The organism is Treponema zioleckii, from assembly GCF_014737315.1.
Taxonomy (GTDB): Bacteria; Spirochaetota; Spirochaetia; order Treponematales; family Treponemataceae; genus Treponema_D; species Treponema_D zioleckii.
Map to the genome: position 1 here is coordinate 1 of NZ_JPUF01000033.1, position 44,278 is coordinate 44,278.

At 42.4% G+C, this 44,278-nt stretch carries 32 protein-coding genes and 1 pseudogene; 30 read left to right on the plus strand and 3 right to left on the minus strand.

Translation table 11 applies throughout. The features are described from left to right. Positions 1-365: 365 nt before the first annotated feature. Positions 366-1,058, minus strand: a complete 693-nt coding sequence (locus tag JI65_RS09780) for an MgtC/SapB family protein (protein ID WP_191015827.1) — start codon at positions 1,056-1,058, stop codon at positions 366-368. A 543-nt stretch (positions 1,059-1,601) separates the two neighbouring features. Here JI65_RS09780 and ppdK point away from each other — a divergent pair. The 27 genes and pseudogenes from ppdK (at position 1,602) to JI65_RS09915 (ending at position 36,995) form a co-directional block, all read left to right on the plus strand. Then, a pseudogene (gene ppdK / locus JI65_RS09785) lies at positions 1,602-4,314 on the plus strand (pyruvate, phosphate dikinase). Positions 4,315-4,651: 337 nt separating this feature from the next. Beyond that, the gene (locus JI65_RS09790; RefSeq protein ID WP_191015830.1) at positions 4,652-6,130 is read left to right on the plus strand and encodes a chorismate-binding protein; all 1,479 of its coding nucleotides are present in this window, start codon (positions 4,652-4,654) and stop codon (positions 6,128-6,130) included. Positions 6,131-6,247: 117 nt separating this feature from the next. Beyond that, positions 6,248-7,876 (plus strand): bifunctional anthranilate synthase component II/anthranilate phosphoribosyltransferase, encoded by a 1,629-nt coding sequence (locus JI65_RS09795; protein WP_191015833.1) that lies wholly within the window; start codon positions 6,248-6,250, stop codon positions 7,874-7,876. A 16-nt stretch (positions 7,877-7,892) separates the two neighbouring features. Further along, a complete protein-coding gene (gene trpF / locus JI65_RS09800; RefSeq protein ID WP_242457212.1) occupies positions 7,893-9,395 on the plus strand; it encodes a bifunctional indole-3-glycerol phosphate synthase/phosphoribosylanthranilate isomerase in 1,503 nt (500 codons plus the stop codon). Positions 9,396-9,629: 234 nt separating this feature from the next. Next, the gene (gene trpB, locus JI65_RS09805; RefSeq protein ID WP_191015835.1) at positions 9,630-10,898 is read left to right on the plus strand and encodes a tryptophan synthase subunit beta; all 1,269 of its coding nucleotides are present in this window, start codon (positions 9,630-9,632) and stop codon (positions 10,896-10,898) included. A 32-nt stretch (positions 10,899-10,930) separates the two neighbouring features. Further along, a complete protein-coding gene (gene trpA, locus JI65_RS09810) occupies positions 10,931-11,689 on the plus strand; it encodes a tryptophan synthase subunit alpha (protein ID WP_191015839.1) in 759 nt (252 codons plus the stop codon). A gap of 530 nt (positions 11,690-12,219) precedes the next feature. After that, positions 12,220-13,542 (plus strand): hypothetical protein, encoded by a 1,323-nt coding sequence (locus JI65_RS09815; RefSeq protein WP_191015841.1) that lies wholly within the window; start codon positions 12,220-12,222, stop codon positions 13,540-13,542. A gap of 121 nt (positions 13,543-13,663) precedes the next feature. Beyond that, positions 13,664-15,496 (plus strand): ABC transporter permease, encoded by a 1,833-nt coding sequence (locus JI65_RS09820; RefSeq protein ID WP_191015843.1) that lies wholly within the window; start codon positions 13,664-13,666, stop codon positions 15,494-15,496. Further along, positions 15,496-17,145 carry an ABC transporter ATP-binding protein gene (locus JI65_RS09825; RefSeq protein ID WP_191015845.1) on the plus strand — a complete coding sequence of 550 codons (1,650 nt, stop codon included), beginning with the start codon at positions 15,496-15,498 and terminating at the stop codon, positions 17,143-17,145. Before JI65_RS09820 ends, JI65_RS09825 begins: the two co-directional genes overlap by 1 nt. 479 nt (positions 17,146-17,624) lie before the next feature. Continuing rightward, positions 17,625-19,280, plus strand: a complete 1,656-nt coding sequence (locus tag JI65_RS09830) for a WD40 repeat domain-containing protein (protein WP_191015848.1) — start codon at positions 17,625-17,627, stop codon at positions 19,278-19,280. A gap of 395 nt (positions 19,281-19,675) precedes the next feature. After that, positions 19,676-20,890 carry a hypothetical protein gene (locus JI65_RS09835; protein ID WP_191015850.1) on the plus strand — a complete coding sequence of 405 codons (1,215 nt, stop codon included), beginning with the start codon at positions 19,676-19,678 and terminating at the stop codon, positions 20,888-20,890. Positions 20,891-21,002: 112 nt separating this feature from the next. After that, positions 21,003-23,153 carry a hypothetical protein gene (locus tag JI65_RS09840; protein WP_191015852.1) on the plus strand — a complete coding sequence of 717 codons (2,151 nt, stop codon included), beginning with the start codon at positions 21,003-21,005 and terminating at the stop codon, positions 23,151-23,153. Positions 23,154-23,662: 509 nt separating this feature from the next. Next, on the plus strand, positions 23,663-24,007 hold the full coding sequence (locus tag JI65_RS09845) for a hypothetical protein (protein WP_191015864.1): 345 nt from the start codon (positions 23,663-23,665) through the stop codon (positions 24,005-24,007). Positions 24,008-24,077: 70 nt separating this feature from the next. After that, complete coding sequence (locus JI65_RS09850) at positions 24,078-24,221, plus strand: hypothetical protein (RefSeq protein ID WP_191015866.1); 144 nt, start codon at positions 24,078-24,080, stop codon at positions 24,219-24,221. Positions 24,222-24,241: 20 nt separating this feature from the next. Next, the gene (locus tag JI65_RS09855; RefSeq protein ID WP_191015871.1) at positions 24,242-24,481 is read left to right on the plus strand and encodes a hypothetical protein; all 240 of its coding nucleotides are present in this window, start codon (positions 24,242-24,244) and stop codon (positions 24,479-24,481) included. A gap of 231 nt (positions 24,482-24,712) precedes the next feature. Beyond that, positions 24,713-25,180 (plus strand): hypothetical protein, encoded by a 468-nt coding sequence (locus JI65_RS09860; protein WP_191015873.1) that lies wholly within the window; start codon positions 24,713-24,715, stop codon positions 25,178-25,180. 225 nt (positions 25,181-25,405) lie between these two features. Then, a complete protein-coding gene (locus JI65_RS09865) occupies positions 25,406-25,930 on the plus strand; it encodes a hypothetical protein (protein ID WP_191015876.1) in 525 nt (174 codons plus the stop codon). Next, positions 25,917-26,129: a DUF4291 family protein gene (locus JI65_RS09870; protein WP_191015879.1), complete on the plus strand. Its 213-nt coding sequence runs from the start codon at positions 25,917-25,919 to the stop codon at positions 26,127-26,129. The genes JI65_RS09865 and JI65_RS09870 overlap by 14 nt, the downstream gene beginning before the upstream one ends. 90 nt (positions 26,130-26,219) lie before the next feature. Beyond that, positions 26,220-27,212: a Bug family tripartite tricarboxylate transporter substrate binding protein gene (locus tag JI65_RS09875; protein ID WP_242457213.1), complete on the plus strand. Its 993-nt coding sequence runs from the start codon at positions 26,220-26,222 to the stop codon at positions 27,210-27,212. A 100-nt stretch (positions 27,213-27,312) separates the two neighbouring features. Beyond that, positions 27,313-27,801 (plus strand): tripartite tricarboxylate transporter TctB family protein, encoded by a 489-nt coding sequence (locus tag JI65_RS09880; RefSeq protein WP_191015881.1) that lies wholly within the window; start codon positions 27,313-27,315, stop codon positions 27,799-27,801. A gap of 9 nt (positions 27,802-27,810) precedes the next feature. After that, positions 27,811-29,358, plus strand: a complete 1,548-nt coding sequence (locus tag JI65_RS09885) for a tripartite tricarboxylate transporter permease (protein WP_191015883.1) — start codon at positions 27,811-27,813, stop codon at positions 29,356-29,358. Positions 29,359-29,515: 157 nt separating this feature from the next. Continuing rightward, positions 29,516-31,099: a peptide ABC transporter substrate-binding protein gene (locus JI65_RS09890; protein WP_191015886.1), complete on the plus strand. Its 1,584-nt coding sequence runs from the start codon at positions 29,516-29,518 to the stop codon at positions 31,097-31,099. A 139-nt stretch (positions 31,100-31,238) separates the two neighbouring features. Then, the gene (locus tag JI65_RS09895) at positions 31,239-32,816 is read left to right on the plus strand and encodes a peptide ABC transporter substrate-binding protein (RefSeq protein ID WP_242457214.1); all 1,578 of its coding nucleotides are present in this window, start codon (positions 31,239-31,241) and stop codon (positions 32,814-32,816) included. A 141-nt stretch (positions 32,817-32,957) separates the two neighbouring features. Continuing rightward, the gene (locus JI65_RS09900) at positions 32,958-33,887 is read left to right on the plus strand and encodes an ABC transporter permease (RefSeq protein ID WP_191015888.1); all 930 of its coding nucleotides are present in this window, start codon (positions 32,958-32,960) and stop codon (positions 33,885-33,887) included. A gap of 66 nt (positions 33,888-33,953) precedes the next feature. Beyond that, positions 33,954-34,955 (plus strand): ABC transporter permease, encoded by a 1,002-nt coding sequence (locus JI65_RS09905; protein ID WP_242457215.1) that lies wholly within the window; start codon positions 33,954-33,956, stop codon positions 34,953-34,955. A 16-nt stretch (positions 34,956-34,971) separates the two neighbouring features. After that, a complete protein-coding gene (locus JI65_RS09910) occupies positions 34,972-35,964 on the plus strand; it encodes an ABC transporter ATP-binding protein (protein ID WP_191015893.1) in 993 nt (330 codons plus the stop codon). After that, entirely contained in the window at positions 35,961-36,995 is a 1,035-nt protein-coding gene (locus tag JI65_RS09915; protein WP_191015895.1) for an ABC transporter ATP-binding protein, read from the plus strand. The genes JI65_RS09910 and JI65_RS09915 overlap by 4 nt, the downstream gene beginning before the upstream one ends. A 145-nt stretch (positions 36,996-37,140) precedes the next feature. Here JI65_RS09915 and JI65_RS09920 read toward each other — a convergent pair whose 3' ends face one another. Both JI65_RS09920 and JI65_RS09925 read right to left on the minus strand, forming a co-directional pair. Beyond that, positions 37,141-37,608 carry a GAF domain-containing protein gene (locus JI65_RS09920; protein ID WP_191015899.1) on the minus strand — a complete coding sequence of 156 codons (468 nt, stop codon included), beginning with the start codon at positions 37,606-37,608 and terminating at the stop codon, positions 37,141-37,143. 232 nt (positions 37,609-37,840) lie between these two features. After that, positions 37,841-39,922 (minus strand): methyl-accepting chemotaxis protein, encoded by a 2,082-nt coding sequence (locus tag JI65_RS09925; protein ID WP_191015902.1) that lies wholly within the window; start codon positions 39,920-39,922, stop codon positions 37,841-37,843. 346 nt (positions 39,923-40,268) lie between these two features. Here JI65_RS09925 and leuB point away from each other — a divergent pair, with 346 nt between their 5' ends. The 3 genes from leuB (at position 40,269) to JI65_RS09940 (ending at position 44,096) form a co-directional block, all read left to right on the plus strand. After that, the gene (leuB, locus tag JI65_RS09930) at positions 40,269-41,363 is read left to right on the plus strand and encodes a 3-isopropylmalate dehydrogenase (protein ID WP_191015905.1); all 1,095 of its coding nucleotides are present in this window, start codon (positions 40,269-40,271) and stop codon (positions 41,361-41,363) included. A gap of 136 nt (positions 41,364-41,499) precedes the next feature. Next, positions 41,500-43,218, plus strand: coding sequence for a DUF5312 family protein (locus JI65_RS09935; RefSeq protein ID WP_191015907.1), 1,719 nt, complete (start codon positions 41,500-41,502; stop codon positions 43,216-43,218). After that, positions 43,218-44,096: a purine nucleoside phosphorylase YfiH/LACC1 family protein gene (locus JI65_RS09940; RefSeq protein ID WP_191015909.1), complete on the plus strand. Its 879-nt coding sequence runs from the start codon at positions 43,218-43,220 to the stop codon at positions 44,094-44,096. The genes JI65_RS09935 and JI65_RS09940 overlap by 1 nt, the downstream gene beginning before the upstream one ends. Positions 44,097-44,278 lie beyond the last annotated feature (182 nt).

Genomic DNA, 44,278 nt, shown 5'->3' on the forward strand with positions numbered 1-44,278 from the left:
CCTCCAGTCCGTTTGCATCGGTTAAAGCAGATGTCTCGACTGCGCTCGACATGACACAGCTATATGCTCAGCATGACAGAGATATGCTCGGCATGACAGGCGAGTTCTCTCGCATGACGGAATAGTTCGCGATGCACTGGCACTGGCGAGCACGCGGAATCCCCCTTTTTGTCACCTCGAGCGAAGTCGAGAGGTCTCCAGTCCGTTTGCATACGGTTAAAGCAGATGTCTCGACTGCGCTCGACATGACAGAACTATATGCTCGACATGACAGAACTATATGCTCGACATGACAGAACTATATGCCCGACATGACACTGCAGTATGCTCAGCATGACAGAGCTGTATACTCGACATTCGACCTTTTAGTCAGTTATCGAAAATTCCGCAAGGCCGCCGAGTTTTCCAAGTTCGTTCACAAGGGCTGAAAAATCGTCTTTTTTTGGGGCTTTTACAGAGTAGTGTAGAATTACAAGATTGCTTGCGATAATTCTGCTCATGTTAAAATCCGCGATGATGAATCCGTGTTTTTCGATTGTCGTTTTTAGTTCCGACATGTTCAGGTCTTTTTCGGGCGTGACTGAAAAAGTAATGTGCAACGATTTTACCCTTCCTCTCGGAAAGTGCTTGTCCTCGAACCGCTCAAGGATTATTAGTGAAAGGACAGCGACAACTACGCAGAGAATCGCCGGAATGTAAAGCCCCATTCCGATTGAGAGTCCGATTGCCGCTGCCGCCCAGATTATCGCCGCCGTCGTGAGACCGCGTATGTTCATTCCCTGTTTGAGAATTGCACCTCCGCCCAAAAATCCGATTCCGCTTACAACCTGCGCCGCTATGCGCTCCGAATCGCCGGGCTTAAGGCTTGGAACGTAGAGCGACAGAATGCCGAGAAGCGTTGCCGCTTCCGAGATGAGAATGAGCGTTCTGAGTCCGATGATGTGCTGACGGAATTTTCTTTCGAGTCCGAGTATTGAGCCTGCACAGAAACTCAGGACGATTCTTAGAATGCATGAAAGAAGAAATTTGTAGTCGAGTTGTAAGAAAATATTTTCCAAGTCTTAATCTCCTTTTTTTAGATAAAACTGCACAGCTTGATGTAAAAACGTTTTTCAGATTTTTAAATGGAGACTCTAAAAACTGTTGAATTTTAAGTTCTTAGAGATGCCCTAAAATAGGATTCTTAGTTGAATGAACTGAATCCTGTTGAATTTTTCGTTAAAAGCTCTTCAATGCTAAAACTGAAAGAATCGCTGAACCTCCGAACATAAGTTTGTCCGAACATTTTTCCATGATTTTCTGAATAACCGGAAAACCTAGAAGCACCTTTTTTAAATATATTTTCAGAATAACATGTGTTTTTTGTTCTGGCAAATTATATAATTTGGAAAATTAATTTTTTAATAAAAATCAGAAAAATCCAAAAAAAATATTTATGAAAAAAACGTAAAAAATGACGTTTTTGTTAAAAATTATCGATATTTTGAACAATTCCTTAAATAATCCTTGCAAATATCGTATTCTTTTGAAAATTCTGACTTATAATTGTATTATAATGACTAATTTTTAATTTGACGGCAACGAAATTTGGAGTTATGCTTATATCCATTATGAAGTATGTTTATTTTTTTGGTAATGGTGACGCGGATGGCGATGAGTCAATGCGCGCAGAGTTGGGTGGCAAAGGCGCAAACCTTGCACAGATGGCAAAAGCTCCTTTGAGTCTTCCTGTTCCTGCAGGTTTTACAATCACAACAGACGTATGTCAGGAATTCTATAAACTTGGACGTAAATATCCTGACGGACTTTCTGCTCAGGTTGATGAATATTTGGCTAAACTTGAGTCGGTTATGGGTAAAAAACTCGGTGACGAGAATGACCCTCTCTTGGTTTCTGTTCGTTCTGGTGCTGCAATTTCTATGCCAGGTATGATGGACACAATCCTCAACCTCGGTCTTAACGATAAAGCTGTTGAAGGTCTTGCAAAAAAGACTGGCAACGAGCGTTTCGCATGGGACGCTTACCGCCGATTCATTCAGATGTATGGCGATGTTGCAATGGGTGTTGACCACGACAACTTTGAAGCAATCATTGATGAAGTAAAAGCAAAAGCCGGTGTAAAAGAAGACACAGAGCTTACAACAGAGAATCTTAAAGAAATCGTTTCTAAGTACAAGGAAATGTACAAGAACGCTTCCACAGAGCGCAAACCTGCCGGCGAAGAATTCCCTCAGGATGACAAAAAAACAGATGTGGGGTGCTATTGGTGCCGTATTCGGTTCTTGGATGAACCCACGTGCTATCAAATACCGCAAGCTCAACAACATCAAAGAAGGTGCTTTGAAGGGAACTGCCGTAACTGTTATGGCAATGGTATTCGGTAATAAGGGCGAGACTTCTGGAACTGGTGTATGTTTCTCTCGCGACCCGTCTACTGGTGAGAACGTATTCATGGGTGAATACCTTATGAACGCACAGGGTGAGGACGTTGTTGCTGGTATCCGAACACCTCAGAAACTCTCTCAGCTTGAGCAGACAAACAAAGCAATCTACGACGAACTTTGCCAGATTCGTGAGCGACTTGAAAAGCACTATCACGACATGCAGGATATGGAGTTCACTGTTGAAGAAGGAAAACTCTTCATGCTCCAGTGCCGCAACGGTAAACGTACAGGTGCGGCTGCCGTTAAGATGGCTGTTGACATGGTTGGCGAAGGTCTTATTACAAAAGAGCAGGCTCTCTTGCGCGTTGAGCCAGAGCAGCTTAACCAGCTTCTTCTTCCACAGCTCGACAAAGACGCCGTTAAAAAGGCTACAGAAATTGCAAGTGGTTTGAACGCTTCTCCTGGAGCTGGATGCGGACAGATTGTATTTACTGCTGACGAAGCTGAGGCTTGGGCAAAAGAAGGAAAGAAAGTTCTCCTCGTTCGCAAAGAGACTTCTCCAGATGACATTGCCGGAATGGCTGTTGCACAGGGTATCCTTACTTCAACAGGTGGAAGAACATCTCACGCAGCCGTTGTTGCTCGTGGTATGGGAACTCCATGTGTTTGTGGTTGTGCGGACGTTACATTCAAAGATGCAAACACAATCGTTGTAAAAGGCAAAGAATACAAGAAAGGTGATTACCTTACAATCGACGGTGCAACTGGACGCGTATTCGAAGGTCAGGTTGCCGTAAAACCTGCTACAATTTCTGGCGATCTTGAGACTTTCCTTGGATGGGCAGACGAAGTTCGAAACGCTTCTGTTCGCACAACAGCTTCAGGAAAGACTGTAAAGGGATTTAACGTTCTTGCTAACGGTGACACACCAAAGAACGCTGAGGATGCATTCCGTTTTGGTGCAATGGGAATCGGTCTTTGCCGAACAGAGCACATGTTCTTTGACGAACCAAAACTCACTGCATTCCAGAAGATGATTGTTTCTGAGACAACTGAGGCTCGTAAAGAGAATCTTGCAAAAATCCTTCCATATCAGCAGAAGGACTTCTACGAAATTATCAAAACTATGGCTGGCCGCCCGGTAACAATCCGCTTGCTTGATCCTCCGTTGAACGAGTTCATTCAGGCTGAGACAGACGCTGCTGCTACTGCACTTGCTTCTAAACTCGGCATGGACAAAGCTGCCCTCGTTGCAAAAGTTGCAGCTCTTGATGAGCACAACCCAATGCTCGGTCATCGTGGTTGCCGTTTGGCTATCACTTATCCAGAGATTTACGAGATGCAGGTTGAAGCAATCGCTCGCGCTACAGCTCAGCTCGACAAAGAAGGTGCTAAACACGACGTTAGAATTATGATTCCAAACGTTGTTACATACAAAGAAGTTGAGCAGATTCGCGGACAGGCAGAAGCTGTAATTGCTAACGTAAACAAGGAGTGCGGAACAAACCTTAAGTTCCAGATTGGTTCTATGGTTGAATTCCCACGTACAGCTCTTTCTGCTGACAAAGTTGCTAGCGTTGCAGACTTCTTCTCATTCGGTTCTAACGACCTTACACAGACAACTCTCGGATTCAGCCGCGACGACTATGGTAAGTTCATTAATTCTTACCTTGATCAGCGCGTTCTTGAGGACGATCCATTTGCAACACTTGATCCTGATGGTCCAGGTGCACTTATGGAGATTGCTGAGGCTAAAGGACGCAGCGTAAAAGCAGACCTTCACCTCGGAATCTGTGGTGAGCATGGTGGAGACCCTGCTTCAATCGAGTTGTGCTATAAATATGGCTTGAACTACGTTTCTTGTTCACCATTCCGCGTACCGTTGGCACGTTTGGCTGGTGCACAGGCTGTAATCAAAGCAAACAAATAATCGGCATCTTTTGTCGTGGGCCGGGATTTTCTTGGCCCGAATTAAATTAGGCTTCTAAAAAATATATTTTCGCGCGGGGAAGCGTTCTTGTATAGAATGTTTTTCCGCGCGTTTTTTTTGCTCCGTTACAGAGATGCTGAAAATAGTTCAGCATGACAAATTTTTAGTTTGGAATGACGTTTCTGTAGAAAATCTACATGTCCCTTTCTATTTATCTGTCCCCATCTGCGTCAAAAAGAGCGAAAAAATTGTTGTTTCTATTGACAGAAACAATTTTATAAGTGTATATTTTTAATGTAAGATGTTTCTGTAGATAGAAACAAAAGGAGTTAAAAATATGTCACGCACAGATTCAATTTATTTTTCACTTGGTTGTGACCGTTATACGCCATTTTCTTTGGCTAGGAAAATCGGGGCGTCCGCAATTTTGGAAAGTGCCAGCTTTGCGCGTGGAAGGGAGCGATATTCGATTCTTCTTTTGGAGCCAGCTTTTCATATTGTTCAGGATGACGAAGGCGTGGCTTTTTTGATAGACGGGCGACGCTTGCCGTACAAAGGAAAAAACGAGACTGGCGAAACGATAGCTCCTGGAAGTCGCGTTCTTCACACTCCGGATATTTTGGATGCGCTCTTGTATGTGGCGGAGCAAAACGATTTGAGCAAAGTTCGTTTTGCGGACGGAAGTGAAAAAGTGAATCAGATTCCGGTTCCTGCGAGCGGGCTTGGCTATTTGAGCTATGAGTTTGCTGCAAGGTGCGACACGATAACTCTTGCGCCACAGAATGACGAACTTCATATTCCAGAAAGTGAATTTGTTGCGGGGCATATTTACGTTGTTTTCGATCATTTTACAGAAACTCTTCACATTTTTGCGCTCAACTACAATGAGCATCAGATTGATTTGGAAAAAGCCGTTGAGGATTTGAAAAAGCGTTTGAACGATATGGATTTTTCTTATCTTTCGGCGCCGGAAGAACCTTGCGAGGTTAAGACGATTACGAATCTTGAGCAGAGCGAGCGAGAATACAAAGAAAAAGTTGAGGCAATCAAAAAAGAAATCATTGCGGGAAATCTTCTGCAAGCCGTTCCGAGCCGACGCTTGCAGCTTGAATGCGAAAATTCTGCGCTTGAGATTTATAGAAGACTTCGTGCTGTAAATCCAAGTCCTTATCTTTTTTACATTGATTTTGGAGAGAGACAGCTTATTGGTTCAAGCCCTGAAAGTCTTGTGCGCGTGCGCGAAGGTGTTGCTTCTATTCGGCCGATTGCTGGAACTCGTCGCCGCGGAAAAAATTCTGGCGAGGATGAAAAATTAAAATCAGAGCTTTTGAATGATTCAAAGGAGCGGGCAGAGCACTTGATGCTCGTTGATTTGGCCCGCAACGACTTGGGCAGAGTTTGCCAGAACGGCAGCGTTGAAGTTATGCGATTTATGGAAGTCGAGATGTTCAGTCATGTAATGCACATAGTTAGCGACGTTCAGGGAAAAGTTAAAAAAGATTTTAAGCCTATTCAAGTGCTTCGTGCGGCATTTCCGGCGGGAACGGTTTCGGGCGCGCCAAAAATCAGTGCAATTCAGATTTTGAGCCGTCTTGAAAAAACTAAGCGACGCTTTTATGCCGGCGCGGTCGGATACATTCAATCTAACGGCGATTTGGATTTTTGCATCGCAATACGATGTGCGCTAAAGCAAGGAAAAGTTTGGAGTTTGCAGGCTGGCGGCGGAATCGTTTATGACAGCAATGCCGACCGCGAGTGGGAAGAAACGAACGAAAAACTCGGTGCGTTGCGCTCGGTTTTTGAGAAAACTGAATAAATCGGACTGCAAAAAAATGGGGATTTTAAGGGGCCGGCCCCTTAGGTGAAGGGGTAGCGACCAACGAAGTGGGCGCGAGGGGGAGACTTCCCCCTTCTGTATAAAATGGAGGAAAAAATGATTGCATTCATCGACAATAAAGACAGTTTTAGTTTTAATATCGTTCAGAGTTTGGAACGTGTTTCTGGCAGCGAAGTGCGGGTTTTCCGTTCGGAAGAATCGACTGTCTCTGAAATTGAAGAGGCTAAGCCGACCCACATCGTTGTTGGGCCTGGGCCTGGAAATCCAAAAGAGGCCGGAATTTCTTGCGACGTGATTCGTCATTTTGCCGGAAAACTTCCGATTCTTGGGATTTGTCTTGGACATCAGGCGATTGGCGAGGCGTTCGGGGCTAAAATTGTGGGGGCAAAATACATTCGCCACGGAATCGTAGAGGAAATTAAGACTGACGGTCGGGGAATTTTTAGGACTATCGGGCTAAAAGGCAATTTTACGCGCTATCATTCGCTTGTAATTGACGAAAGCACGCTTCCAGAGGATTTTGAAGTTACGGCTCGTGCGAAGGACGGCGACATTATGGGAATCCGCCACAAAAAATTCGTTATTGAAGGCGTTCAGTTTCATCCGGAATCGATTGCGAGCGAAAAAGGCGACGCACTTTTTAAGGGATTTTTGAATTACAGCCGAGAAAATATTTCGTCTGTTTTGATTTTGAATCAGCTAATCGACAAAAAACAGCCGTTGACTCATGAACAGGCTGCAAGTTTTATTGGCGAGCTTACAGACGGCACGATGGACGAAAAAATCGCTTCGTCAATTCTTACTGCAATGGCGGCGCGCGGGCTTCCTACTGCGGACGAAATGGCCGGGGCTGCGGGCGTAATGCTCAAAAAGAAGACAAAATTCCCGCTTGAATGTTCTGGCTTGGCAGAAATTGTTGGAACTGGCGGCGACGGAAAAGGCTCGTTCAACATTTCATCTCTTTCGGCACTCGTTGCTTCGAGCTGCGGTCAAGTGATGGCAAAGCACGGAAATCGTGCGGTCAGCTCAAAATCTGGGGCGGCAGACTTTTTTGAAGCTCTTGGCGTGAACATTATGGCTAAGCCTGAAAAAACGGCAGAACTTGTTAAAAAAACTGGCTTCGGATTTTTGATGGCTCCGGTCTATCACTCTGCAATGCGATTTGCGGCTCCAATCAGAAAGGCTCTCGGAATCAAAACGATTTTTAACGTTCTTGGCCCTCTTTTGAATCCTGCGAATGCCGAATTTGAGGTTTTGGGAGTTTATTCAAAAGAACTTCTAAAAGATTATGCTCATGCGGCAAAAACTCTTGGGGCTAAACGCGTGATGGTCGTAAATTCAGAGGACGGATACGACGAGATTTCGCCTTGTGCAAAGACTTTCGTTTATCAAATCGATGAAAAAGGCAACGAAAATCAGTACGTGATTGACCCGAAAAATTTTGGAATTGCCGATGCTGACGAAAACGAACTTTATGGCGGAAACGGAATGGATAACGCGGCTTTGGCGATGGAAGTCTTAAACGGCGGCGGAAGAAAGACAATCCGTTATGCAGTTGGCTTGAACGCCGGTGCGGTTTTGTATCTTTCTGGAAAAGCTCGCTCGTTAAAAGACGGCTATGCAATGGCACTCAATGCGATTGACAGCGGAAAGACTCTGGAAAAATTGAAGGAAATTCAAAAAATAAGCAACGAGTTGAATCCTGAGTCAAAGCTTAGCGCATAAGGGTGGCGGAGAAATTATGAGCGACATTCTTACGACGATAATTGAGAGACGGCTTTCTGACATTGAAAAGCTCGGACTGGAATTCGGTTGCAAAATTCCTAAAGAGCGTTCCCGTAAAGTTCACCCGTTTTTGAACGAAAAAGGCTTGATTCTTGAGGTAAAGCGGGCTTCTCCGAGCAAAGGCGACATTGCGCCGAATCTTGACAGCTACCAGACGGCTTTGGCTTATTCTGAGTCTGGGGCGAGGGCGATTTCTTGCCTTACCGAAAAGAATTTTTTTAAAGGTTCGCTCGAAGATTTGATGAACGTTTGCAAGGCTGTGGACGATTTTGAAAAGGCTGAAAATGATTTCCCAAAAAAATCGCCTGCAGTTTTGAGAAAAGATTTTCTTTTGTCAAAGGAAGAAATTGAGGTTTCATTTAGGGCCGGAGCTGACGCGGTTCTTTTGATTGCCCGAATTCTGACGAAAGAAACTTTTTTGGAAATGGCGGAAGAAGTGGTTCGGCTCGGACTTACAGGCTTGATTGAAGTTCGAACGGACGACGATTTGGAAAAACTTGCTTTCGTGATGGCTCACGTGGACAAAAATCATTTTGTTTGCGGAGTGAACAGCCGAGACCTTTCAACGTTCAAAATTGATTTGCTCCGGCCCGTAATGATGAAAGAAAAAATCGTTAAAATTATGGGAAGCGACGCAAGAATCATTTTTGAAAGCGGCGTTACGACTGCGGAATGCGCTGCTTCTGTTGGTTCGCTGGGCTTTGCCGGAATTTTGCTCGGCGAGGCGGCTGCAAAAAATCCTTGCATGGCAAAAGAATTTGTGCACGCGTTTGAGAACTCTAAAAAAACTGAAAACGCGAGCTTTTGGCTTGAATACGCTGAATCTTCCTGGGCGAATCGGGCTAAAAAAACTCGGCTAAAAATCTGCGGGTTTACCCGAAGCGAAGATGCCGAGTTTTCCGAGTCTCTGGGTGCGGATTTTTTGGGTTTTGTTTTTTCGGACGGATTTGCGCGAAGCGTTACGCGAGAAAATCGGCTCGAAAATTTGCTGCCGATTCTTTCCAATTTGAAAGCAAAAAAAGTTGCGGTGATTACTGAAACAGAATCTTCTGAGGCAAAAAAAGCAATCGAGTTCGTAAAAGACGGAATTTTTGATGTAATTCAGCTTCATAAAATTCAATACGAAAAAGTGAATGCAGAAATCTTGAATCTTCCGCATTATTTTGCGACAGACAATTTTGACGAATACGAAAAACTTGCCTCAAAAGGCGAAATGCGTGTTCTTCTTGATTTGCACGGAAAGAGTTCAGAAAATGCGTTTACTGAGCGGAGCAAAAAAAATATTGTTTGCGAGGTAAAATGGCTTGCCGGCGGAATTACTCCGCAAAACGCAAAAGAAATTCTTGAGCGGTTTAAAGCAGAGCTTATTGATGTTTCTGGCGGGGTGGAGAACGAAGGTCTTGTCGGCATAAAAGACGAATCAAAACTGAGAGAACTTTGTTTGGCATGTCTGGCTTGACCCTATATTTTAAAAGAGGCTCAATTTCGAGTTTGAAAAGTGGACAAAAAATCTGCTCTGGCGGTAGTGGAGGGGGAGCAAAAAAATGATTCTGAGCGTCGCGAGCGTTAGCGAGTCGGATACCTCTAAAGCTCAGCCGTCATTTTTTTGAAACGCCGCAACGGACGGCAGAGCAGATTTTTACACTGATTTAAAAACTCGACATTGAACCTACTAATTTTTGTGAGGAAATAAATGGCTTATTCTGATAATGGATTTTTTGATAATTATGGCGGAAAGTACGTTGCGGAGGTTTTGAGACGACCTTTGGACGAGTTGGAAGTCGCTTTTAAGGAAGCGATGAATGACAAGGATTTTTTGGACGAACTTGAAGTGATTCGTCGTGACTACATTGGGCGTGAAACCCCGCTTTATTTTGCGCCAACGGCAACAAAATTGCTCGGCGGTGCGCAGATTTACATCAAACTTGAAGGACTTGCGAACACTGGCGCGCACAAAATCAACAACGCAATCGGACAGTGCCTGCTTGCAAAGCGAATGGGCAAAAAGCGAATCATTGCCGAAACAGGGGCTGGCCAGCACGGTCTTGCGACTGCGGCGGCATGTGCAAAACTCGGTCTTGATTGTACGATTTACATGGGTGAAGTTGACGTTCGCCGTCAGCAGCCGAATGTTGCCGCAATGGAGTTGTACGGGGCCAAAGTTCATCCTGTTACGAGCGGAAGCCGCACTTTAAAAGATGCCGTAAACGAGGCGATGCGTGACTGGGCTGCAAATCCCGACACAACGCATTATGTTTTGGGAAGTGCCCTTGGGCCGGCTCCGTTCCCGGACATTGTGCGCGAGTTTCAGAGCGTTATTGGCCGCGAAGTAAAAAAACAGGCAGAGGAAAGAGGAATAAAAATCGGGGCGATGGTTGCCTGTGTTGGAGGCGGCTCTAATTCAATCGGATTTTTTGAGCCGTTCATAAATCAGAAAGAGCCGCGCTTAATCGGTGCGGAGGCCGGCGGAATTGGCCCGAACGTGGGCGAGAACGCAAGCCGAATGACAGGAAAGGCTGCCCGCGACGGAATTTTGCAAGGTTACAAAAGCCGATTCTTGCTTGATGAAGACGGACAGGCTCTTCCGACTCGTTCGATTTCTGCGGGACTTGATTATTGCGGAATCGGTCCGCAGCTTGCGAGCCTCGGAAAAAGCGGGCGAGTGGAGTTCACTTCGATTTTGGACAAAGAGGCTCTGGAAGCGGTTAAGTTTTTTGCACGGAACGAAGGAATCTTGTTCGCGCTAGAATCTGCTCACGCCGGGGCTGCGGCAATGAAAATCGCGAAAGAACTTCCGAGCGACCAGGCGATTATCATCAATATGAGTGGACGCGGTGACAAGGACGTTTTTATTACGAGTCCGGTTTTCCGTCCGAATGAGTGGCTTGATTTCTTGCATTCGGAAATTGAACGTTTGGAAAGCAAAAAAGACATTCACGATGCAAAGTCGATGAAAATCTAGAAAGCAGCCACTTTAAGAAACAGGAGAAAATTATGCAGAAAATAAAACTTATGAGTCATCTCGTTGCGGGCTATCCTTCTGAAGAAAGTGCCCTGACTGTTGCTCGTTCACTCGTAAAGGGCGGCGCGGATATTTTGGAGATTCAGCTTCCTTTTTCAGACCCAAGTGCCGACGGCCCTGCGATTCAGACGGCCTGCACAAAAGTTTTGGAGCGTGGCTACCGAACTTCTGACGGTCTTTCGTTTATTGCGAAGATTCATTCTGAATTCCCTGACGTTCCGATTTATTTGATGAGTTACGGAAGTTTGATTTACACGCCAGGAGTTGAGAACTTTTGCAAAAAGGCGGCAGAGGCTGGCGTAAAAGGAATGATAATCCCTGATTTGCCTTTTGATTTTGATGAAGGTTTGACAGAGGCTTGCAAAAAAAATGGCATGATAAATATCCCCGTTGCGGCTCCGTCAATGGCCCCGGAACGACTTTATAAAATGGCTCATGCGGGCTTTCCGTACATTTACGCGGCTCTCCGCGTGGGAATCACTGGTACGGACACAAAAATCGGCGAAGACACGCTTTCGTTCCTAAAAAGAGTGAGCGAAGGCGGAAGCAAGATTTACGGAGGTTTTGGCATTTCGAACGGCGAACAGGCAAAGGCACTCGCTTCGTCCGTTGAGGCGATTGTTGCTGGTTCTGTTTTTGTCCGCATTATTGCAGAAAATCAGCACGAGCCAGAAAAAATGGCGTCGTTGATAGAAGCTAAGGCAAGGGAACTTGTTGGAGGGGAGTTGTAATTTTGACACAGATGAACACGGATAGATACAGATAGGACACAGATAAATTTAAAGATGAAAATTGCGCTTCGGCTTCGCTCAGCGACCGTTACTCATTGTCTGTGGTGGTTGAGCGGAGTCGAAACCGCAACCATCACAACCGCGAGGAAAACAGCTTGCCACTGTCCACCAAAAACGTTTGTAAACTGCCTTGCAAAGCTCAAAGCCAAATACGCGAGGTGGTCTGCGAATGTGCAAGTTGCCCCGACCTCCCCAAAGTTGCGAGCGAGGCGTGAGCAACAAAACTGCCTCTCCGAGTCGCCGCCGTGCTTGTCGCGGCGACTCGGAAACACCTGCAAAGAGTCCCACCCACACTGTAGTTTTCGCTAGAAAACTACGGGGAAACGCACAAGTCTAACCTTCTGTCAGAAAAAAAACTCTTGCGTTTCCTTAAAGTAGTTTTAGAATAAATTCTTGTATAACCAACATAATTCCGACATTTTTTCTTGCTGCTACAGGGGTGTTGGAAATCAAAAAAGGAGGAATTTATTTTGAAAAAATCTGTTATTTGCTTTGCATTGGGAGCAGTTGCTATGCTCGGAATTGGCTGCAACGAGAAAAAAAATGTGCAGGCCGAAAAGTCAGAAGTTCAAAAAATCATTGAACAGGCAGAAAGCATGAGTTTTGACGAGCTTTGCAAAAAAGCTATTGAAGAATCAAAATCTGCAACAATCAAGGGAATCGGAAACTCTAGCCGCGGAAAAACAGCCGGAGCCGCATTCATCGACTATCTAAAATCTTTGGACCCGTCTTACGGCGGAACAATCGAGTGGTCTCAGCCTAAGAACAACTCAATATTTACGACGCTCACAGTTGACTACAAATCTTCGAAGCCTGAATATTTTATGACATTGATTCAGGACGGAAATCAGATTCAGTCAAAAATGATGGACACAGGAATCCTTCGAACGTTCATTCCAAAAGAGTGGGCGGAAGCAAACAAACTTGAAAAGAAAGATTATCCTGAGCTTCTTTCGCTTCAGACGTTGAATAAAGTCTTTATGTTCAACAACGGAAACGGAACTGATTTTACGAACTGCTGGGATTTTGTTGCGGAAGGAAAATCCGGAATGTACATGGACGTAAACTCAGAGCTTGTAGGAAAAAACTTCCTTTACATGCTTTCTTCTGACAAATATTCAACATGGCTCAAAAACGCTTTTGACGCACTTGACGAGTCAAAAAAATCATATTTCAAGCCAATCATCGAAGAATGCGCTACCGTTGCAAAAAATTACGGAATTGAAGGCGAGAACGCAAAATACGGTCTTGCGTGGGCAAAATTGTGGGTTCAGAATTACAACGCAATGACTGACGACGGACCGATTTGCACCGAGCTCGTAACAAAATCTGCTGCAGGTGAATTCGCACTCATCGTTTATTCAAAGCTCCGCTCGGTTTCAGAAACTGCCGAAGCCTCTGTAAACAACATCACCGTAGCGGCTTACAAAGACGGATACAAAGGAATCGGCGGATACGGATATTGTCACTACCTCGAAGTTATGGATTCTTCTCCGTACCCTTGGACGGCCTGTGCGTTCATCTCTTTCATGGTCACAAAACTTGACGGATTCTCCGCGTGGGGAAAAGACATGGGCGGATATTCAGCAAACCCGGTTCTTGCCGCAGAAAACGAAGCAAAATACAACCACAGCAAAGCCGGCGGTGAGGAATTCCCTGCAAAGAATGACCGCGGATTTGAATGGTGGTCAAGCGAAAATGGTGGTGCACTCGTAATCGAGGATCCAAAATACTGCTCAGAAGTTTCTATTGAGCTTGGCGACTGGATTGATTCACTCCGAGGCGGACGCTAGTTAAAACTTTTTGAATCTAACGGACGCGGTTTATTTGTTTTGCCGCGTCCTTTTTTATTTGAGAGTTTCTTTAAAAAGTAAAATTTTTTGAAGTTTATTAAAAAATTATGAAGGAAAATATATGGCTCAAAATACAGTTACTGTAAGACCATATTTGTCGCCTCTTCGAATGAACCGCCTAAAAACGTTCTTCGAAAAGCCCCAGAATGTGATTTTACTTTTATTTGGAATCGTTCTTTCCATCTCAACAATCGCGCCAATCATTTACCTTGCAAAAGACACCGTTGCGGTTCATGCGGGCACGATAGATTCCGTTCGCACAGGTCTAAAGGAAGGTCAGTACACTCTTTACAACTGGATTGATATTTTTACGGGCAAGCTTGCAAAAATCAACTTGTGGCTTCCGCTTTTGAATACCGTAATCCTCGCCGTTTTAACGTGTTTGATTTCGATTTTTTACGGCGGAGTTTTTGCATATCTCGTTACGCGAACAAATTTAAAATTCAAGCAGTATCTAAGCTCGATTTTTATTTTTCCATACATCATGCCGCAGTGGACGCTTGCCATGGTCTGGCGAAACGCGTTCAACTCGAATGCCGTAACGCACGGCTCGGACGGTCTTTTGGCTTCGCTTTTTGGAATTCACATGCCGATTTGGTGGTGCCAGGGACTTTTTCCCAGCGCAATTGTTCTTGGGCTACATTATGCGCCGTTCGCCTACATTTTGATTGGCGGAATCTTCCGCAACATGGACGCGAACCTTGAAGAAGCCGCTACGATTCTTGACACTCCAAAATGGAAAAGCTTTTTTTGCGTAACGCTTCCTCTAGTTCGGCCAGCGATTCTTTCTACAATCCTTCTCGTTTTTGGAAGCGCGATGGGAAGCTATCCTGTTCCTCATTATCTGGGGCTTGCGACGCTTTCCACAAAATACGTGGCTTTAAGTTCTTCCCGTGCGGGCGAAGCCAGCATCATTGCAATCATAATGATGATTTTTGGCGTGGCAATTCTCCTGTTGAATCAGGGAAGCACTTCGAGCCGAAAAAATTACACCACCGTAACCGGAAAATCTGGTCAGATTTCAAAAGCGAATCTCGGAACTTACGGAAAATACCTCGTGGCATTGATTTTCATTATCTTTACGCTGTTCACGAGCATTTACCCGATTATCTCGTTTGCAATCGAAACGTTCCTGCCGAATCCTGGCGACTACAGCTTCCTAAAAACCGGCGATTTCTCGCTGCTCACCACAAAATGGTGGGCAACTAGCGACACGCAGGGCGAATATGGACTTTTTGGACAGCTTGGTATGCTTTACAACAAGCAGATTTGGAAGGCATTCGCAGGTCAGCTTTACGTCGCGCTTATCTGTTCGCTGTTTGCGGGAACAATCGGAACACTTGTAGGCTACGCAGTGAGCAAAAACAGGCGGAGCCGTGCCGCGGCTTACGTTAACTCGGTTGCCTTCTTGCCGTACTTAATGCCGTCGCTTTCTGTGGGAGTCGCTTTCCTTATTTTTGGAAAAACTCTCTCAATCGGAGGTTCGTTCCTTATTTTGATGATTACTGGAACTGTAAAATACATTCCGTTTGCAAGCCGGGCATCTCTAAATTCAATGCTTCAAATTTCAGGCGAAATCGAAGAGGCTGCGATTATTCAGGACATTCCGTGGACAAAGCGAATGTTCGGAATAATCATTCCGATTCAAAAAAGTACGATTATTTCAAGCTTCCTGTTGCCGTTTATGACTTGTCTCAGGGAACTTACGCTTTTCATGCTACTGTGCGATCAGTTCAAGATTATGACAACCGCAATGGACTATTTTGACGAAATGGGACTTTACGCGTTCTCAAGCGGAATGAACCTTATCCTTATCGTTACGATTCTTATTTTCAATGCTCTTATTAATAAACTCACAGGAGCCAGCATTGACAAAGGTGTAGGAGGAAAATAATGCCACAAATAAAACTTACGAATGTTACGAAACGCTGGGGAAAATTCTACGGCGTAGATAGATTGAATCTTTTGATTGACGACAATGCCTTCGTCACTTTGCTTGGACCTTCCGGTTGCGGAAAAACGACCACGCTCCGAATGATTGCAGGGCTTGAGACTCCGACTTCCGGCAGAATCGAAATAGGCGACCGTGTTGTTTACGACAGCGAACTTGGAATCAACGTGCCGCCGAACAAACGAAAAGTGGGATTCTTGTTCCAAAATTACGCACTTTGGCCGAATATGACGGTTTATAAGAATATTGCTTTTGGTCTGAGCAATATAAAAGAGGAACTTCCTGTTTACAATTGGGAACTCAAAATCAATTCAAAAATCTATGAGATTTTGCAGAACCCTTCAAAAATCATTTCGGTAATCGATGAATGCAAGGACAAAAATGAAAAAATTGATGAAGAAAAAGTTTTGATGAAATTAATTGACACTTTTGAAATCTCAATGTTCACTGCAAAGAAGATTTTTGCTTACTCGTTCCACAAACAGCCGGATTATCAGGCGCGCGCAAAGGAGATTTCTGCAAAATTAAAAGAAAAAAATGATTCGATTGTGAGCCAGTCAAAAAACGATGGAATTTCTTTTTCGAAGGATTTCCAGATTTTGCAGGCTGAAAAACCGCTTGTAAAAGAACGCAAACTTACCGACGAAGAAATTGACCTTGCCGTTCGAAAGGTTTCCCGCGTCGTAAAAATCGGAATGTTCATGGACAGATATCCTGCGGAACTTTCGGGCGGTCAGCAGCAGCGCGTGGCGATTGCGAGAACTCTTGCCCCTGAGCCGAGCGTTCTTTTTATGGACGAGCCTCTTTCTAACCTTGACGCAAAACTTCGTCTGGAAATGCGTTATGAATTACAGAGACTTCATATTGAAACTGGAAGCACGTTCGTTTATGTTACGCATGACCAAATGGAAGCGATGACACTCGCAACAAAAATCTGTCTTATAAACAACGGCGTTTTGCAGCAGTATGAGCCTCCGCTCACGGTTTACAATCGTCCGAACAATCTTTTTGTAGCGGATTTTGTGGGCAATCCTTCCATAAATTTTATTGACGCGCAGGGCGAGCAGATTGCGAACGGGGAATTGAAGCTAAAAATCTTTGATGATTTTGAAGTTTCTTTTGTTCCAGAAAGCGGTTTTAACCTTGACTCGTGGTACAAAGACCGGGATTTGCAGATTCATAACAAAGAAGAAAATGAAAAACTTTACTCTCTCGAACACGGATATGTTGAAAAAGCCAACAAGGATGAAGTTTTTAAATATCCGGTTGCAAAGATTTCTGACGAGCAGGGCTTTGCCGAAAAAGAAGAATCGCTTCCGAAGAACGGTGATTTTGTTTTGGGCGTTCGTCCTGAATTCTTGCAGATTGCCGAAAACGGAATGTTCAATGCGGAGATTTGCGGTGCCATGCCGACGGGTCTTGAGTCCACAATCAAACTGAAAGTAAAGGACTTTTTGCTTACCAGTGTTGTGTTTGGCGGTGTTACGTTTGAAATTGGTTCTACTCACGGAATCAATTTTGCCAGCAACAACATTCTGCTTTTTGACCGAAAAACTGGTCGTAGAATAACCAGCGGTTCTATAAAGGCCTAATATCGAGTTTTTTAATCAGCTTAAAAAATGCGTCCACTACCAGAAAAGCGCGTCTTTTTTGTCATGGCTGAAGGTAATAGGAATCCGACTGCAAAAAACAATACCGTGGTTGAGCATAGGCGAAACCACGGTATTGTTAACTGGTAAATGTAAAAAAAAATTGTTTGTACGACCGCAAAAAAAGTTTTTGTTCAGTATAGAAAAATTATTAACGCCGCAAAGTGGCGCACCTTGCAAACATTTCTCCAAAGCCGTTTTTTAACAACTTTTCATATCTGCGTCAAAAATCTAAAAAAAAATCTCTAAAAAGTCTAAAAAAACAACTGAAAATCAGAAAATATTTCGTTATAATACTAATTATTATTAGGACTGCAAAAATTTTACTTCTCAAAACTTTTGGAAGATACGCGCGGCCTATAATTTATTTATGAAAGTTTTTTTAGCCAACGGAAAACAAAAGTGGCTGTTTTTCGTCTCTTTTGTTTTTGATTTTTAATATTTCCTCATTTGCTCAAAATCGTCTTACAAGCGTTGTGTCAAAGGCGGATTTTTCTGTCCAGGCTGTGGCTTGGGGGCACACTTTTGCGGGGCGCAATTATATCGCCGCGGGGTGTGGAAGTTCTGTTGAGCTTTGGAATGCTGACACGAACAAAAAAGAAAAAGTTTTTCTCCACGAAACAGGCAAAAACGAAAATGCTCCGTACCGAGTGGCAAATGTGCTTTCTCTTCAATTCAGCAGCGACGGAAAATATCTTTTGAGCCTTTGGAGCGACGGAATTGCACAGGTGAACGCGATTCTTTGCGACGGCGAGGGCGAAGAAAACGATGAATTGGCTCAACGGCCCGCTTTAATCCGCTGGGCGGACAATAAAAACGACGGTGCGCAGGAATCTGACTCAAAAATGGAAGCCGTAACATTCGCCGGGCACAGCTTTAAAATCATCGTGCCGCTGGACGGAAAAAATCTTTACGAAAGTTTTGAGCTTCTTGTAACAAAAGAACGACTGATTTCAAAACGGCTCGAATTCAATTCAAAAATTTGGGCGTTGAGTTCAAGTTCCGACGGAAAATGGATTTTGGCCGCTGAGTCAGACGAAAAAGCGAGTTTGGTGAATACCGAAAATTGGCAGATTGAGAAAACTTTTTTGATTTCAAAGTCTGCTGGAATCAAACCTGTGCTGAATTCTGACGGAAAACGCATTTTGTGTGCCGACGAAAACGGAAAATTAAAGATTCTTGAAATTCATTCCGGGGCGGTCGTGGACATTTTGGATTCTGACACGTTCGTGAATTCAGCGAATTTTTCTCCAGACGGAAATCTCGTGGCAAGTGCCACAAAAAACGGAACAGTAAAAATTTTTAACGCAGCGAATGGCAAACTTTTGCGTGTCATCGCCCTTAATTCAAATGACGTTGCAAAAGACGTGGTTTTTAGCAATGACGGTCGGTTTGTTCTTGCGGGAACACAAAACGGATTTTTGTACAAATTCGATTTGACCGAAAAAAAATCGGAAAACAAAACACTTACCGACGACAGCTATTTAATAGAAGAAAATAGTGATTCTGCTCTTAAAGCAGATAAATCAAAATCGGAGGACGACGAAAAAATCGTTTACGTTTACAAAAAAAATCCTTCGGAAGACGGCTTGAATCATCTTGCATTTGCTTTTGGCTACGAAAATCTTCCAAAGAATTATTACATCGGAATCGAAAGTTTGCAGGTGAGCTACCGAAACTTTTCAAAAATGCCGTTTTACTTTGGCGGAAGCGCTTCGCTGGGACTTGGAATCCCCGGAAGCGATTTCCCGTACAAATATTATTCTGGGGGCGAAAAAGTGAACGACCCTTACGAATACGTGCTTGATGCGGCTGGATTGGGCGGGGCCGTCTGGTATTTGCCGCAGTACGATTTGCAGCTTTTTTGCGAACTTGCCCTGGGCTTGAATTTTCGGCTGCTCTACAACAACAGCATTGAAAACAGCAGTTTTGGAAAAATCTACGCAGGCTTGTTCAGCGAGTTTGACGTTGGCGTGCAGTGGAAAATGTTCAGAATTTGGGGCGGCGTGATTTACGACAGCAATCTTGAACTTTTGGGCAACATTCACGTAGGCTTTACGATACCGTTTGGCAACTGAAAGTACGCGAGATTCTGAAAGTTGGGGCAGAATGACTCACGCGGACTATTCGGAAAGTGTGCGAATGTTTTTCAGCTTTGCAGAAAGATTCTGTAAGGCTTTCTGAAAGATTCTGCAAGGCTTGTGGAAAGATTCTGTAAGGCTTACGGAATGATTGAACAAGGCTTCTTGGAATATTATTCAAAGATTGCGGAACATTATGGGACTGTCCAATATGTTTGTTGCACAGTCTCATTCCGGATTTGAGAAATGTCATTCCGAATTTGGCGAGTGACATTCCGAATCAGAGTGATGTCATTCCGAACTTGGCGAGTGACATTTCGAATCAGAGCGGTGTCATTCCGAACTTGTTTCGGAATCTTTATTTGTTTGAAATTATTTGGAGAAAAATTAAGATGAAAGCAAGTTTTGCTAAAATCACTTTATTTTTAATCGCAATTTTATATCTCGCTTCCTGCGGCAATTCCCTCGACGATATGCTCGACAATTACAATAAAAATTTCTCTGGCGGTGGTTCAGAAGTGAGCAAAAGCGAAATTGAGCCTGTTATTGACGAAAAAGAACTTTTGCTTGATTCCTACGTTGTAAGCCAGATTGCGACGCTAAACCTTGCGGCTCCCTATTCTTTTTCTGACTACAAGTGGGTTGTGCAGGACGCAGATACACTTGAGACAATCGAAGTGAACACTGATTTTGACACGACAGATTCAACACGAAAATTCATACTCTATATTCCGACTTCTAATCTAAAAGCCCAAAAAAGCTATAGACTTTGCTTAAATTTGAATGACGGCGAGTACACGGATGCGGCGACTCTTGCTGTATACAATGATTATTTTTTTAATACTGGAATAGTTACAATTCCTCCGACAATTGCCTCTTCCGTTTCTTCAAGCGCGATGCGCTCAATTCTTCCAGATTCTTCTATATGTAATGCTTCAAATTACAAAATAAAGGCCTATGCGAAGAATAAAATTTATGATTCTAAATCCAAATTTTTAGACTTTAGAACTTCGGATATATTTGCAGATTTGAATTCAAATACCGGTTACTTAACGTTTAACGAACGAGGCTATTGGGATATTACTTTGTTTTTTATTCCAAATGATACGACTGTTCGTGGGCAGAATAAAGAAAATTCAGAAAATGATGATGATTATTTAAAGTATTTAATGAAAATCGCTTCGTTGAGTGCCATTTCTACAATAGATAATCGTTATGAAAGCAAAGAAGTTTCTTTTAAATTGCTGCCTGTTTCTGGAGGGGAAAACTCCGGTTCCGCTGAACTTATGCTTTATGCAAACGGATGGACTCCAGATTCTGCTACGGAGAGTTTTTCAGCAAAAATCTTAACGAGTTCTGATTCTACAGATGCTGCTGTGCTTGGTGCGGAACAGCCACTTGTGCTTGTAACAGATTCTGCTTCTGCTGCAAGCATAACATTTACAGATTTACCAACTGGCACACACAGATTTGTGCTTTCTGGAACATACAACAATGGAACGGATGAAGTCACTTGCGAATGGTCAGACTCAATTGTAATTGTCGCGGGGCAAACCACAAAAAAAACGATAGGGATACCGCGTTTTATAAACAGAAGTGGAACTTAAAGGAGGAGCGTGGAATTGGAGATTAAGAAGTAAGAATCTGTCGTTGGATATTACGCTGGCACTGCCAGCATAATTAACGTGAAAATAAATAAAAAGGAATATAGGAGTAATTATGAAAAAAATTACAAAATTTTCAGCACTTGCTGTGTTGGGTGCAATGTTCTTTGCAGCTTGCTCGAACATTACAGACGGAGAAGTTGAAGGTATAAACGCTTCTACAGCAGAAGAAGGCACGCTTTCAATTTCTATCACATCTTCTTCAAATTTGATTGACTTCAAAAATGAAAATTCCCGAACTATTTTGCCAAATGCAAAGAAAGCAGACGACTTTGATTTCTATTTGGCAATTCAAGACGCTGCAAATCCAAACAGCGGATACACAAGTGTAAAAAAAGTTAACGTAACCCAAGATGAAACCGACAGCAAAAAAGGTGTTGTTTCTGTTACGCTTTCAAAAGCGAATTACAACTTTAAACTTTATGCCGTAAAAAAGACAGATGCCGCAACTTTGGGCGACGAAACAACTGACGGTGAAGTAAGTGCAATTGCCTGCCTTGTAGGTTATGCATCGGCAGACTTGCGTTACGGCGAAAGTGCAGCGTTCCATCTACGGGCAGACGGGCTTACAACAAAAGGTGGAGCAGAGTTGAGCCTTTATCAGGAGGGGGAGTGGGTTGCACTTACAGATGATTACACAATCAACGGAAAACTCGTATATCTTAATACTACGAGTGATGGTTCAATAACTCACAATGAAGGTGACACCGTTGAAACTACATCTGAAGACATTGAAGTCGCAAACTTTTCAGCTTCTGATCCGTCTTCTGCAAACTATACTTGTTCAGACATCGCTCCTGGAACATATAACTTTGTTCTTTCGTTCACTCAAGTTTCTGACACTTCAAAAGTTTTTGAATGGAGCGACACAATCGTTATTTTGCCAGGCGAAACAACAACAAGAACAATTGGTATTCCATGCGTAATTAATACAATTCCTGAGGCCCCAACAGACTTTAAGGTTGGATACATTGACAATTCAGTTGTTGCAAAAGACGTTGGCTATTACGACGCAGAATTTGTATGGACTGATGCTAGTAAGAACGAAAAGAACTTTCAGATTGAATGGCTCAAAGTTCCTGCTGGACTTGCAAAAGCTGATGTTATAACTCCAACTTCTGATGATGAATGGAAAACTCTCCTTGAAAAGTCTACTGCTGCCGATTCTGCAACTGAAACTGTAGTTTACGGTTATGACGCAAATGGTTCTGGAAACGCATTTGTAGGCGATGTAGACGTTTATAAATCAGGTTCTCTTGGACGCAATCAGCAAACTGCAACTTTCAAGGCCGCTTACGGATGCCGTTACATTGCCCGTATTCGTTCTTTGAACAACGTTGGTGAATCTGAATGGGTTTATGCAACTGTTGATGAAAACATTGAAGCCAACGCTGAAACCGGAGCGTCTGCAGCAAAAGGCTTTGCTTCAAAATTGATTAACCGCTACAAAATTGTTTACACTCTTGGAAAAGGTCAGTTTGTAAAAGATGACGGCAATGGAAATGACGTTAAAGATACAAGCATTGCCACTGTATATTTTGAAAGTGAAGACAGTTCGTATACTCCAGCAGATACTGCATCCGAAACTGCAGAATCTGGTAAAATTGCAATAATGCAGCCAGACGGAAAAACAGAATTTAATTCTGGCTACCTTGTAGATGGAACGTATGGTAGTACAACAACTCCACTTTTGAAGAATGGCTCTATGCCATGGCAGAACTGGAGTTTGGACGGTTCTACTTCTTATGGCAGCCAGTTCTACGGCGGTTCAGAAAACCTTTTCCTTACAGCAATGTACACTCTTGGTACAGTTGAAATCATAGACTTTAACGATTACATTATCGAACTTACAGCTGACAAAACCTTTACAACATCTGCAAGTGCTGATTCTACAGAAATGGTTGGCAAGTCAATTACTTATTCTGTAGCAGATTTAACAGCGGATACAAATGAATGGACGTTGAAATCTAAGAAATCTAACTACAAATATGATTCTGTAGACTTTACGATTAAGTCTACAAAAGCTGATGCGCCTTCAGGTGAAACACACAATGCGACAACAACAGACAGTGGTGTTACATGGACGCTCCCAATTCCTGTAAAATCACTTGCTCCAGGACTCTATCAGGTAACAATTAGAGCTCATAGTGCTGTTAAGAGCGATTATGCATTCACAGAAACTGTAATTCTTAACATTACCGACTAACCCCTAGCTCCCTAACGGCTGCCCTAATCGGCAGCCGTTTTTTTTGCCATGATGGACAAAAAGTCAAATCTGTCTAGATGTGTGATAAATTAATCTAAAAATCAGAAGATTCAGAGTGACCAAAAACTTAATTCTATAACGTTATTTTGAGTCTGCTTCTGAATCTTTGCGTAGACTTTGCTCGGCAAACGTGGATGCTGAATCGAGTTCAGCATGACCGACAAGGTTTGTGCGGCCGCCCCGTACAGTCAGGCATCACACACCGTCCTAAGGTGGACCTAAGTCAATATAGTGACACAGAAAATGCTAGTTTAAGCTGCAAGTTCCGTAAAAAAAGTTCCAAATCCAAACGGAAAGAAAGGTTGTCTGGCTCATCAAAATACGATAGATTCGATAAAACCTAGAAATCCTAGGGAGCCAAAATACAAGACAGAACCATTTTATAAAGATAAAGATGTTTATAGAACAACTTGCGACGAAATTGAATTATATTGGGAGCAATATAAATAATGAAAGAAGAGCTATATAAAAGTGTAAAATCTTTGCATGATTGTAATGTAGAAAAAATCGAAATAAAGCAAGTCGCTTTTTCAAAAGATTGTCCGATTGATTATCCTAAAGATTGTTTTGAAATAGAAATCAAAATAGTAAAATCTGAAGATATTCAATCAAAGAATTGGATTGTTTTTCATTTCTCGGATGTTGAAGAATTTTCCATAAAAAAAACACCGATATGGGAGTGGCTGATATATGACTGCGATGTAATATTTGAGGACGGTTTTTATATTTTTACAATTGACGATTATATAAAAATTATCTGTTCTAAAATTGAATATTTTGCAGAATCAAAATGATTGTTTTGATTGGATTCAGCAGAACAAAAAATTGTCTTGTGAGATTACTAAAATACATCAGGCTGGTAAAGTGAATAAAAATGGCTTACCAGTAACGAGAGAATCTAAAGCAATTGAGGATATTATGACTTCTCCAAAATATAATGAAAATCCGGTTCCAGTTTATTTTTGGCCATATAATAAGCCAGGAATGGAACCAATAATTTATGATTAATAATGACAAGGAGTAATTTTATGGGTAGACAATTTGGTTTTATAATGGATGAAAACGATGAGAAAGCTTTTTTTGACTTTGTTAAGCAAAATAATTCTTTTTATGATAATGATAATCGCTATGGTGCAAGAGAAATTAATGAGTTCCCGCTTGAAAAATGGTCCTCATTGTATATTTATAATAAACAGTTTGGAGATTTAGTTTTACAAAAAAAATTATGGGAAATACTGGATAGATTATTTTTATTCTCCAGTGATTGAATTTCTCCATACTTGGGTTATGGACAATGAACAAAGAATAACCAGAGGCAGACTATGGGTAGAAATGAAGTTCTGGAATGAAAATGAAGAGTTTGTGCAGGTTTATTTGGATTTATACCTATTCCAGGAAGTTCTATAATAGGCGGTTTTATCGGAGGTGGTATCTCTGGTTTTTATGTAAATACTAAACTCAATGAACTGTTTGATGATTTAGGCTGGTAAGATTGTAAAATGAAAAAACATTATTTTAATATATTTCGTAAAGTAAAACTCTTTTTTTCTTTCATTGTTTCTGTCGCAGCTGTTGTAAGCATAGATGTTTTGGATAAAAAAACAGTATCGTTTGTTTCTTTGTTTTTCTACGTTTTCTTCCTAGTGGGAGGCATTGCATTATTGTATGAAAAAAACTATTACTATGGGGATGAAATAATAGATACTCCTAAGTTCTTTAGAAAACGCATAAGAAAATTTTCTCAAATAATTGCAATAGAAAAAGGATATGATAGAACTGTGTATATACACTTTCTTCCAAATAAAACTATGAAACCTATTTATTCGGGTAAAACTGTTATAGAATATGCCTTTCAAAAAAAAGAGTTGATAGAGATGATAAAAAAAATAGTTCTTTATAATCCAAATGTTAAATTTATAAAAAACAAGGTGATAGTTTTGAGAGAAGATTTTATAAAAGAATTATAATTCACATATGCCACATTTTCCAAAACGTGGCATATGTGAATATCCTTTGATAGAACGACGGTTATAATTACGGACTACGCGTGGGGCTACTACCGCGACAGCTCAAAGAAGGGCGTGCGCGAGTCCAAGCGGTACCGCCGTGTCTACGCCTGGTACGAGTATTGAATTTCCGCCAATTTGGAATGATTGGATTGAGGAATATGCTTCTAACGCAAGGATTGTAAAATGATAATAGATTCGGATGATTTTATTGTCTATGCTATATATAATGGTGATGCCAATTATTATATTACATTTAAAGAACTTTGGTATTTGGATTATAGGAAACTGAGAGATGCCACCATCATAAAAATGACTGAACTGGCATTAAAAGGTGATAAATATGCAAAGAATTGGAAAGGGTGGCAAATTGGTGAAGTAAACGAAATTCGAAGAGATACATTCGAGATGACTGATGCGCAAATACCAATTTTTATCAAAAGAATAGAAAATGATATTTTTTCAGTTGATTTTTTAAAAGAAATATATGAGGACGAAGATAATCAAGATTATCTTCCGAGCTTATATGTTGATTTTGATAACCATATATTTTATTCAATATATCGAGAACCAGCCTCTTTTGAGGACTATGTACCTGATGGATGGATTTCAGAATATAAAGATTTTTACTATTTAATTCCTGATGAAGAAAAGTATTGGATAAGAAAAGAAAATGATAAGAAAACTGGAATCTTATATGGAAGAATGTAATTTTAATCAAATAAGAGCAATATTTGATGAAGAGAGCGTTCGTGTGTATCAGGCGTACAACGACAAAATTGCGGACGAGGCGTTAAGGCGTGGAACATTCGGCAGCAATTTTAGTACAAAAAGAATGACTAAAAAGAATTTTCCTTCCTCAAAAAAAATCGCGATTTGTCGTAAAAACCAAACATCGGAAAATTCATAATTCTCGTAGACTTAAAACTCGACATATAAAATATTTAGTCTTAAAATAGTGTTGTTGATTATACTCACACTATAATCAAGGAGGATTTTAATGAAAAAAATACTTGCGGCATCAATGGCTGCATTACTTTCGGCAGGACTCCTGCTTTCTTGTAACGAAAAAAAGAACGGTTCATCATCAGGTGCTGCCGCAGAGGTTGAATATCCAAAAAAAGGAATAACAATGATTTGTCCGTGGGGTGCTGGCGGCGGAACTGATGCTGTTCTTCGTGCACTCTGCTCAACAGCGGAAAAATATCTCGGACAGACAATCACTGTAGAAAATAAAACTGGTGGTGCTGGTGCAATCGGTCATGCTGCAATCAAAGACGCAAAAAATGACGGTTACACAGTCGGAATGATTACGTTTGAACTTAACTCTCTCCCACAGCAGGGATTGATTGACTTTAACTATTCTGATTACGACCCGCTTATCCGTGTTAACGCTGATGCTGCAACTCTCACTGTAAAAGCTGACGCCCCATACAACACCGTTGCAGAATTCGTTGAATATTGCAAAGCTCATCCAGGCGAAGTTTCAATCGGAAACTCTGCTCCAGGTTCGGTATGGCACATTGGCGCAGGTCTTCTTGCAGACAAAACAGGCATTGATGTAAAACATGTTGCATTTGAAGGTGCTGCAGGCGCAGTTACTGCTGTTGCCGGCGGACACATTGAGGCTGTTGCAGTTTCTATTGCCGAGGTAAAATCTCAGCTTGATGCAGGAAACGTAAAAGTTCTTGGTGTAATGGACTCAAAACGCCCGGAGGGCTATCCGGATATTCCTACATTCAGCGAGCAGGGATTCGACATTGAATACTACACATGGCGTGGTCTTGCCCTTCCAAAGGGTGTTGATCCTGCTAAAAAAGCTGTTTTGGTTGATGCGTTCACAAAGGCAGAGAATGACCCAGACTTTATTGCAAAGGCAAAGAGTCTTAACCTCACTCTTGCATACCAGAATCCTGATGAATTCGCATCGTTCCTTAAGAGCAACTTTGAGGACGTAACAGCTACGATGAAATCAATCGGTTTGACAGAATAGGTTTAACTTCCTAAAGCTGTTAAATTTTGTTGGTAAAACCACTGTCAAGGTTTCTACCTTTTTCAGTGGTTTTTTTGTATCTATTTTTAATTGGAAAAATATGAAAAAAGCAAATATCATTGCTTCTATAATCGGAATGGGAATTTCGGGCTTTGCTTTTGGCTACACATTTACATTTAAAAAATTCAAAAATGTTCCTGTCGGTCCAGAATTCTTTCCTCGGGCACTTGCAGTTGCCTTGTTTATCTGTTGTTTTATACTTTTTATTCAAAATATCATCCTATTGATAAAATCAAAAAAATCGAACCAGGCTGATTCTAAAGCTCCTACGCTGAGCTTAAAAGATAAAGGAATCCAAAAGGCTTTGCTTTCTCTTGCATTAATCGTTGTCTACGTGATTCTGTGGAATTACCTTGGATTTTTGCTTACAACCCCTTTTGTGATTTTTGCCATGATTTGTTTGCTCGGCAAACGGACATATTTTGTGAATGCGATTTTTGCTGTTGGTGCTACCGTTGTGATTTTCGCAATTTTTAAATTCCTTCTTGGAATTACCATGCCTCTCGGTTTTATGGAAGGCTTGTTTTAGGAGCAGAATATGGACGTATCTTTGATTTTTTCTAGCTTCGCTCAGGTTTTTTCGCCTGTAACGCTCCTTTACACGTTTATTGGTGCTGCCGGCGGAATTCTTATTGGTTCAATTCCTGGGCTTACCGCAACGATGGGAATCGCGCTTTTGGTTCCGTTCACTTACGGCTTGGATTTTATTCAGGGCGTGGCAATGCTTCTGGGCATTTTCTGCGGCGGAATGTACGGCGGTTCGATTGCGGCGATTCTTATTCACACGCCGGGAACTCCGGCTGCCGCCGCTACGGTTCTTGACGGCTACCCGATGGGGCAGAAGGGCGAGCCGGGACGCGCGCTTTCTATTTCTCTTTTCTCGTCATTCTGCGGAGGCATTATTGGCGCGCTCGTAATGACGTTCCTTTCGCCTACGATTTCAAAAATGGCGTTGCGCTTTGGACCTGCTGAATTCTTTGCGCTTGCGATTTTTGGTCTTAGCGTAATCGTTTCGATTTCTGGAAAATCTATCGTAAAAGGATTGATAAGTGCCTGCTTCGGGCTTTTAATCGGCACTGTCGGAATGGACAAGACTTGCGCGTACTTGAGATTCTTCAAATTCCCTGGCTTCTACGACGGCATTCCTTTTATTCCTGCGTTGATTGGTCTTTTTGCGATAAGCGAAGTTATTGCGAATTTTGAGCATCTTTTAAAAAGTTCGCCTGTAAAAAAACTTGCTGATGACGGAAGAATTTCAAATCCTGTTTTAAAATATTTGCGTTCAGTCATTTCGAACGTGCTGCCTAAAAAAGATGATTTGAAGAGAATCTTGCCGCACATTTTTAAGGGCGGATTAATCGGTACGTTTATCGGCTCTATTCCTGGAGCGGGTGGCGATATTGCCGCGTTCGTTTCGTACAGCGAGGCAAAGCGAAGTTCAAAACGTCCTGAAGAATTCGGTAAAGGCTCTCCAGAGGGAATCGCAGCTGCTGAATGTGCCAACAACGGCTGTTCTGGCGGCGCGATGATTCCGATGCTCGCGCTCGGCGTTCCTGGCGACTCGAACACTGCCGTTCTTATGGGCGCGTTCATTATGCACGGCTTCCAGCCTGGCCCGATGATGTACGTTGAGCATCTTGATATCGTTTATTCCGTTTTTGGCGCGCTTCTTGCGGCAAATCTTGCGTTCATCGTAATCGGTGCGTTCGGAGTAAACTTGTTCTCAAAAGTAATTTCTGTTGAGCGTTATCTTTTGATTCCTTGCATTCTTGTGCTTTCGCTTGTGGGGGCATATTCAATCAATCAGAGTATGTTTGACGTTTACTTTGCGATTGTGATGGGCGTTGTGGGCTATCTTCTCCAAAAATACGAGTTCTCGCTTTCTCCTATTTTGCTGGCTCTTATTCTTGGCCCGATGTGCGAGTCGAACATTCGCCGTTACATGCAGATTGTGGACGGAAACTTTATTCAGATTTTCACACGTCCAATCTGTCTCGTATTCTTTGCCCTCGCGTTGATTTCTCTGTTTACCGCGGTTCTTAACCACAGAAAAATAGAAAAACGCGAGCGCGAGCAAATGCAGTAAATTTCGGCTGAATCATGTCTTGCAAAAAATTTTAAAATACTATAAACTTTTTTGCATTGACGAAGAGGTCGTAGAAATTTTTATATTTCTGCGACCTCTTTTTTGTTTTAAACAGGTAACTATGGTTAACATACCTGGGGGAAAAGAAAAAAATCTTATGAAAAAAATCTTTTATGCAGCTCTTGCAGTTTTTGCATCTGCTGTTTTTATGATTTATCCACAAACTAAAAAATCTGGTTATAAAACTTCTGAATTGATTATAAACAACGGTTCAGAACCTGATTTTTTGGATCCGTCAAAAATCCAGAGCGTTCCAGAGCAGCGTATTTATCTAGCTCTCTTTGAAGGGCTTGTTTCTTACGACTCTAAAACTTGTGCTCCTGTTCCAGGTGTTGCAGAAAGCTGGGAGCGGCGCGGTAAAAATAATGAAATCCTTACATTTCATCTTAGAAAAACAACGTGGAGTGACGGAACTCCAATCACAGCACAGACTGTCATAGATTCATGGTTGTACTATCTTGCTCCTTCAACAGCTGCTGAGTATGCTTACATGCCTGCTGCAGTTATTAAGGGTGCTGCTGACTATAACGCAGGAAAAACTCGTGCTGAAACTGTAGGGCTTCGTGCCGTTGACGACAAGACTTTCGAAATTACTCTTGTTGGTGCAGTTCCTTATGCAGAAGCCATGATGGCAGCTTTTTCATTCCCGATTCTGCCAATGCATGTAATTCAAAAATACGGTAATGAATGGACTAAGCCTGAGCATTTTGTGGGAAACGGACCTTTTGTTCTTGAATCGTGGATTCCACAGGAAAAAATCACTGTTGTCCCTAACGAAAAATACTGGAACAAAAAAAATGTATTCCTCTCAAGAATCACATTCCTTCCGATCGAGAACTTGGCGACTGCTTACAACGCATTCAAAAATCACGAAATCGACTGGGATACTGGTGTTCCGCTGGAAAAGCTTGGCGAAATCAAATTTTCAAAAAAGTGTCAGACAGCTCCGTGCAATGCCACATATTACTATGAGTTCAATATCAACGACCCTGTTTTGAGCGATGTGCGCGTCCGGAAAGCTCTTGCAAAAGCAATTGACAAAAAACAGCTTGTTGAAAAACTTCTGAGAGGAGGTCAGGTTGTATCTGATGCTTTCGTTCCTCCAATGGAAGGCTACAAACCTGCTACGGGAAATGCTTTCAATGTTGAAGAGGCTAAGGCTCTCCTCGCAGAAGCCGGCTATCCTGACGGAAAAGGTTTTCCGACGATGACGCTCATCTACAACACAAACGAGGCGCACAAAAAAATTGCTGAGTACGTTCAGGGGCAGTGGAAAGAGAACCTCGGAATTGATGTTGTTCTTGAGAACCTTTACTGGGCTAGATTTCTCCAGAAGAGACAGTCTAACGACTTTCAGATTGCACGTGCTGGCTGGGTAGGGGATTTGGCAGAGCCTGCAAACTTCCTTGAACTATGTCTGAGCGCTTCTGGAAACAATGACGGACGTTACAGCAGTTCTGATTTTGATGCGCTTCTTCTGCAGGCTTCTGAAATGCCTGCCGGTGCTGAACGTGATGATGTCCTCCGCAGGGCGGAAGAAATTTTAATCACGCGCGATCAGGCTCTGCTTCCGGTTTACTACTATGTAACACACAATTTGATAGACCTTGACAAGTGGGAAGGATGGTACACGAATATTCTTGATGTTCATCCTTATGTCGGATTGAAGGCTCGATATTAATTTTACATACTATTTTGTTATTTAATAATAAATTTTCTAATTTACTTAAAAATAACAAAAATATTAAAATAGCTTTAAGAAAAGAATGGTATAGTTTACCAAAAGAAACTTTTTACAAAAATGCGGGGGATTTTTTTTATTGAAAAAAATCATTCTCACTGCTATGGCTGTACTCAGCTTGGCAGCTTTTACTTCATGCTCAAAAGACAAAAAGTCTTCTGGTGCGGAATTGGTTTTGAACAATGGTTCTGAACCTCAGTCATTAGACCCTTCAAAAATTCAGGGTGTTCCAGAACATCGCCTTTACCTGGCTCTTTTTGAGGGTCTCGTAAGTTATGATGCAAAAACTTGTGAACCAGTTCCTGGTGTTGCAGAAAGCTGGGAAAGAAGCGGCGAAAATAACGAAATACTTACTTTCCACCTTCGTGAAACAACTTGGAGCGATGGAACTCCAATCACAGCACAGACTTTCGTAGATTCATGGTTGTACTACCTTGCTCCTTCAACAGCTGCTGAGTATGCTTACATGCCTGCTGCAGTTATTAAGGGTGCTGCTGATTATAACGCAGGAAAAGCTGACGCTAGCACTGTAGCTATTCGTGCCGTTGACGACAAGACTTTCGAAATCACTCTTGTTGGTGCTGTTCCTTATGCAGAAGTTATGATGGCTCACTACTCATTCGCTCCGCTTCCACTCCAGGCAATCGAAAAATTCGGAAACGACTGGACAAAACCTGGCAACTTCGTAGGAAACGGTCCTTTTGTTGTTGAGTCTTGGACTCCACAGGAAAAAATCACTGTTGTTCCTAACGACAAATACTGGAACAAAGAAAATGTATTCCTCTCAAGAATCACATTCCTCCCAATCGAGAACTTGTCTACTGCTTACAACGCATTCAAAAATCACGAAATCGACTGGGATACTGGTGTTCCGCTGGAAATGCTTGACGAAATCAAACTTGCAAAAGAATATCAGGTTGCTCCACAGCTTTCTTCATACTACTATGAATTCAATATCAACGATCCTGTTTTGAACGACGTTCGTGTCCGCAAGGCTCTTGCTAAATCAATTGACAGAAAACAGCTCGTTGAGAAAGTTCTCAAAGGCGGACAGATTGCAACAGACGCTTTCGTTCCTCCAATGGGCGGATACAAACCTGCTGTTGGAAACGCTTACAACGTAGAAGAGGCTAAGGCTCTCCTCGCTGAGGCTGGTTACGAGAACGGTGTTGGATTCCCACAGATGACAATCATCTACAACACAAACGAGTCTCACAAAAAAATTGCTGAGTACGTTCAGCAGCAGTGGAAAGAGAACCTCGGAATCGACGTTGTTCTTGAGAACCTTGAGTGGGCTACATTCCTCCAGAAGAGACAGTCTAACGACTTCCAGATTTCTCGTGCTGGTTGGGTAGGTGACTACGCAGATCCTTCTAACTTCCTTGAGCTTTGCTTGAGCACTTCTGGAAACAACGATGGTCGCTACAACAATCCTGAATTTGACGCACTTCTCGCACAGGCTGCTGCAATGCCTGCTGGTGCTGACCGTGATGCAGTTCTTAATACTGCTGAAGAAATCATGATGACTCAGGATCAGGCTTACATTCCGTTCTACTACTATGTTTCACAGAATCAGATTGATCTTGACAAGTGGGATGGTTGGTACACGAACATTCTCGATGTTCACCCATATGTTGGAATGAAACTTAAGAAGTAATTTATTTAAGTTAAATCTAATTTAACAAGAGGGGACGTTTGCAAAATGTCATACGTCCCCTTTGTCTTGTTTAAATAAAAATTACAGGGGTCCGTCAAAAAACTCATTTGAGGCGGGTTCCTTAAAAAGCTGGGGTTAATAATGGGTAAATTTATAATCAAACGATTTTTAAGCCTTATACCGACCATGTTCTTGCTGGTGACAGTTTCTTTCTTTATTATTCGTCTGGCTCCTGGTGGCCCTTTTTCTAACGAAAAGAAACTTACTGCCGAAGTAGAGCAGAACCTTATGAAGAAATACCATATGGACGAGCCTCTTTTTCAGCAGTACCTTCGTTACATGGGTGGCGCTCTTCAAGGTGATTTGGGTCCTTCTTTTAAGAACAAGGACTATACTGTAAATGAGCTTATCGGACAGAGTATGCCTAATTCGCTTATTCTTGGTGTTACGGCTCTTTGTATCGCTCTTATTTTTGGTTCTCTTGTAGGTCTTTCGTCTGCGGTAAAACAGAACAGTTGGATAGACTACACCGCAATGTCTTGGGCAAGTCTTGGAATTTCCATTCCGTTGTTTGTTGTTGCACCGATTGCTGTACTCATTTTTGCAATGAAACTTCATTGGCTACCTTCTTCCGGTTGGATTACCAGCCGCGCAGGCCTTTTAACTTTGATAATGCCGGCCATGACATTGGCCTTACCATATTTTTCGTCAATTGCAAGATTGACTCGTGCGTCTGTTCTTGAAGTTCTTCGTTCTGACTATGTTCGCACGGCTTATGCAAAAGGACTTAAAAAGTCTACGGTTCTTTTTAGACATGTTCTTCGTGGTGCGTTGCTCCCTGTTGTAACTTATCTTGGACCTGCTTTTGCGGGAATCGTAACTGGTTCGGTTGTTATTGAGCAGGTTTTCCTTGTTCCTGGAATCGGAAATTACTTTGTAAAATCAGCTTTGAACCGTGACTATACTCTTATCATCGGAACTGTAATCGTTTATTCGCTCATCCTCGTTTTGATGAACTTTATCGTAGATATTCTTTACAGCTTCCTTGATCCACGAATCTCATACAAATAATTTTTTTGAGGATATTTTATGTTTGGTAAGAAAAAGAATGCGGGCGTAAATGAATTCAATCAAGAGATGAAAAGTGTTTCTCTCTGGGCTGATGCATGGAAACGCCTTCGCAAAAATAAAATGGCCTTTATCAGTTTATGGGTTGTTCTTGCCTATATTCTGGTGGCTTTGGTGGCTCCTGTGCTGCCGATTTATCCTTATGAGGAGCAGGTCGTAGCGCATGCGAACCTTCCGCCTTCATTCAGAAAGGCCGGCGATGTTCTTATGGAGCAGCGCGTAAAATATTTTGACAAAGTTATGCAGAAAGAAGGTCGCACTTCTTACAATGAGGCTGAGCAGGCTGAAATTGATGAGATTAAGGCTTCTGTGAACACGCCTGTTTACAATCGTCATTACATTCTCGGAACCGACGCTCTTGGCCGAGACATGCTCAGCCGAACGATTTACGGCGGACGCATTTCGATTGCAATCGGTTTGATTGGTACGATAACTGCTCTTTTAATCGGAATTATGGTTGGTTCTGTGGCCGGTTACATTGGAGGCTGGCAGGACAACATCCTTATGCGATTTGTTGACATTATGTACGGTCTTCCGTACATGCTCATGGTAATCATTATGATGGCGATTCTCGGTCGAAACGTTGCCATTCTTTTTGTTGCGATTGCCCTTGTTTCTTGGCTTACGATTGCCCGCGTGGTTCGCGGCCAGGTAATCAGTTTGAAGGCCTCGGAATATGTTCAGGCTGCGCGTGCAATGGGTGCAACAACGTCACATATTATTTTCAGGCATCTTCTTCCGAACACTTTGGGAATCATCATTGCTTACGCAACCCTCTCTCTCCCGGAATTTATTATGAGCGAGAGTTTCCTTTCGTTCTTGGGTCTTGGTGTTTCGGCACCGTTGGCTTCTTGGGGAAGTTTGGTTTCTGACGGCGTAAAGGGCATGGAGCTTTATCCGTGGATTCTCGTTGTGCCTGCAATTACAATGACGGTTTTCCTTTTTGCCATGAACTTTTTGGGTGATGGCGTGCGCGATGCGTTCGATCCTCAGTCAAAAAACAGAGTCTAATTAACAGGAATTATATATGACAGATGAAGTAATCTTGCAGGTCAAAAATCTGCGTACATATTTCCACACGGATGCAGGTGTGGTTAAGGCCGTTGACGGCATTAATTTTGAGCTGCATAAAGGTGAGACTTTGGGTATCGTTGGTGAGTCTGGCTCTGGAAAGTCAGTTACGAACCTTTCGATTATCAATCTTGTCTCTCATCCTGGCAGAATCGAGAGCGGTGAAATTCTTTTTCACGGTCAGGATTTGTTGAAGCTACCGGAGAACGAAATCCGAAAAATCAGAGGAAACAAGATTTCTATGATTTTCCAGGACCCAATGACGAGTTTGAACCCGTATCTAAAAATCTCTACGCAGATGATTGAAACTATCCGTATGCATCAGGGTTTGAACAAGGAACAGGCTCGCGCAAAGGCTGTGGAGATGTTGAAGCTCGTTGGAATCCCAGGTGCGGAGGAGCGCGTTGACTGCTATCCTCATCAGTTCTCTGGCGGTATGCGTCAGCGTGTAATGATTGCCATGGGACTTTCTTGTAACCCAGAGATTCTTATTGCCGACGAACCGACTTCTGCATTGGACGTTACGATTCAGGCACAGATTCTTGAGCTTATGAAAGACCTTTCTAAGCGTCTCGGAACTGCGGTAATCATCATTACGCACTCTTTGGGCGTTGTTGCCGGAATGTGCGACACGATTAACGTAATGTATGCAGGCCGAACTGTTGAACATGCCACTACGCATCAGCTTTTTAAAGAAACCAAGCATCCGTACACACAGGGCTTAATTCGTTCTGTTCCTCGTCTTGACATGGAAATGTCGGACAAGCTTTATTCGATTCCGGGTGTTCCGCCGAACGTTGTAGATTTGCCACCTTGCTGCCCGTTCTATCCGCGTTGCGAAAAGGCGATGGACGTTTGCAAAAAAGGCTATCCTGCCGTAACGGATTTTGGAAATGACCATGTATGTTCATGCTGGTTGTACACAAAAGAAAAGGAGACTGTAAAATGAGTGATGTAAAAGAAAAAGAAAAAAGCGAAAACATTCTCGAAGTTCATGGTCTCAAAATGCACTTTCCGCGCGCAAACAATGAGTTGTTCAGCCGCGAAAAGAAATTTATCTACGCTGTAGATGACATTACTTTTGAATTGAAGCGTGGCGAGACTCTCGGTCTTGTAGGTGAATCTGGCTGCGGTAAATCGACTGCCGTCCGTGCTGTGGCTCAGCTTTACAAACCGACTGCCGGCGAGGTGCTTCTTGAAGGCAAAGACATTACAAAAATGAACAGTCGAGAAATGCTTCTTGCCCGCAAAGATATGCAGATGGTTTTTCAGGATCCATATTCTTCTCTTGATCCTCGCATGACTACTGCCGAGATTATCGCAGAGCCTATGAAGATTTACCGAAAGCGCGGAATCCTTAAAATGACCGATGCCGAGATGGATGCGCGAATCGATCATTTGATGGAGCTTGTAGGTCTTTCAAAATTCTTCAAGCACCGTTATCCACATGAATTTTCAGGCGGCCAGAGACAGCGTATCGGTATTGCGCGTGCGCTCGCGTTAAAGCCAAAGCTGATTCTTGCAGATGAGCCTGTAAGTGCGCTTGACGTTTCGATTCAGGCACAGATTCTGAATCTTTTTAAGGACATTCAGAAAAAGATGGGGCTTTCCTATCTTTTTATCGCCCATGACCTTGCTGTAATCAAGTATATTTCTGACAGAATTGCGGTTATGTATCTTGGTAAAATCGTTGAGATTGCGGACAAAAAATCTCTTTACGACAATCCGTTGCATCCTTATACTCAGGCTTTGCTTTCTGCGGCTCCAATCCCGGATCCAGAAATTGAGGCTAAGAGACAGCGAATCATCTTGACAGGTGATGTTCCGGCTCCAGACCGACAGCGACCAGGTTGCTATTTCTATGACAGATGTCCGTGCCACATGGACAAATGCAAGAACTGTCAGCCACCGTTGACGCAAATTGACAAAAATGGCGGCGACCACCGCGTTGCTTGTTTTAAGGTTATTGATAATCAGTAATTTTAGGTGAGAAAAGGGGCTTTTGCCCCTTTTTTTTATTTTGTGGTTAGAGTATTGAATAACTGTCATGCTGAATTTATTTCAGCGTCTGTATTTACAGATTTCGAAACTGGTTCGGAATGACAGCTAATTGATATTCGATGTATTACTGTTTCCACTCGCAGGCTTTTTCAAGAATCTTTGCGAATTCTTCAAGCCCGATTTTGTCTTCTTCGGTAAACCTTGCGATTTTTGGGCTGTCTATATCGAGCACGCCCACTATTTTACCTTCTGAATCATGCAGCGGAACTACGATTTCTGAATTTGAAGCTGAGTCGCAGGCAATGTGACCTGCAAATTCATGCACGTCTTTTACGAGTTGAGTTTTGTTTTCTTTTACAGCTGTTCCGCAAACGCCCTTGCCGACCGGAATGCGGATGCAGGCAGGCTTTCCCTGAAATGGTGCGAGCAGAAGATAGCCTTCTTTTTCGAGAGTGTAAAATCCTGCCCAGTTTATGTCGGTTAGGGACTGCCAGAGCAGGGCCGAGGCATTCGCCATATTCGGTGTTGGATGCGTTTCTCCGTCTGTAAGGCCTTTTAGATTCAGGCAAAGTTCGTTGTATTTTTCATTCATTTTTGTAAACCTCGCCTAATTTTATGTGAGAAAAATATTTTCCTCAATAAAAAATCTGTATTTTTGGCATCTCGAAAAACTTAAAATTTGGATGTTTTTTTGTGGTAAGTTTGAAAACGAAAAAAAACGCCCTGAGAATCAGATTTTACTTCCTGATTCTCAGGGCACCGTCGAACACTTGCGAAAAATACAGAGTTCGTTTTAGCAGTCGTGCATTTTTCGCAGGCCAGATTTATGAACGGAACTGGTCGATTTCGTTTCCAATCTGAACGATACTGTCGTTTACCTGTCCTGACATGCTTGAAAGTGAACGGCTGGTTTCTTCAATTTCTCTTGCACCGCTGGCCATTTCGTCCATGCTGTCTTTGATGCTGTCTGTTGCGTCCTGAAGGTTCTTTACTTCTGTAAGGATAAGTTGATTTCCTTCAGCCATTTCTTTTGAAGCCGAACTTACTTCCTGTGTACTGTCGTTCATAAGTTTGAGGGCAGCAACAATCTGTTTTGAACCTTCCTGCTGTTCTTCCATGGCTGCCTTAATCTGGCGAACCAGCTGGTCTGTGTCTGTAATCATTGAACTTACAGAATTAAAGCTGTCGCTCGAATCTTTTGAGGCTCTAACTACAGCCTCAATGGTCGTCTTGATTTTCTTAAGCTCCGCACCGATTCGCTTTGACTGTGCAGATGAGTTTTCTGAAAGCTTACGAATTTCGTCCGCAACTACGCTGAATCCTTTTCCGGCTTCGCCTGCATGTGCCGCCTCAATTGCTGCATTCATGGCAAGAAGGTTTGTCTGGTTCGCAACGTCTGCAATCGTTTTGTTTGCGTCTTGCAAAGTGAGCGACTGCTCCGCAACTTCGTTAATCTGCTCGGAAACAAGACGCTGACGTTCAACGCCCACATGCGCATTCTGCGTAAGGGTTTCAAATGAATCTGCCATTTTAGAAACCGACTGGTTAACCGAGTTGATATTTCCAATCATCTCTTCAACTGCTGAACTTGCTTGCGTAACACCGCTGGTCTGCGTGTCAATCATGCGTTCAAGGCTGTTTATGTTCTCCGCAATCTGAGTTACTGCCGAAGAAGCCTGGTCAACTACCTTAGCCTGATTGTCAACTTGGTTCGAGACGTTATCGATGTTCGAAAGAATCTTGGAGATTGAGCCTGAATTGTCTTCGATTCGCATCTGCAAGCCATTCTTTACGTTCGCAAGGTTTGTCTTTGAGCCTTTTATCTGTGTGACGATGTTTTGAAGTTTCTCGACGAAGTTGTTGAATCCTCCGACAAGACTTCCAACTTCATCTTTTGATTTTATGTCGATTCGATTTGTAAGGTCTGCGTTTCCGGTTGCAATTCTGTTAACGGCTTTGTCTACTACGAGCAGCGGGCGAACGATCGAGTGCGTGTTGAAAATTGCAAGGAAAAGCGCGATTGCAAGAATCACTACTGCAACAATCAAAATCATAACGATGTTCTTCTGCAAGACTTCAAAAAGTTCTGAAATTGGCCCGATTGTAACGAACGTCCAACCGCTTTCTTCGGAAATCGTTCGTCCTACAATGTAATATCCGTTGCCTGCATTTTTTACGAACGTTACTTTGTCAGTGCTAAAACTGGTTTTGTATTTTTCGAACTCAGGGTACTCCGTGCCGAAATTCGCCTTTCCGATTTTTGACCCATCTGTGTTTGTGATGTAGTTTCCGGTTTTATCCAAAAGGAATGAAACTCCGCCTTTTGTGATTTTGATTCCAGCAACCATTTCCGAAAGGTCTTTAAGGCTTATGTCTATTCCGACAACGCCCAAAAAATCACCATTGTTTTTTACGCCCATTGCGAGCGTGGTAACAAGCTGGCCCGTAACCATGTCAAGATATGGGTCTGAAATGTCGAACGTGTCAGTGCTTTTTCCGGCTTTGAACCAAGCGCGAGTCGTCTGGTCATAATCTGCAGGCGGTTCCCAATGGTCGTTCGACCAAAAGAATCCACCGTCTTTTACAGGTTGCGTGCCAGAATAATAAAGCTCCGAAAAGCCTTTGTTGTTCGGATCCTGCATGATATGCGCAAGATACGGTTCTACAGTTTCTCTGTCAAGTTCCTGACTGACTATGTAATGCCCAATGTCGCTTACGATTGTTTCCGGTCGTTTTAAGAAGTGATTGAGATTTCTGTATGCGTTTGTTACTTTTGATTCGGCGAGATCTTCGATAGACTCTGAAAGAGTTGTTGATTCTAGTACGAGTACTGGAACCGAAATCGCGAGAATTGTGAACAATACTATACCGATACTGCTTGAAAGCAATTTGAATTTTATTGTCATAAAAACCTCTGGCTATTAATAAATATATATTCAGACAATTTCAATTATATATTAAAAAAAAGTTAAATACAAGAAAAAAAATCATGTTATGAAATGAAAAAACTATATTGCGTAAAAATCAATATTGCGGTTCTTATATTTCACTTTACGCAATATGAAAAATTACTATAATAGTGGTGAGTTCAAGAGATGTAGTTTCAAAAATGTCATTCCGAACTCGTTTCGGAATCTCTGAATCTGGATGCTGAAATAAATTCAGCATGACGAAAACGGATATTTGAAGCTGCTGTAAGCGATACTTTGAACTTGCCGAATCTGCTATAATTATATAAAAGAGGAATATTTTATGGAAAAGACAATTGCTTTGATTCCTGGAGACGGAATTGGTCCTGATGTTGTTGCTGAGGCTGTAAAAGTTCTTGATGCCGTAGGAAAAAAATACGGTCACAAATGGAACTACAAGAATGTAATTGCTGGCGGAGCCGCTATCGATAAATTTGGAAAGCCGCTTCCTCAGGATCAGCTTGATATCTGTCTTTCAAGCGATGCAACTTTGCTTGGTGCCGTAGGCGGACCAAAATGGGATAACGTTGCCCCAGAAATTCGACCTGAAAAGGCATTGCTCGGTCTTCGCGGCGGAATGAAGGTTTTTGCGAATCTTCGACCGGCTGTTATGTGGCCACAGCTAAAAGACGCTTGTCCTCTTAAAGACGAAATTGTAGGAAACGGACTTGATATTTTGGTTGTTCGTGAGCTTACCGGCGGAATTTATTTTGGAGACCGAGGAACTTCTGCTGACGGAAAAACTTCTTGGGATACCGAAAAATATTCATGGGAAGAGATTGAGAGAATCGTTCGTCTTGGATTCCAGTTTGCTCAGAAGCGCCAGAAACACCTTACCGTTGTAGACAAGGCCAATATTCTTAACTCAAGCCGACTTTGGCGAAAAGTTGCCGAGGAAGTTCACAAGGAATTCTCTGACGTAACTCTCGACTTCTTGTACATTGACAACGCCGCTATGCAGCTTGTTAGAAATCCACGCCAGTTCGACGTAATCGCAACTTCTAACATGTTCGGCGATATTCTTACTGACGAGGCTTCGCAGATTACAGGCTCAATCGGAATGCTTGCTTCTGCATCTCTTGGCGACGGAACAGGCCCAGGTCTTTACGAGCCGATTCATGGTTCTGCACCGGACATTGCAGGAAAAGACCTTGCAAATCCTTTGGCAACAATTCTTTCTGCTGCAATGCTTCTTCGTTACAGCTTTAAGCTCGAAACCGAGGCAAAGGCAATTGAGGATGCCGTAAATGCAGTTCTCAACGACGGTTACAGAACTGGCGACATTGCCGGCTCTAAACTCGCTGAGGTAAAGGCAAACGGAAAACTCGTCGGAACCAAAAAAATGGGCGAACTCGTTTTGACTTATCTCAATAAATAAGTTTTGAAGTTTTTTGGACTGGCTTTTTTTTAGAAAATGGAGTTTTCTTAAAAAGTCAGTTCTTTTTATTTTAAAATAGTATAATAACACTTTATTCACGTTGTTTTTTAAAAATATATAAGATACACTAAAAGTTATGACAACTACCAATTCTTTTGACCGTATGGTGTCTGGGCTGTCTGTTGACGAGCGGCAGGCTATTCTTGAAAAAATGAAAGAGGCGGCTCCTACCTTTGAGGGAGAAGTCCTTGAACCTGTAGAGGATGATATTGATGATGAGCCTATTCCTCTCTCTGAGCAGCTAAAACATGAACCTTTATTTACACGAATACTTTTGTGGGTGAAATCTGTTTTTACGAAATCAACCATGGAAGTTTTATATAACGAAGTAAAAATAAATGAAATTTCGAAAAAAGTTGAAAGAAATTATCCAGGTTTAATCGACAGCAAGCGAGGTTATTTGCTCTCGTCTTTTAGGTCCAAGTTGATGGAATTAAAAGAAGTTGCCGATTTCTTTAGGCCGTACGTGCTTGCGTTTGAGCAGGATGAAGGCAATTTTCTTGTCTTCTTGGGTAACATGGTTATGCCAACAGTTTCTTCCGAGATGGACACAGAGGTTGACCCGTATTCCGGAGATGTTTCAGAAGGGGTAAAACCTGAATTCAGAATGACTTTGCTGCATCACATGGATGATATTTTTGCAAACATCACTAGGGAAGACAAAGCCCGTATGTATGATGCCGTAAAATCAGTTGAGTGGCTCAGATATTTCGTAAAACTTCCGTTCAACCGCTTGATAGTGCTTTTTGCTTCGGTTACGGACGACATTTTTACATGCATTTACAGTCAGGTTGAATCTGAAATTTCTCAGGTTGCGAACTGTCTTTCAATCAGCGTAAAATTTACGGACGAGCTTTTAAAAGCGTTTTATCTTTTTTCAATAAAAACTTCGCTCAAAAAGCGGTCGATTCAAGATGAGCCGGATGATGAAGCTGTGGAGTACATAAATAATGCTCGTTCAAAGATTGCTGTTTTGCACATGTTTATGAGTTCTGTTCCTATGCGTTCGATTGGATGCATTGTTTCTGAAGATTGTCATTGGCGACCGACTCTCTTGCCGGGCGGTGAAGATTGGTTCGTAAAATTTAAGACTTGCTGGAAGAAAATTTTTGAACAGAAATGGGAATCTTGGTGTCAGGAATGCAAACGGGAGGCACTTCGCCAAAGCTTAAAAGAGAACTTTGAACTTGATGAGTTCCCGTTGTTCCCGGATCGGCCGTGGCGCTCGCTTTGGGGTGGAATTTACTTCCGTTACGAGCTTACGGGCGGATTTTTGTTCTGGTTTTTCCGCGAAAAATTTCCGACGTTCGAGATTGCGCTAAAAACAGTTCTCGTTGAGGGAAATTTTATAAAAAAAGAAAATCAGAATATGTACACCGATGCCTTTAACGATTACGTTCAGGCGTCAATTTCTATGACACAGATTGGTGCGCGGCTTGCACCAAGCGGCGATGTTGGCGCAGTGATTTTAAAATTGAATGACGAACATTTGAGGACCTTGCAGGCTCAGACGAAGGTTGAACAACAGCTTAGGACTGTTGAAGCTGACATTCAGACTGTCCTCCACAAGTTTGGCGAGGCGACACGAATGATGGACAATCTCCTTTGTGGAATCCTGGGGCTTAAAAAGGATACTCGCTTTGACTCGCTTTCTAATTTGAGCCGTTTGCAGGGAAAAGACAATGAAAAATTCCTTGGCCAGCTTTATGACGCTCGACGGGCATTAGAAAATGCTCTTAATCTTATAAAGGAGCTTGAAACCGTAGATTCACCGTTGTTGATGGTAGCTGACTAATGGAAAAAATAAACCGTATTTCTGTGCGCAACTACATAGAAGAATCCGAATTCGGTGAAGAAAGTTCTTTTGTTACTTTGCCGTTCTATTTTGATGGCAAACCGATAGAATCCGCAGGCTGGGGAATGACTCTGCTTTCTGCGGGTTCTATGCGCTTCCGCTGGAATGAGATTAACGAACGCCGTGCAAAATTCCTTGAAGAATTGGAAAGTGATTTTTTTTATTCTGACTCTTGCAAAAAGGCTTTTGTTCCTCTCGAACTGATTCATTCAAAAATCGTTTATGATATAAATGCGGCTAGCGACACAAAAAATAAGACTGGCGACGGTATGATAACTAAAAATAGGTTTTTGATTCCCGTCGTGACCGTTGCTGATTGTATGCCGCTTTTTTTGTATGACCGAGAAACTGGTGTATTTGGTGCCTTCCATTCTGGATGGAAGGGGACTGGAATTATTGGCGAGGGAATTAAGCTTGCTGGCGAAAAATACGGCTCAAAGCCAGAGAATATTTGTGTTGCGATTGGCCCTCATATTGGTGATTGTTGCTATAAAATCGATGAAAGTCGGGCTGAGTATTTTACAGAAAATTTTGGTGAATTGTGTGTAAAAAAATCTGCTGCCCCTGATAAGCGAAATCCTGAATTAAAATATGACTTGTCTTTGACCGAGGCGAATTTGTTTGTTCTAAAAAAATCAGGCATTCCGAATGAAAATATTGTTGTGGCCGAGGATTGCACTTGTTGTACGACTTTTAAGAATAATAAAAACGTGTTCGGAAGTTTTAGAAGACAAGCCGCATTTTTGCCGGCAGAAATAAGTGCCGACGAACGTTCCCGAAGCATGACAGTTCAAGCCGCATTTGCCTTCAGAAGATAATAAAAAGTTGTGGAAACTGCAGTTGTCTGCCAGCTATCTAGTAAGACTAAAAATAAAATAATGAGGTGGCGAGTCTCCTGCAAGTTAATTCGTCACCCAAAATTGTCCGCGACGAGTGCGAAGCTCTTGTAAGTTGCCCCCACCCAAGCGCGAGTTTTCGTAAGAAAACTTGCGGGAAACGC

Excerpts from the sequence above, each read along its gene's own strand:
- trpA (WP_191015839.1), top strand. The coding sequence starts at position 10,931 with ATGCAGAAAATAAAACTTATGAGTCATCTCGTTGCGGGCTATCCTTCT.
- JI65_RS09875 (WP_242457213.1), top strand. The coding sequence starts at position 26,220 with ATGAAAAAAATACTTGCGGCATCAATGGCTGCATTACTTTCGGCAGGA.
- JI65_RS09820 (WP_191015843.1), top strand. The coding sequence starts at position 13,664 with ATGGCTCAAAATACAGTTACTGTAAGACCATATTTGTCGCCTCTTCGA.
- JI65_RS09840 (WP_191015852.1), top strand. The coding sequence starts at position 21,003 with ATGAAAAAAATTACAAAATTTTCAGCACTTGCTGTGTTGGGTGCAATG.
- JI65_RS09920 (WP_191015899.1), bottom strand. The coding sequence starts at position 37,608 with ATGAATGAAAAATACAACGAACTTTGCCTGAATCTAAAAGGCCTTACA.
- trpF (WP_242457212.1), top strand. The coding sequence starts at position 7,893 with ATGAGCGACATTCTTACGACGATAATTGAGAGACGGCTTTCTGACATT.
- JI65_RS09790 (WP_191015830.1), top strand. The coding sequence starts at position 4,652 with ATGTCACGCACAGATTCAATTTATTTTTCACTTGGTTGTGACCGTTAT.
- JI65_RS09855 (WP_191015871.1), top strand. The coding sequence starts at position 24,242 with ATGGGTAGACAATTTGGTTTTATAATGGATGAAAACGATGAGAAAGCT.
- JI65_RS09845 (WP_191015864.1), top strand. The coding sequence starts at position 23,663 with ATGAAAGAAGAGCTATATAAAAGTGTAAAATCTTTGCATGATTGTAAT.
- JI65_RS09900 (WP_191015888.1), top strand. The coding sequence starts at position 32,958 with ATGGGTAAATTTATAATCAAACGATTTTTAAGCCTTATACCGACCATG.
- JI65_RS09865 (WP_191015876.1), top strand. The coding sequence starts at position 25,406 with ATGATAATAGATTCGGATGATTTTATTGTCTATGCTATATATAATGGT.
- JI65_RS09870 (WP_191015879.1), top strand. The coding sequence starts at position 25,917 with ATGGAAGAATGTAATTTTAATCAAATAAGAGCAATATTTGATGAAGAG.
- trpB (WP_191015835.1), top strand. The coding sequence starts at position 9,630 with ATGGCTTATTCTGATAATGGATTTTTTGATAATTATGGCGGAAAGTAC.
- JI65_RS09885 (WP_191015883.1), top strand. The coding sequence starts at position 27,811 with ATGGACGTATCTTTGATTTTTTCTAGCTTCGCTCAGGTTTTTTCGCCT.
- JI65_RS09905 (WP_242457215.1), top strand. The coding sequence starts at position 33,954 with ATGAAAAGTGTTTCTCTCTGGGCTGATGCATGGAAACGCCTTCGCAAA.
- JI65_RS09880 (WP_191015881.1), top strand. The coding sequence starts at position 27,313 with ATGAAAAAAGCAAATATCATTGCTTCTATAATCGGAATGGGAATTTCG.
- JI65_RS09795 (WP_191015833.1), top strand. The coding sequence starts at position 6,248 with ATGATTGCATTCATCGACAATAAAGACAGTTTTAGTTTTAATATCGTT.
- JI65_RS09825 (WP_191015845.1), top strand. The coding sequence starts at position 15,496 with ATGCCACAAATAAAACTTACGAATGTTACGAAACGCTGGGGAAAATTC.
- JI65_RS09925 (WP_191015902.1), bottom strand. The coding sequence starts at position 39,922 with ATGACAATAAAATTCAAATTGCTTTCAAGCAGTATCGGTATAGTATTG.
- JI65_RS09910 (WP_191015893.1), top strand. The coding sequence starts at position 34,972 with ATGACAGATGAAGTAATCTTGCAGGTCAAAAATCTGCGTACATATTTC.
- leuB (WP_191015905.1), top strand. The coding sequence starts at position 40,269 with ATGGAAAAGACAATTGCTTTGATTCCTGGAGACGGAATTGGTCCTGAT.
- JI65_RS09860 (WP_191015873.1), top strand. The coding sequence starts at position 24,713 with ATGAAAAAACATTATTTTAATATATTTCGTAAAGTAAAACTCTTTTTT.
- JI65_RS09890 (WP_191015886.1), top strand. The coding sequence starts at position 29,516 with ATGAAAAAAATCTTTTATGCAGCTCTTGCAGTTTTTGCATCTGCTGTT.
- JI65_RS09935 (WP_191015907.1), top strand. The coding sequence starts at position 41,500 with ATGACAACTACCAATTCTTTTGACCGTATGGTGTCTGGGCTGTCTGTT.
- JI65_RS09940 (WP_191015909.1), top strand. The coding sequence starts at position 43,218 with ATGGAAAAAATAAACCGTATTTCTGTGCGCAACTACATAGAAGAATCC.
- JI65_RS09835 (WP_191015850.1), top strand. The coding sequence starts at position 19,676 with ATGAAAGCAAGTTTTGCTAAAATCACTTTATTTTTAATCGCAATTTTA.
- JI65_RS09915 (WP_191015895.1), top strand. The coding sequence starts at position 35,961 with ATGAGTGATGTAAAAGAAAAAGAAAAAAGCGAAAACATTCTCGAAGTT.